Source organism: Alistipes provencensis, assembly GCF_900083545.1.
Classification (GTDB): Bacteria; Bacteroidota; Bacteroidia; order Bacteroidales; family Rikenellaceae; genus Alistipes; species Alistipes provencensis.
In genome coordinates, this window is record NZ_LT559262.1 from 115,344 (window position 1) to 172,613 (window position 57,270).

Genomic DNA, 57,270 nt, shown 5'->3' on the forward strand with positions numbered 1-57,270 from the left:
CCTCATCAGATACATTGCATCGCTCGTCCTCGTCTTGGGCGCGGCAGGCTTCACGGCCTGCTCGTCCGACGACGGCGACGATACTCACTATGCCGTCTCGTTTGACCGGAATCCCGTCATGGCGGGCTCCGGCGCGGGAACCTACTCTGTTCGGATCGAGTCCACACACGCATGGAACGCCGCTCCCGTCGATGGGTGGATCACCGGCGTCACGGCTTCGGGCGAGCCCGGTGCGACCCTCTCGTTCGGGGTCGAAGCCAATGACGGAGAATCGTTTCGTGACGGTGCCATCCGTCTGACGGTTCCGGGAACGTCGTATGCCAAGTTGCTGACCGTGCGCCAGATGGGACACGGCGGCGGACTGACCATCGACCCCAATCCCGTCGTATTTACCACCGAGGGTGGTACGCAGGAGGTCGTCGTCTACGCGGCGAACGGCTGGAAGATCGACGCCGTTTCCGACGAATGGATCACGGCCGTGCGCAAGAACAATTCGGCACTCACCGTCACCGTTTCACCCAATTACTCGGGCGGACAGCTCTCCGGGTCGGTCACGCTGAAAGACGGCGAGGACAAGGAGACCTACACGCTGCCCGTCACGCAGGAGTTCGACGGTTCGCTGTTTCTCGGGGCTTCGACGCCGATGGGACGCCGTTTCGCCTACAACGCCGACGGGCTGGTCGGCTCGATTCTTTCGGACGAACAATATGCGCTCGACGACCGTGTGCAGGCACTCGAAATTGCTTACATGGGCACTGCGACGGGCGTCATGGCCCCCTGTCGGCTCTTTGTCTTCGATGTGACGCTGGATGACGGCATATCGATTTTCGCCACGGCGGCCGATGACGACGATGCGAGCATCAAAAAGACCGATGCCGAATTAACCCGGAAGCAGATTGTCCGCGAGCAGCTTGCCGCCATGCAGGCCGAGCGCCCGGAGGTGACCGTGCTGGGCGGCGTCAACGGCGATTTCTTTTATGGCGGCATTACCGTCGATGCCCGTAACAACCTGCTGCACGGCGTCATGTACCGTCGCGGCGTCTGCCTCAAGGAGACCTTCGACGGCGGAGCGGCCTGCACCGTCTTTGCCCTGCTCAAGGACGGTACGGCACGCTGTCTGACGCAGGCGCAGTATGCTGCGCTGGACAAAACGACCATCCGGGATGCTGTCGGCGGCCGTCAGCAGTTGCTCGCCAACGGTGAAGCGGTCTCGACGGACACCACGCTCGAGCCGCGTACCGCCGTGGGCGTCTCGCGCGACGGGAAGCGCGTGACGATTCTCGTAATCGACGGACGCCGCGACAGCTACTCCGTCGGCGCTTCTTATGCGATTATGTCCAAAATGTTCCGGGCCTTCGACATCTGGGAGGCTATCAATCTCGACGGCGGCGGATCGTCGACTTTCGCCGTCCGCAAGTCGGAAACGTTCGAGACCCGCAACCGTCCGACCGACACGGCGGGTGACCGCGAGGTGGTGAACGGGCTTGCAATCGTCAAATCCAAAAACTAACGGTCAAAATGAAAAAAGCAATGGCATTGACTCTGTCGATCCTGCTGTGCGGAGGCGTCTCCGCACAGCCGATCGGCAAATCGATGGGACGCTGGAAGGATATAGGCGCCGCATCCATGGAGGAGAACCGCAAAGGCGGTCTGGAATACATCGAAGTCACGATCAACGATTTCTGGCGTCCGGCCAAGACGCATGAGGAGATTTACGAACGGGCCGAAAAGGCCCTTGCGGACATCAAAACCTCGGGGCTGAAGGTCTGGTCCGTCCACCTGCCCTTCTCGCGCACGCTGGACATCTCGGTACTCGACGACAAGGCCCGTGCTGAAAACGTCGCGTTCATGGCCGAGATGATCGCATTGGCAGGACGTTTCAATCCCCGTTTTCTTGTGCTGCATCCCAGTTCGGAGCCGATCGGGGACGAGGAGCGCGAACAGCGCTTGCGGAACAGCCACGCCTCGATCGGGCTGCTGGCGCCCGAGGCCCGGCGCATCGGGGCGACGCTCTGCATCGAGAACCTGCCCCGCACCTGTCTGGGCCAGACCGGCGAGGAGATGCTTCGCCTGATCGACGGTTACGACGATGTGAAGCTTTGTTTCGATACCAACCACCTGCTGTTCCAGTCCCATGCCGACTATCTGAAGGTCGTGGGCAAAGGCCGCATCGGTACGGTTCACCTTTCGGACTACGATTTCGAGAACGAGCGCCACTGGATTCCCGGTCAGGGGAAAATCGACTGGGGAGCGCTCTGGACAGGTATTCGCGAATCGGGGTACGACGGAATCATGATGTTCGAGTGTTACGGGGAGCCGGAGGAGTTGACGGCGGCCCGTGAGTTTATCCGGGAGTCTGCCGGAAAAGTCCGCCGTCATGCTGAATAAGATCCGGAATTTCTACCGCATTTCCGCTCCGGCCCCGGTTAAGGGGTCGGAGCAGGAACAGCGGACCCGCTATCGCAGGCTCTACATGCAGACATTCGTGGCTGCAACCATCGGTTACAGCCTGTACTACGTTTGCCGCACGAGCCTCAACGTAATGAAAAAACCGATCATTGACTCGGGGCTGCTGGATGCCACGCAGTTGGGAATGGTCGGTTCGGCACTGCTTTTCATGTATGCAGCCGGGAAATTCGTCAACGGCTTCATCGCCGACCATTCGAACATCAGGCGTTTCATGGCTACGGGGCTCGTCGTTTCGGCGGGGATGAACCTGCTGATGGGTTTGCTGGGATTCGCCTACTCGCTGTTTCCTACGGCGTTCGTTCTCGTGAGTTTCATGATTCTGTGGGGTATCAACGGCTGGTCGCAGTCGATGGGAGCTGCTCCGGCCATTATCTCGCTTTCGCGTTGGCTGCCGCTCTCGAAACGGGGACGTTATTACGGATTCTTTTCAGCCAGCCACAACATCGGCGAGGGTCTTTCATTCGTTTTCGTCGGATGCGTCGTTTCGCTCTTCGGCTGGCAATGGGGCTTCATCGGTTCCGCCGCAGCGGGTGCATTGGGAGTCGCCGCCATCTGCTTTTTCCTGCACGATACGCCCGAATCGAAAGGGCTGCCTCCGATCGAAACACTCGCTCACGAGGCCCGGGAGCAGGGTTCCCAACTCGCCGTATCGGAAATCCAGCGACGGGTGCTCCGCACTCCGGGCGTGTGGATTCTGGCTGCGGCCAGCGCTTTCATGTATATTTCGCGTTATGCCGTCAACGGGTGGGGCATCCTCTTCTTGCAGGAGGCCAAGGGATTTTCCGATGCCGAGGCGATCTCCGTGGTCGGAATCAATACTATTTTGGGGGTGGTCGGTACGGTCTTTTCGGGCTGGTTCGCCGAGAAACTTTTCCGGGGCAACCTCAACTATCCCGCCCTGCTGTTCGGCGTGCTGAACTCGGTGGCCCTTGCGCTGTTCCTGTTCGGCGGCGATGCATTTTGGGTCAACATGCTGAGCATGGTGCTGTTCGGTATTGCCATCGGCGTGCTGATCTGTTTCATAGGCGGCCTGATGGCCGTAAGCATCGTTCCGCGCAAAGCCACAGGAGCCGCTCTCGGGATTATGGGCATGGTTTCCTATATTGCGGCCGGTATGCAGGACGTCATCAGCGGATGGCTTATCGACAGCCATACGTCACTCGATGCTGCGGGAGCGAAGCTTTACAACTTCGGGCCGGTCGCTTGGTTCTGGTTCGGAGCTTCGGTTATTTCATTTTTGCTCCCCATCCTGAACTGGCGGCGCAAACAATTCCAGTTCTAATCCATGAGGTACTTGTTCATTTTCCTATTCGGGCTCTCGCTGAGGATCGGAGTTCAGGCACAGGGATTGCGTTATGTCGACGCCGCGGCGCTCACGATTGTTAACAAGGCCCAAGCCACGGCTAATCCCTATCATCGTATCGATACGGCGCGCTATCGGGATCTGACGGCCCCGGCCAAACGCTATTTGCTCCATAGTGCGGGCATAGCCGTCGTATTCCGCACCGACAGTCGTACGATAGCGGCCCGATGGCGGAGTTGCGAACATCGTCTTTACAATCATATGACGGGAATTGCCGCTACCGGATTGGACCTATACATCCGGCGCAGCGGAGAGTGGGTTCCGGCCGGGTTCGCCTGCAATCGACCCGCAGAAGCGGTGCATCAGGCCGTTATCGTTGAAAAAATGGATTCCGCGGAGAAGGAGTGCCTGCTTTACCTGCCAGTGATGGATCAGATTGTCTCGCTTGAAATCGGGGTTGATCCCGGGGCTCGTATCGCGGCCGCAGACAACCCGTTCCGACACCGTATCGTAGTGCTCGGATCGAGTATCACTCACGGGATTGCGGCAAGCCGGGCCGGTATGGCTTATCCCGCGCAGTTGGAGCGCCGCACAGGACTCGAATTTATTAACCTCGGTATCAGCGGCAACTGTAAACTCGATGCCTCGCAGGCCCGGATGATTGCTCAAATATCCGCAGATGCCTTTGTTTTCGACTGTTTCTCGAATCCCCTCGGACCTCTGATCGAAGAGCGTCTCGCGGAGTTCGTCGCTATCATACGGGCCGCCCATCCTTCGACACCACTCGTTTTTTTGCAGACCGTCGTTCGGAGTACGGGTAATTTCAACCTCGAACGGCGTGCGGGCGAGCTCCATAAGCGTCGGGCTGCTGCCGAAGGCATGCGCAGGCTGATCGCTGCCGGCGACAGGAATCTTTATTTTCTCGATCCGGGACTTGATCCGGGTTTTGACGCCTTGGTCGACGGATCACATCCTTCCGATCTGGGATTCAAATTGATTACCGACCGACTCGAAAAACAACTGCCGCGCATCTTTAGACGTTACGATATCCGCTGAAACAGTTGACTTTCTGCACACAAACTCCTCAATACATCGAAATGAACCGGCAGCTTTAACTTCGGTTGAAAACTGCCCGCCCGCATTTTCAGAATAAAAACACGGGCAGCAAACGGCCCGAATCACAGAGGCACAGCCGCAAAATGCGGATTTTTACGGCATTTATTTTGCCGGGCGGAATATTTTCCCTACATTTGCAGGCTTAAAAGCCCGAACGGGTGAGCGTTTTAATAACTTATAACAAAATTTTATAGCAAATGGCTGTTAAAATTCGTCTGGCACGTCATGGTAAGAAGGGTTATGCCTTCTATCACATCGTTGCCGCAGATAGCAGAGCGCCACGTGATGGTAAATTCATCGAGAAGTTGGGTACCTACAACCCCAACACGAATCCTGCTACGATTGATCTGGACTTCGTGAAAGCCCTGGATTGGTTACAGAAAGGCGCACAACCTACGGATACTTGTCGGGCTATTCTCTCGTACAAGGGCGTAATGTACAAGAAACACCTGCTTGGCGGCGTTGCCAAGGGTGCGTTCACCGAGGCCGAAGCCGAAGCCCGCTTCAACAAGTGGCTGGAAGCCAAAACCGGTAAGATCGAGGCCAAGGCCAACAAGTTGTCGACCGACGCCAAGGCGGCCGAGAAGGCTCGTCTGGCTGCCGAGGCCAAGATCAAGGAGGAACGCGCTGCCGCAATCGCCGAGAAGAAGGCTGCCGCTGAGGCCGCTGCCCGCGAGGCTGCTGCTGAAGCCGCTGCCGAGACTGCCGAGGCTCCCGCAGAGGAGGCCGCTCCGGAAGCTCCCGCCGCTGAATAAGGCGCCGCGAGTGAGGGGGGGGCCAGCAAGTGTTTCCTGCTCCGATAAAAACGGTAAACTTCCCCTTGGGACGGTTTACCGTTTTTTTTGTATTTTTACACCGTAATCCACAACCCTATTATGATCGTTCCCGCTGGCAGAATCAACAAACTTTTCGGCACCGAGGGCGGAGTGATGCTCTCGCTCTACCCCGCTTTCCCCGACGACTTCACGACCGACACCCCGCTGCGGGTCACCATCGACGCGCTGGAGGTCCCGCTCTGGTGCGAGCGGTTCGAACGCCGCGGTCAGTCGGGAGCCACCGCCGCGTTCGCCGACTTCGACACCGAGCGCCGGGTACAGGAGTTGCTGGGGCTGGAGTTCCGCATCGAACTGGAGGAGGACGACGAGGACGACGAATTCTACCTCGAGGATCTGATCGGCTTTTCCGTCGAGGCCGAGGAGACAGGGGCGCCGGAAAAATTCAAAGGAACGATCTCGGACTATTACGACAGCGACGCCAATCCGCTGTTCGAACTGGAGACCGGCGGACGGAGGATACTGGTCCCCGCCGCCGAGGAGTTTATCGCACATATCGACTTCGAACGCCGCACGATGCATCTGGTGCTCCCCGAAGGACTTTTGACATTGGAATAGAATGGCACGGGTGGTAATCGGACTTTCGGGCGGCGTCGATTCGTCGGTGGCGGCTTGGCTGCTGAAACAGCAGGGACACGAGGTCATCGGCCTGTTCATGATCAACTGGCACGACACTACGGGGACGCTCGAGGGCGACTGTCCGTGGCACGACGACCGGGTTTTCGCCGAACTGGTGGCCAAAAAGCTCGACATCGCCCTGCATGTGGTCGACCTCTCGGACGAATACCGCAAACGTGTGGTCGAGTATATGTTCGCCGAATACGAGCAGGGACGCACGCCCAATCCCGACGTGCTGTGCAACCGCGAGATCAAATTCGATGTTTTCCTCGGCGAAGCGCTGAAACTCGGAGCCGACTACGTCGCCACGGGCCACTACTGCCGCAAGGCGGAAGAGGTGTCGCCCGACGGTAGCACGGTCTATAAACTGCTGGCCGGCAGCGATCCCAACAAGGACCAGAGTTATTTCCTCTGTCAGCTTTCGCAGGAACAGTTGCGCTACGCGCTGTTCCCCGTCGGGGATTTGCTGAAACCCGAGGTGCGGCGCATCGCCGCCGAGCAAAACCTCGCCACGGCCAAGCGCAAGGATTCGCAGGGCATCTGCTTCGTCGGCAAGGTCGATCTGCCGACTTTCCTCCAGCAGAAACTCACCCCCAAGCGGGGCAATGTGCACGAAATACTCCCCGTCTGGCCGAAATTCCGCCGGGAAGCACCTCCCGCAGACGGTTCCGAACCCTCGGACGAACAGTTGGCGGCACTGGCCGAACCGTGGCACTACACCGTGCGCGACGGCAAGAAGATCGGCGAGCACAACGGCGCCCATTTCTACACCGTCGGCCAACGCAAGGGCCTCGGCATCGGGGGACGCAAGGAGTCGCTGTTCATCCTCGCAACGGACGTGGCGCAGAACGTGATCTACGTCGGCGAGGGCGACGCACACCCGGGGCTGTGGCGTCCGGCGCTGCACATCGTTCCCGGGGAAATTCACTGGGTCAACCCCTCGCGCACGATGACGCCCGGCCAGAGCGCCCGGTTCTCCGTGCGCATCCGCTACCGCCAACCTTTACAGGGAGCGACGCTCTACATGCGTTCGCAGGGATTGTACATCCTCTTCGACGAGCCCCAGCGGGGCATCACCCCGGGGCAGTTCGCCGCATGGTACGACGGCGACGAACTGGTCGGCTCGGGAGTGATCGGGCAATAACCTAATCGAACTCACTATGATAAAACATTTCATCCTGATCGCCGCCGGAGTACTTTGCCTCCATACCGCCACAGCCCGCAAGTATGTCGATGCCTCGACACTGACCCTCATCGGCCGCACCTGCCCTATGAAGGAAAATCCCTATTACCGGGTCGACACGGCCCGTTACCATTTTGACAACGCCACCATCCGCCGTTATTGCGGTTATCCGGCCGGTGTCGCGGTACTCTTCACCACCAACAGCCGCTCTATCGAGGCCCGCTGGACTACTACCCCGCGCAACTACGGTTGGAACATGAGTCCGGTCATGCAACGCGGCATGGACCTCTATATCCGCCAGAACGACACCTGGATGATGGCCGGCGCGGCTCGTCCCGGACTGGAAGACCGGCACGCCAGCACCATCATCGAACACATGGACCGACAGCCCAGAGAGTGCATGCTCTACCTGCCGACCTGGAGCGAACTGCTGACACTGGAGATCGGCGTGGACGACGACGCTTCCGTCACGCCGCTTGCATCGCCTTACAAACACCGTGTCATCGTCTTCGGGTCGAGCATTACCCACGGGGCGTCGGCCAGCCGCCCGGGAATGGCCTATCCGGCACGCATGAGCCGCATGACAGGTATCGAGTTCGTCAATCTGGGTTACAGCGGCAACAGCATGCTCCAGCCCGAATTCGCGCGGCTGCTTGCCGAGACCGATGCCGACGCCTTTCTTTTCGACGCCTTCTCGAATCCCTCCCCGGCCATAATCCGCGAACGGCTCGACGCATTCGTCGCAACGCTCGTCAAGGCACACCCCGACAAACCGCTGATCTTCATGCAGACCCATTGGCACGCCGCAGGTAATTTCAACAATAAGACCGCACAGTTCCACCGCGAGCGGATCGACACCGTCGACCGGATGATGCGACGGCTGGCCAAACAATACGACAATGTCTATTTCCTCGACGGCGAATGGTACTATGGCAAGGACTCCGAGGGGACTATCGACTGCGTCCACGGTTCCGACCTGGGATTCGACCGAATGATCCGGGAACGACTGCCCCACATCCGAAAGATCCTGCGCCGATACGGGATCAGCTCAAAAAACGCTGTCCGGTAAAAACCACCGACGGCATTCGTATTACCGAAACCGTTCGTCAACCGTACGCCCGCCCGTGAAGATCAGCCGTCTGATAACATCCCTCCTGTTCTGCGCCGGATGCTGCGCTGTCGCCGGACAGCGCCCCGTGGGCGTCGCCTACTACGACGTGGACCGCATCTACGACACCGTCCCGGCACTTTTCTACGACGATTCCGACTACACGCCCGAAGGCCGCCTGCGGTGGACCTCGGCCCGTTACGAACGCAAGATACGCAACACGGCGGCCGTCATCGACTCGATGGCCCTGCCCATCGTCGCCCTGTGGGGCGTGGAGAACGAGCAGGTCGTGCGCGACCTCGCCGCAGCCTGCAAGGGCGACTACTCCTACCTCCACCGCACGCTCAATTCGCTCGACGGAATGGATTTTGCGTTGCTCTATTACGGAGACCTCTTCTACCCCGTTTACGACGAGCCGGGCCGCCGCTATCTCTATGTCGAGGGCGAACTGGGGCGCGACACCGTGGGGCTGGTGCTGTGCTCCGACCCGCGCACGGCCCGGTGGCTCATCGGCGACCTGCGCGAGGAGCGCCCGCATGCGAAACTGCTCGTCATGGGCCGCACAGGATCATTTTTCACAACCGATTCCGGACTCCTCGACAAGACCCTGCGGGCCGAAAAAGCCGGCCGCGGCAACGTCCGGAGTACCCGGAAATGGCAGATGCGTGACCGGATTTGGGCCGACACAGCGCTGAAAACTTCCGAAGGCGACGTTTTTGTACGCCGCTATCTGGTTGACCAAAAGACGGGTAACCCCCTCACAACCTACTCCCGAGGGGTCTACCGCGGCGGTTACGGATATTCGCTTCCGGTGTTTGTTTACATCCGGTAGATTTTTTTGGAAATTTCGAAAAGTTTTCGTATTTTCGCAATCCCTTGAGCGAAAATAAAATTTCGCATTGCGGTCACGGCGGCGTTACCGCTATTTTTAGGTCTCGGGGAAACGTGTTAGAAAAAAATTTATATTCACATACCAATTAAAAAAATCAAAAAACTATGGCAGACGTAAAACGGGTCTATACCTTCGGAAACAAAGAGGCCGAAGGCAACGGCAAAATGCGTGAACTGCTCGGCGGCAAGGGTGCCAACCTTGCGGAGATGAACCTGATCGGCATCCCCGTTCCCCCGGGATTCACCATCACCACGGAAGTGTGTGCGGAGTACTACAAGCACGGCAAGGAGGCCGTCATCAAGGCGCTCCGCCCCGAAGTCGAGAAGGCGATGAAGAACATCGAGAACCTGACCGGCATGAAATTCGGCGACAAGGAGATGCCGCTGCTCGTTTCCGTCCGTTCGGGAGCCCGCGCTTCGATGCCCGGCATGATGGACACCATCCTCAATCTGGGCATGAACGATCAGGCTGTGGAGGCCGTTGCCAAGCGCACGGGCAACCCGCGTTTCGCATGGGACTCGTACCGCCGCTTCGTACAGATGTACGGCGACGTGGTGCTGGGCATGAAACCCGTTTCGAAAGAGGATCACGACCCGTTCGAAGTCATCATCGAGGAGCAGAAGGAGAAGAAGGGCGTCAAGAACGACACCGACCTGACGACCGACGACCTGAAAGAGCTGGTGAAGAACTTCAAGGCCGCCGTGAAGAAGCAGACCGGCGAGGATTTCCCGGCCAATCCGTGGGATCAGCTCTGGGGCGCCGTCTGCGCCGTGTTCGGTTCGTGGATGAACGACCGCGCCATCCTCTACCGCAAGCTCAACAACATCCCCGCCGAATGGGGCACGGCCGTATCGGTGCAGGCCATGGTATTCGGCAACATGGGTTCGAACTCCGCAACGGGCGTAGCCTTCTCGCGCGACGCCGCCACGGGTGAGAACCTCTTCAACGGCGAGTACCTCATCAACGCCCAAGGCGAGGACGTCGTGGCCGGCATCCGCACCCCGCAGCAGATCACGATCGAGGGTTCGAAACGCTGGGCCGTAGCCCAGAAGGTCTCGGAAGAGGACCGCAAGGCGAAATTCCCCTCGCTCGAAGAGGTGATGCCCGAGGTTTACAAGGAGCTGTTCGACATCCAGCACCACCTGGAGCAGTACTTCACCGACATGCAGGACATCGAGTTCACGATTCAGGACGGCAAGCTCTGGATGCTGCAGTGCCGCAACGGCAAGCGCACGGGCGCCGCGATGGTCAAGATCGCCATGGACATGCTGCGCGAGGGGCTGATCGATGAGAAGACCGCCGTGCTGCGCTGCGAGCCCGCGAAGCTCGACGAGTTGCTCCACCCCGTCTTCGACAAGAAGGCCATCTCCAACGCACAGGTCATCACCAAGGGTCTGCCCGCATCGCCGGGCGCCGCAACGGGTCCCGTGGTATTCTTCGCCGAGGACGCCGAGAAGGTGCTCGAGAAGAACGGAACGCGCGCCATTCTGGTGCGCATCGAGACCTCGCCCGAGGACCTCAAGGGTATGCTCGACGCAGCAGGTATCCTGACCGCACGCGGCGGCATGACCTCCCACGCGGCCGTCGTGGCCCGCGGCATGGGCAAATGCTGCGTATCGGGCGCCGGCGAACTGCAGATCGACTACAAGACCCGCACGATTCAGGTCAACGGATTCACGGTCAAGGAGGGCGACTGGATTTCGCTCAACGGCTCGACGGGCGAGGTTTACCTCGGTCAGGTAGCCACCCAAGCCGCCGACCTGAGCGGCGATTTCGGCAAGCTGATGGACCTCGCAGGCAAATACTCCGTCATGAAGGTCCGCGCCAACGCCGACACCCCGAAGGACGCCGCACAGGCATTCGCATTCGGCGCCGAGGGTATCGGCCTCTGCCGCACGGAGCACATGTTTTTCGAGGGCGACCGCATCAAGGCTTTCCGCGAGATGATCCTCGCCGACGACGAGGCCGGACGCCGCGTGGCGCTCGCCAAGCTGCTGCCGATCCAGCGCGGTGACTTCGAAGGGCTGTTCAAGGCCATGAACGGATTCCCCGTGACCGTCCGCCTGCTCGACCCGCCCCTGCACGAGTTCGTGCCCCACGATGAGAAGGGTCAGAAAGAGATGGCCGCCGAGATGGGCGTGCCCCTCGCCAAGATCGTCGCCAAGGTCGAGTCGCTGGCCGAGTTCAACCCCATGCTGGGACACCGCGGCTGCCGTCTGGGCAACACCTACCCCGAGATCACCGAGATGCAGGCCCGCGCCATCATCGAGGCTGCCATGAACGTCAAGGCTTCGGGCATGCCCGTACATGTGGAGATCATGGTGCCGCTGGTGGGCAACCACAAGGAGCTGCGCTACCAGAAGAGCATCATCGACGCTACGGCCGAGCAGGTATTCTCGGAGCGCAACGACAAGATCGACTACATGGTCGGCACGATGATCGAGGTTCCGCGCGCCGCCGTGACGGCCAACCAGATCGCCGAGGTCGCCGAGTTCTTCTCGTTCGGTACGAACGACCTGACGCAGATGACCCTCGGATTCTCGCGCGACGACATCGGCAAGTTCCTGCCCGTCTATCTGGACAAAGGCATCCTGAAGAACGACCCGTTCCAGATTCTCGACCAGAACGGCGTAGGCCAGTTGATCCGCGAAGCCGTATTCAAGGGCCGCGGCAAGCGCCCGACGCTCAAGTGCGGCATCTGCGGCGAGCACGGAGGCGAGCCTTCGTCGGTGGAATTCTGCCACTATGCAGGGTTGAACTATGTGAGCTGCTCGCCCTTCCGCGTGCCCATCGCACGTCTGGCGGCCGCACACGCAGCGCTCAACCAGAAATAGCAACCCCGGTGCCGGAAACGGCCCGGAACAAATTCCGAAAACCCGCAGCACGACGGCTGCGGGTTTTCTTTTCGTCGGCAAAACCCCGCGGTTCGTTGAATATGTTTGGCCGTTATGGGAAAATTTTCTATTTTTGTTTGGCAAACAGTTTGAAAACGTTTATTCAACATAAAAAACGGAAAAATGAAAAAGATTTTATTTACGGTGATCGTCGCGCTGTTCGCAGTATCGGCAGTGTCGGCGCAGGACAGAGGCAATTGGGCGCTGGGCCCCCGCATGAACATCTACACCAACACGGGTGACGCCGTGGTAGGCTTGGGCGCATTCGGCCGCTACAGCTTCTCGGATAACTGGCGGATCGAACCGTCGCTCATGGCACTGCTGCACAGCGGCTGCTCGATCGACATCAGCGTCGATGCCCAGTATGTCTTCCATCTGGGCGAAGGCTGGAGCGTATATCCTGCAGTCGGTCTGACGGCCAACGACATCGGCAAATGGGCCGCAGGTCTGAACATCGGCGGCGGTTTCGACTTCGAGGTAGCCCGCAACTGGGACCTCTCGGCCGGCCTGAAGTGGCAACCCATGTTCGACGACTGGCGCAAGAATCCCGTAGTCATCAGCATCGGCGCAGCCTACAAGTTCTAAACGGCTCCGTCCGGATAAAGCAAACCCGGAAACCTGCGATGGTTTCCGGGTTTGCTTTTTGCCATTTCACAAAACACTCAGCGCTTTTCATTGACACGGATCATCTCGAATATCTTGTACCCGACCGGCGCGTAACTGCGCCACGCCGAACGCTTGACCCGGTAGGCGTAAGGCCGTCCCCCGGCATAGAGCGTCACTTCGGGCACGGCCTCCTCGTCGAAAAATCCGCAAAGCTGCGAACCGTCGGCATCGAAAGTATAGCGGTGTTTCCACCCTTTCTTCTCCGGTTCGAGGTATAGTTTCTCCACAGGGCCCGCCATCACCACCCGTCCCGACTCGAAACGCACCGAATCGACCGGAACGGCCTGCGCCATGCGGCACGAGAAATTGATCGTCGCACGGCCGCCGCGGTGCTCCTTGTAGGTGATGTCGAAGGTCAGGTCGCCCGTCTGCGGGCTCTCGAAGAGCGTCACCGGGAACGTGTGATAAATCACCCCGTCGGTCTCGGCCTTCGAGACGTAGTGGCTGCGAATGTTCTGCGCCGAAGCCGTCAACGCGGCCCCGGCGACACAGCATGCAGCCAGCAACAGGCGTTTAGTCACCGTAAACGATGATCGTATAGATCGTGTAGACCCCGACATAGGACTTGGCCTGATAGTCTACATGATGGATGCGCGTGATGCCTGCCTCGCGGGCTGCGGCCTGAATGCTCGCATCCCCCATGGCGACAATGCCCAGATAACCTTTGGCCTCGGCGGTGCCGACCTTGCTCGACCCGGCGTTGCCCGTCACGGCCAGTCCGTCCTTCACATCGGTGTAGATGCCTCCCACGAGCGGAGACTTGACGCATCCGACGAACATCATGGCCGCGAATGCCAGCGTAAAGATTTTTTTCATAGTCACACTATTTTGTTTTATAGGCACAGCGGTATTTCCCCTTTGCCAGATTCAACAATTTACTCTTGAGCAGTTGGCGGCGCAGCGGGGCGATGCGGTCGGTGAAGACCACGCCCTCGATATGGTCGTACTCGTGCTGGATGACCCACGCCTTGAGCCCCGTGAACTCCTCGTCGTGCTCGACGAAATCGGTGTCCAGATAACGCATGCGGATCGCCAGCGACCGCGCTACGTCGGCATGGATGCCGGGGAAGGAGAGGCACCCCTCGTTGTAGGTCTTCTTTTCCTCGGAATAAGCGTAAATCTCGGGATTGATGAAGGCGCGCTTGTAGTCGGCACACGAAGGGTCTTCTTCGCCCCACGGCGTGCAGTCGACGATGAACAGGCGGATGTTCTTGCCGATCTGGGGAGCGGCCAGACCGACGCCTTCGGCCTCTTCGAGCGTGAGGAACATGTCCTCGGCCAGTTTTTTCACTTCGGGGTAATCGGGCGTTATCTCCTCGCAGCGTTTGCGAAGCACCTCATCCCCGTAAATAACGATCGGGTATATCATAAAAACAATCTATAAACAATTTTAGCAGGCAATCTCATTCTCGCTCGCCGTTGTCGCGGCCTTTGGCCGCGTTTGCAAATCTGCCCCCACCCCAAGCCCCTCCCTCGGGAGGGGCTTGTCGCATCGCGACCAAATTATCGGCAGGAAATACTTTCCATATACGATTGGAGGATAATCGTCGCAGAAATCTTATCCACCAACGCCTTGTCGCGGCGGGCCATCCTGCCGATGCCGCTTTCGAGCATCGTGCGGTGGGCCATCACCGAGGTAAAACGTTCGTCGTGGAAAACCACCTCCTTGTCCGGCCAAGCTTTCCGCAGCCGGCCGGCCAGCGGTTCGATGAACCGCCATGTCTCCGACGGCGTGCCGTCCATCCGCGAGGGCTTCCCCACAACTATCGTACTAACGTTCTCCCGGGCGAAATATTTCGCCAGCCACGCCTCCAGTTCCTTCGTCGGAACCGTCTCCAGTCCTCCGGCGATCAGGCGCAGGGGATCGCTCACGGCAATTCCCGTGCGCTTGGTCCCGTAGTCTATGGCAAGGATGCGGCCCAAATCAGAGGTTCAGCGTCTTGAACAGTTTGCGGTAGGAGCACTCCTCGTCGACGAGCGACGGCAGCGACTCGATCAGCACGCGCTCCTGCTCCATCGTATCGCGGTGGCGGACCGTCACCGTGCCGTCCTCCAGCGTCTGGCCGTCGACCGTCACGCAGAACGGCGTACCGATGGCGTCCTGACGGCGGTAACGCTTGCCGACGGAGTCCTTCTCGTCGTAAACGACGTTGTAATTGTATTTCAGCAGGTCGACGATCTTCTGCGCCACCTCGGGCATGCCGTCCTTCTTGACCAGCGGCAGCACGGCCACCTTGATCGGAGCCAATGCGGGCGGGAATTTCAGCACGACGCGCGAATCGCCGCCCTCCAAAGTCTCCTCGGTGTAGGCCGCCGACATCACCTGCAGGAACATGCGGTCGACGCCGATCGAGGTCTCGACCACATAGGGAACATAGCTTTCGCCCGTCTCGGGGTCGAAATACTGGATCTTCTTGCCGGAGAATTTCTGGTGGCTGCCCAAGTCGAAATCCGTCCGCGAGTGGATGCCCTCGACCTCCTTGAAGCCGAACGGGAAGTTGTATTCGATGTCCGTTGCTGCGTTTGCGTAGTGGGCCAGCTTGTCGTGGTCGTGGAAACGGTAGTTGTCGTCGCCGAAGCCCAGCGCACGGTGCCATGCCATGCGGGTGTTCTTCCACTCGTTCCACCACCCCATTTCGGTCCCGGGGCGCACGAAGAACTGCATCTCCATCTGCTCGAACTCGCGCATGCGGAAGATGAACTGACGGGCCACGATCTCGTTGCGGAAAGCCTTGCCGATCTGCGCGATACCGAACGGAATCTTCATGCGGCCGGTCTTCTGCACGTTCAGGAAGTTGACGAAGATACCCTGCGCCGTCTCGGGACGCAGGTAAATGGTATTCGCGCCCTCGGCCGTAGACCCCATTTGTGTGGAAAACATCAGGTTGAACTGCCGCACCTCGGTCCAGTTGCGCGTGCCCGAGATCGGGCAGGCGATCTCGCAATCGACGATGATCTGGCGCAGCTCCCCGAGGTCGTTGGCGTTCAGCGCATCGGCGAAACGCTTGTGCACCTCGTCGCGCTTGGCCTGCAACTCCACGACACGCGGGGAGGTTTCGCGGTATTTGGCCTCGTCGAAATCGGCGCCGAAGCGCTTGCGGGCCTTCTCGACCTCTTTCGCGATCTTTTCATCCTGCTTGGCCAGCCACTCCTCGACCAGCACGTCGGCGCGGTAGCGTTTCTTCGAATCCTTATTGTCGATCAGCGGGTCGTTGAAGGCCGAGACGTGTCCCGAAGCCTCCCAAGTCTTGGGGTGCATGAAGATCGCGGCGTCGATGCCGACGATGTTCTCGTGCAGTTTGACCATCGAATCCCACCAATAGCGCTTGATGTTGTTCTTCAGTTCCACGCCGTTCTGTCCGTAATCGTATACGGCACCGAGCCCGTCGTATATCTCGCTCGAAGGGAATACGAATCCGTACTCCTTGCAATGGGCGACCAGTTTCTTGAAAAGTTCTTCCTGAGTCATCGCAATCTATTTTACTTTACTGATTTACCGAATTACAAAAGTACAAAATAAATGGAAAATGCCGCTTTCGAACGGGATTTTATTTCTATATTTGTACCGACGGCCTGCGAGGGCCGCCGACATACGACGATAAAAAGCGCATCGGCTTTTTTCTTACTGCGGAAAATTGGACACTTTCACGAATGGTAAGGAATCAGGTTGATGCTCTCGCTGTTTTTCAGCGTGGGCATATTCCATCATTCTACCATTCGGGTCGTCCAATACCCCTGCAGTGAATGTGGAATTTTGCCTGCGCCTTTTGTTTGCCGGGACGGGAACAACCCTTTAAACAAAATAAACGAAATGAAAACAGCAAAATTCTTCATGGCCTTCATGGCCGCCGCGCTGCTCGCGTCATGCAGCGACAAAGACAACGATTATTCGGGCGATTTCGGGCAGATCAAGGTCCCGGACACCCGCCAGTTGGAACAGACCGCCGGGTCCGACGACACGCAGGCGGCTCAGGGCGTGACCTTCACGACCGAAGGGGCATGGACCTCGACAATCGCCCAGACCCGCGCCGAAGCCCCCGACTGGATCTCCGTATCGCCCGACCACGGCGACGCAGCGGGAACCTACACGCTGAAAATCACCCTTGAACCCAACGATTCCGAAGAATCCCGTTCGGCGACGATCGTCATCACATGCGGCACTTCGAAGATCGAGATCAGCGTCACGCAGGAGGGTTCCGAAGACCCGATCACACCATCGCCGGAGCTCAACGTCATTCAGAAGATCGAATGGTATAATCTCGACAATCCGCAAAAACCCGAGATAGAATTTATCGGCGAATTTACCTACACCAGCCGGGGACTTCTCAAACGCTACGAAGAGAAACCGAACGCGGCGTCCCAGCCCGAATTGTGGCACTCCATTTTCTACAACATGCAGGACAAAACGGCCTCGTATGTCTACTACGACCCCAAAGACCAAAATGAAACGCCGCAGGTCGTGACGCTCGACGCCAAAACAGGTTACTGGACCGGCCGCACCTACTCCTACTCCGGAGACGGTTGGAGCGCAAAGCAGGTCACATCCTATACATACGATGCAAACGGTTGTCTGCAAAAGGAAGAAGGCTCGCATCTCTCCACGCCCTCCGGTGAGAAGGATTCCCGATGGACCTTTACATACACTTGGCAGAACGGAAACCTCAATGCCATCAAATACGATTTCCACGACGAGGACCCGGACTACAAGCCATTGAGCATTACATTCAGCTACGACACGGAAGCCAATCCTTTCGCCGACACATCGGTCGATCCCGTGCTGCTAAATACCCACATCGAGTATTTTGACGAGTTAGCCCTCGGATTTCTGGGCCGACACAGCGCCAAGCGCCTCAGGTCAATCACAAGCTGGGACGGCGAAACGACAACCTACACATACATTTACGATGCAAAGGATCGCATTTCACGCATAGACTTGGAAAACAGAAACGGCGAATACGTCAACCGCGAATACGCTATCTTCACCTACGCGGAATAACGGCAGGCTCTGTGCGTAAAACGGCGGACAGCACCGAAACTGTCCGCCGTTTACATATCGTTATCTCCGCCGTCCTACCCGATCAACCCTTCGCGCAGAAACGAGAAATCCCCCTCGCGGGCGATAATCAGGTGATCCAGCAGGCGGATATCGAACAATGCCGCGGCGCGTGCCACACGCTCGGTCAGCGTCCTGTCCTGCCCGCTCGCCTCGGGGGTTCCCGAAGGATGGTTATGAATCAGTATCAACTGGGTGGCAAGCAGTTCCAGCGCCCGTTTGACGATCAGCCGGTGGTCGACCACCGTGCCCGTCACGCCGCCCTGACTCACGCGCTGGCGCTCGATGATGCGGTTCGACGAAGTGAGGTAGACCACCCAGCACTCCTCGTGCGCGAGACGTTCCAACTGCGGTCTGAACAGCCGCACCACGTCGTCGCTCGTCGCCACGAAATCGGCCTCCGCAGCCCGGTCCGCCTCCGCGCGGCGTCCGAATTCCGCAGCCGCCAGCAGCAACCGCGCCCGCTTCAGCCCCAGCCCGCCGACCATACGCAGGCGGGCTTCGGACTCCCCGGCGATACGCGCCGGCGAACCGTCGTAAGCCTCCAGCAACGCCCGGGCCGCCTGAGCGTCCTCGGTGAGCAGGGTCAGCAACTCGGCATTGTCCAGCGCCTCCGCACCGCGTGCGGCCATTTTATCGTGGATGTTTTTCATCGGCTCTCCAGACGGTCGACCTTGTCCAGCAGCGAAGCGCACTGCTCGTCGCTCAGGTACTGCGACACGGAGAACGACGCGCGCTGCTCAGCCTCCTTTTTCGAATCCCCGGCACCGTGCCCCACCTCCATATCGTCGACCAGCACCGTACAGTAGAAGACCGGGTGGTTCGAGGCGTACTCCTTGTCGTGCTCCGTGCGAAACTCGATGCGGTGGCGGTTCTTCTGGCTCCACTCGATCAGACGGCTCTTGAAATCGGTTTCCGACTCGGTAAGCTCCTCCAGATCCAGAAAGCGGAGATAGATATTGTTGATAAGCAGGCGGTTGACGAACTCATAACCCTGATCCAGATAGACCGCGCCCATCATCGCCTCGAAAGCGTCGCCGTAGATATGCTTCTGGGCGATGCCGGCCCCGCCGTTCGAGATCACATGGGCATCCAGCCCCAACTTCACCGCCAGCGCATTGAGCGACTGCCGCGAAACGATCTTCGACCGCAACTGGGTCATGAATCCCTCGTCCTGATCGGGGTATTCGATGAACAGGTAGTCCGAAGTCACGGCCTCGATCACCGCGTCGCCCAGATATTCCAGACGCTCGTTGTTGATCGACCGGCCGTCCTCCAAAACCAAAGAAGCTGACTTGTGAATCAAAGCCAGCTTGTAAAGTTCGATGTTGTGCGGAATGAATCCGAACAGATCATCGACAATTCGGTAATACACCCGGTCACGCCCGTAATTCCGCCGCAGCGGACGCAGTAGAAAATCAATCACGGCACGGGTCGTTAGGGGGTTAGAGCTTGCGGAAAATGACCGTCGAGTTATGACCGCCGAATCCGAACGTGTTGCTCAGCGTGCACTTCACATCGCGTTTCTGTGCCTTGTTGAGCGTGAGGTTCAGCTTCTGGTCGATCTCGGGGTCGAGGTTCTCGCAATTGATCGTGGGGGGCACCACACCGTGCGTCATCGCAAAGATGCAGGCCAGGGCCTCTACGGCTCCGGCGGCACCCAGCAGGTGGCCCGTCATCGATTTGGTCGAGGAGATGTTGACGTTGTAAACGTGGTCGCCCAGAACGCCTGCGACGGCCTTCAGCTCGGGAATGTCGCCCGCGGGGGTCGAGGTTCCGTGTACGTTCACATAGTCGATATCCTCGGGTTTGATGCCGGCGTCCTTGATGGCGTCGCGCATCGCCTTCATAGCGCCCTTGCCCTCGGGGTGGGGAGCCGTGAAGTGGTAGGCGTCGGCCGAAGCGCCTCCGCCGACAACCTCGCAGTAGATCTTCGCGCCGCGTGCCTTGGCGTGCTCATACTCCTCGAGGATCAGTGCCCCGGCGCCCTCGCCGATCACGAAGCCGTCGCGGTCCTTGTCGAAGGGGCGCGAAGCATGCGCGGGATCGTCGTTGCGCGTCGAGAGCGCCTGCATGGAGTTGAAACCGCCGACAGCGGGCTCGTTGACCGCAGCCTCCGAACCGCCCGTGACCATGATGTCGGCCTTGCCGTAACGGATGGCGTCGAAAGCGGCCGTGATGCCGTGGTTCGACGAAGCGCAGGCCGACACGGTGCAGTAGTTCGGTCCCATGAAGCCGTACTTCATGGAGATGAAACCGGCTGCGATGTCGGAGATCATGCGAGGAATAAAGAATGGGCTAAACCGAGGGGTTCCGTCCCCTGCGGCCCAGCCCAGACATTCATCGAAGAAAGATTTGATTCCTCCGATGCCCGAGCTCCAGATAACACCCACCTGCTCCTTGTCGACCTTCTCGAGATCGAGGGCCGAATCCTCCACGGCCTGCGTGGCCGCGATCAGGGCATACTGGGTGAACAGGTCGTATTTGCGAACCTCCTTGCGGTCGAAATACTGGCCCGGGTCGTAATTCTTTACTTCACAAGCGAATTGGGTCTTAAATTTTTCGGCATTGAAATGAGTAATCGGTGCGGCACCGCTGACTCCCTTCTCCAGATTCGAAAAATACTCCTCTATATTATTACCGAGCGGGTTGATCGTACCGATGCCCGTAACAACTACTCTTCTTCCTGTCATAAATTTAAGGCTTTGTTGGCCGTGAACTGATTTCTAAAAGAAAAAATTATTTCTTGTGCTCCTCGATGTAGCTGACAGCGTCACCTACGGTAGCGATCTTCTCAGCGTCCTCATCCGGGATCTGGATATCGAAAGCCTTCTCGAACTCCATGATCAGCTCTACAGTGTCGAGCGAGTCTGCGCCCAGGTGGTTGGTGAAGCTTGCTTCGGGTACTACCTCCGACTCCTTGACACCCAGCTTGTCGACGATGATCTCGACAACTTTTGATTGAACTTCTGACATAATTTTAATTTTTTAGTTAAACAATTATTTGGAAATAGTTCTTGTGCATTTCCAGAGCAATTTTGCGCAAAAGTAACACTTTTTTTATTACTTTTGACAAAACGGCGTGATTTTTTATTCACAACTTTTTCGACATTTAGCACAAAATTTTAATTAATACATTCAAAACCATAGCCTTATGAAATTGCTTCTGATCTCGAATTCTACCAATGCCGGCGAGGAATACCTGCGATATCCCCTGCCCGAGATAGGCCGGTTCCTCGACGGGGTGCGCGAAGTGGTCTTCGTGCCCTACGCCGCGGTCACCTTTTCCTATGCCGAATACGAGAAGAAGGTACAGGCGCGTTTCGCCGAACTCGGCATCCGCGTGCGCTCGGTGCACCGGGCCAAAGACCCTGCGGCGCTGATCCGCACGGCCGAGGCTGTCTGCGTCGGCGGCGGCAACACCTTCGCGCTGGCCAAAAAGATGCAGCAGCAGGGGCTGATGAAGGCTATACTCCGCAAAATCAAGGCCGGAACTCCCTATGTCGGCTGGTCCGCCGGCAGCAACGTCTGCTGCCCGACGATCTGCACCACAAACGACATGCCCATCGTCGAACCCGAATCGTTCGGCGCCATCGGAGCGGTGAAGTTCCAGATCAACCCCCACTACCTCGACGCCAATCCCGAGGGACACGCGGGCGAGACGCGCGAACAGCGCATCCTCGAGTACATCGAGGCCAATCCGCGCCGCTGGGTGGCCGGACTGCGCGAAGGGTGTATGCTGCGGCTGGAGGACGGGAAGCTGGAGCTGATCGGCAAACGCCCGATGCGGATGTTCCGCAAAGGCACGGAGACCTTCGAGGTGGAACCGGGCGGCGACCTCTCTTTTTTATTATAAATAGGTATATCGGTTATGAAAGTACTGATTGCGGGCATGGGTCTCATCGGAGGTTCGTTCGCCCTAGCCCTGCGCGACCACGAACTCGCGGAGGAGATACTCGGCGTTGAAAACACCGAAGAACATGCGGCCGAAGCCCTGCAACTGGGGCTGGCGGACCGCATGGTCGGTTTCGAGGAGGGCATCGCCGAGGCGGACCTCGTGGTGCTGGCCACCCCCGTCGACACCATCCCGCTGATGGCCGTCAAGGCCCTCAACCGCGTGAACGACCGGCAGGTGGTGATGGACATGGGTTCGATCAAGGGCGAGTTGTGCGAGGTGATCTCGATGCACGCGCACCGCGGACGCTTCGTCGCCGCACACCCGATGTGGGGTACGGAATACAGCGGTCCGAAGGCCGCCCAGCGGGGCGCCTTCACGGGACGCAGCGTCGTGCTGTGTGACACCGTCCGCAGCGACAAGGACGCGCTGGGGGCTGTGGAACGGATTTTCCGCACGCTGGGCTGCCCGGCGGTCTACATGGACCCCGAGGAGCACGACCTGCACGCGGCCTACGTTTCGCACATCTCCCACGTCACGTCGTTCGCGCTGGCCCTCACGGTACTCGAAAAGGAGCGCGAGGAGCGCCACATCTTCGACTTGGCGGGCGGCGGTTTCGAAAGCACGGTGCGTCTGGCCAAGAGCTCCGCGGCGACGTGGGTGCCGATCCTGCTGCAAAACAAATACAACGTGCTGGATGTCCTGCGCGAACACATCCACCAGTTGCAGATCATGCGCCGGATGCTCGAACGCGACGACGCCGAGGGGCTGAAAAACGCCATGGAGCGCGCCAACACCATTCAACGCATCATCCGCTGATGACCGCCGCGGCCGAGACGGGACAGGCCGGCGAGCGGGCCGCGACCGAATACCTCCGCCGCGCGGGGTACGACATCTGCGCCCGCAACTGGCGGCAGGGCCGCGACGAGCTGGACATCGTGGCCCTGAAAGAGGGCGTCCTGCACTTCGTGGAGGTCAAGACCCGCCGGGCGGGATCGCTCACGCCACCCGAGGCTGCCGCTACGCAACGGAAATTCCGGGCCCTGAGCCGCGCCGCCGCCTGCTACCTGCGCACGACGGGTTGGGAGGGCGAAGTACAGTTCGATCTGGCCTCGGCCGAGGCATTTCCCGACGGGACAATCCGCGTCGAGCTGATCGAAAATGCGCTGGAATACAACTGGTAATTTTGCAGTTCCGACAAATTATGCTATCTTTGCCGGACTGAAAAAAGAACTTCCTGATGCCGGGCCGCAAGCGGACTGCGCAGGGAGCAAGAAACTTGAAAACCTCAACACCGTAAATACCGATGTGGTTCTATAATTTCGGTCTGCTTCTCTATGTATGGGCCATACGCCTCGTAGCGCCGCGTCATCAGAAGGCCCGGCTCTGGATCGAAGGCCGTAAAGACCTTTTCCGGCGCATGCGGGAAGCCATCGACCCCTCCGCCCGGATCGTCTGGGTGCACGTTGCGTCACTCGGAGAGTTCGAACAGGGGCGTCCCATCATCGAACGGATTCGCAAGGACTATCCCGAATACAAAATCCTCGTCACCTTCTTCTCGCCCTCGGGCTATGAGATCCGCAAGGACTACAAAGGCGCTGACTACATCTTCTACCTGCCCCTCGACACGCCGCGCAACGCCCGCCGGTTCCTCGACGCCGCCCGCCCCGAAATCGCAATCTTCGTCAAATACGAATACTGGCTCAACCTGCTGCGCGAACTGCGCCGCCGCAAGGTCCGCACCTATGTCGTGTCGGCCATCTTCCGGCGCAATTCGGTCTTTTTCCGCCCCTACGGCGGCATGTGGCGGCAGGCGCTGGAGTCGTTCGATGTGATGTTCGTGCAGAACGAGGAGTCGAAGAAACTGCTGGCGACGCTCGGTTTCGACAACGTGCTGGTGGCCGGGGACACGCGCTTCGACCGCGTCGCCGAGATCGCCCGCGCGGCCAAGCACATCGACATCATCGACCGCTTCAAGGCCGACGACCGGCTGTTCGTCGCGGGATCCACTTGGGAGCCCGACGAAGAGCTGCTGATCCGGCTTATCAACGACAATCCCTGCGTGAAATTCGTCGTCGCACCCCACGAGATGGACGAGAGCCGCATCGCACGCCTGATGTCCGAGGTCAAAGGCGGCGCCCTGCGCTACACGCAGTGCAATCCCCGCACGGCTTACGGTTCGCGGCAGGTGCTGATCCTCGACACGGTGGGTATCCTCGCTTCGGTCTACGGCTACGCCACATGGAGCTACATCGGCGGCGGATTCGGCGTCGGCATCCACAACACGCTCGAGGCCGCGACATTCGGCCTTCCGGTGGCCTTCGGCCCCAACTACCGGAAATTCAAGGAGGCCCGCGACCTCGTGACGCTCGGCGCAGCCCGCTCGGTCGCCGACTACGAACAACTGCGGGCGTGGTTCGTCCCCCTGCGCGACAACGAGGAGTTTCTCCAGAAAACCAGCCGCATCGCCAAGGACTACACCACGCGCCATCAGGGTGCGACGGACATCATCGTCAAGACGATCTTCCACTGAACCGGCAATCTCCCATAAAAAACGTGCAGCCCCTTGCGAGGCTGCATGTTTCTTTTTCAGCGATCCGGGAGGATCATTCGTAAAGCGACTCGCAGTACTTTTTCAGCTCCGCCCACGGGTAGTAGGGACCGCCGGGGATCGGCAGCCGGGCATCGCGTTCGCAGAACAGCACCCGCACCCGCACATCGTCCGTCGCGGGATTGCGGAAGAAAATGAACTGAATATTGGTGGCCATCGGCGAAACCTTCTCGACGCTCCACGCCGAAGCGACGTCGTCGACCGACTCCACACGGGCCGAAGCTCCGTCGATGCCCAGCAGGGCCACGAGGGGAATGACATAGACATCGTGCCCGAAGCGCAGCGAGGCGGAGAGGTCCGACTCGCCCCGGACAACCTCATCGGCCGTCTCGACGATGTTACGCAGCAGCGGCTTGGCATCGGCGACAATCGGGTCGCCGAAACGCTTCGAGGGCCCCATCTGCAGGTAGCGGCGGACGTTCTCGCACTCCCAGAGCGTGTAGAGTTCCTCGTCGGTGAAGATGTCGTAGAACGGCTCGATGCCCAGATGGCTGACATCCTGCACGATGGCAGTCATCATGTGCAACTGGCGCATCAGTTCCAGCGGGTCTTCGACGATCCCGGGATCGGTAAACAGCGACCGCATGAGGCGGTCGGGATTCAGGCGGGCACGGAAGAGGCTGTCGCCCACGGCCCCGGCCTGCTTGTAGGTGACATTCATCGAGGGCCCGTGGGCCATGTAGTCGATGTAACGCTCGCTCGCATCACGGGTGGTCGAGATCGCCGGATTGAGCTCCTTGAGCCGTTCGTTGAAAGCCGCCATGCTCAGGATGCAGCGCGGCACGAGCGTCGAACGGCTCTCGACGCGGCACACGCGGCCGCCGTCGGTCGAGAAGACCCCGGGATAAGCCGCATACATGCGCTCGGCAATGCCCCGGTGCTCGGCGGCCCCGCGGGGCGACAGGTCCCCGTAACGCAGGCGGGCATCTTCGGCCAGCGCCTCGGCCTTCGCCAGCACCTCCTGCCCTTTCGGGGTCAGCTTGCCGGCCTCGGCGGCCCGGCGCAGCACGGCCAAAGGCTGTTCGTAAGTCTTCTTCGAGGCGTGGTAACGACTGCCGTGACGGCCGTAATGGCTGATGTAAAAGGGTTCGTAACCCGCAGGAACGGGGGCGTCAGGTCCCGGCAGGTATTCGTAGGAGTGGTAAATCCCCGCCGAACGCTCGGGGAGCGCGGCGATCTCGGCCGGGGTGGTTTGCGCCGCGGCGCAGGCTCCGGACAGCAGCAACAGCGCCAGCAGCCGGGTTTTCAGGGTAAGGTATCTCATAGTCAGCACTTGTTGGTCATTATCCGGAGTACGAGCCTGTCGGTCTCGTCCATGCCGTCGCGGCCGATGGCCGTCAGGTTGCGGATACAGCAATCCACATCCTCCTCGATGATCCCCTCGACGGAACTGACACAACGGCCGTCCATGGCCATCATCGCCGAGAGCACGGCCGTCGAGACGCCGCTCGTGAGCTTCATCGCGCAACTGGGCTTGGCGCCGTCGCAGATCATGCCCGTCAGGTTGGCGATCATGTTCTTCACCGCCGCGGCCGCCTGATCGTAACCGCCGCCCATCAGGTAGGTGATACCGCAGCTCGAACCCGTCGCGGCCACCACGCACCCGCACAGGGCCGACAGCCGCCCGAGGCTCTGCTTGATGTAGATCACCGTCAGGTGGCTCAGCGCCAGCGCCCGGATCGTCTGCTCCTCCGTGGCCTGCATTTCGTCGGCATAAACCGCCACGGGAAGCGTCGCGGCGATGCCCTGATTGCCGCTTCCCGAGTTGCTCATCACGGGAATCATCGCCCCCGCCATGCGGGCATCGCAGGCCGCCGAAGTATAGGACAGAATCCGTGTGAAGATGCTGTCGCCCATCACCTTCCGTTCGCGGTCACAACGCAGCGTGCGACCCACGCAGTGACCGTACTCCCCCGCGAACGACCGCTCGGCGGCGGCCATGTTCAGACGGCGGGTCTCGAGGATGAAGCGCAGTTCGTCCACGGGCGACTCCGTGGCAAACTCCCACACCCGGCCGAGGGTCAGGGGCACCTCCCCCTCCTCTTCGTCACACTCCGCCGGGGTCCGCTTGTCCAACAGCGTCTCGCCGTCGCGGTTCACGAAGACGAAATCCGTATGCCCGCCGGCAATGACCGCCACGGCCCGATGTCCGGCCGCTTCGACCTCCGCCTCGATGTAGAGTTTCTCGCAGATGCCCTCTTTCAGTCCGATCGAGATACACCGCCGGTCGATCATCTCCCGGCCGCGTTCCACGGCCTCCGGGGTCACGTCGCGCAGCACCTCCAACTGATACTCCGAACGGCCGACCAGCGCCCCGAGGGCCACGGCGATCGGCAGTCCGATCATCCCCGTCCCGGGAATCCCGACGCCCATGGCGTTCTTGAGGATGTTGGCGCTCAGGCGCACCGTGATCTTTTCGGGTTCCGCGCCCAGCGTCTCCGCGGCGCGCGCCGTGCACAGCGCCACGGCGATCGGTTCGGTGCACCCGATGGCGGGCACCACTTCGCGGTTGATGAGGTCGATGATTCTGCGACGTTCGGATGAAGATAGCATGGCGGTTGTTCTTAGGATAGGACAAAGATACGAAAAAGTCGAACGAGGACAAAACTAAATTGCGGGCAGTACGGCAAAACATTCCGACTGATAAAAGGGTCGTTACGACCCCAAAGATAGTGCAAACCGAGGGCAGAGGCAAATTTATTTGACTTTGCCGAGGTGCCGCCTATCTAAGCGGAGGTGTATCCTCCGCAAAGATCGCAATTTTTTACTATTTTTGCCGACAGCCAACAAGCCAAAGCCATGGAAAATCTGAAAACCCGCAAGTGGAAAGTCCTCACGAGCGAATACCTCGCCCGCAAGCCGTGGTTCACGGTTCGCCACGAGAGCCTCGAACTGCCCGACGGACGCCGCATCCCCGACTATTACGTCCTCGAATACCCCGACTGGATCAACGTCATCGCCATCACGCGCGACGGGCGTTTCGTCTTCGTCGACCAATACCGCCACGGGCTCGGGGAGACCTGCTACGAGACGCCCGCCGGGGTGTCGGAACCCTCCGACGGGTCGATGCTCGCCGCGGCACAGCGCGAATTGGCCGAGGAGACGGGCTACGGCGGCGGCGAATGGCGGCTGCTCATGACCGTGTCGGCCAACCCCGCCACGCACAACAACCTCACCCACTGCTTCCTCGCCACGGGGGTCGAGAAGATCGGCGAACAGCACCTCGACCCGACGGAGGACCTGCGCGTGCATCTTCTGACACGCGCAGAGGTGCTGGAACTGCTCCGCACCGACCGTATCCGGCAGTCCCTGATGGCCGCGCCGCTGTGGCGTTATTTCTGTGAAAACGGGGAATAGAAGCCCTTACCAGCTCCGGATCTGGGCGTCGAGCCACGCCAGACGCATCCGGTAGCTGGCTATCAGGCGGTCGACGGCCTCGTCGAACGAGAGCAGTTCGTCGCCGTTGGGCATCACGACCTCCTCGTGGGGCAGGTTGATCTCGGGCCAGAGGTCGAAATTGCGCCGCGCCGAATCCGAAATGTAGTCGCGCTGCGCAGCGATGTAGTCGGGAACGGTCACGAGGAAGGGATAGAGCGCCTCCCAGCGTTCGCGCGCCTGCCGGCGGATCGCCCGGCTCTGGAACATCCGCGCATACCACATGCTCGTCTCCCGGACCATCCACCGCTCGGCGTCGGCCAGCGTCAGCGTGCCGTAGTCGAAATCCCAGACGGGCCCCGCCGTGAGCTTGCCCAGACGGGGTTTGTGGACGTAGAAACTCTTGGGATGCTTGATTTCCTGATTGCCCATCAGTTCGTTGACGATCCAGTAGTCCATGAACGACGTGATGTCGAACATCGCCGACGGATCGCGGTAATCCTTGTCGAACAGCAGGTTGTCGGCCTCGTTGAAATAGGTCCGGATATACTGGAACTGCCGGTCGGTGATCGACTCGTCGGGCGACTTGATATTGACCGGCATGTCGGAGTAAACAGAGCGGAACTTGTTCATCTCGTCATAATAGGAATCCATCTCCAGCAGATAACCGCCCGTCAGGGCATCGCCCTCGTTGTCGAGGGTGGTCAGCTCGTCGATATTGAGACGGTTCTCGTCGATCTTGATCTGCTCGACGATGAGGTAGTTGCCCAGATATTCGAAATCGGCATTGACAGACTCCCGGTAGTAGACCTCCGCGAAACAGGTGCGCGGGGTCCATTGCAGCGAGGTCCGCGAAGCGATGTAGTGCGCCACGCGGTTGCGCAGCAGCGTCCGGTCCATGTAGTTGGCGATCAGGCACCAGCGTTTGTGTCTGGGCATACCCAGAATCGCGGTTTTCTTCGCGAGTTTCAGCGCATAGGGTTTCTTTTCCCATCCCCATGTCGAATTGCCGCGGCCCTTGACCTCGGTCGACATCTCCGGCAGGTCGTCGAAACCGCCGTTGCCCTCGATGCGGATCAGCCCGGCTATCCAGTTGTAGGTGTCCACGACGGGCTCCGTCGCCGTCACATACACCACGGGCAGTTCGGTGTTCACCGCCGCGGCGCTCCGGAGCGTGAAAGGCTCGGAGAGCATCCGCTGCCCGCTGACATCGACCGAGAGGCACACCTGCTCGTCGAAAGCCCCGAAGGTATCCGGAGCGGTGATATAGACCGAGAAAACACCGTTTACAGGGCCTCCCCAGCCCGCCACCGTACACCCCGAGACGATACCCCCGCCCGCTTCAGCGACCAGCTCCGCCCGCACAAGGCTCCAATGGGAATTCCACGACGAGAAGGTGAAACGCAGGCATCCCGTCTCGCTGCGCTCCAGTTCGAGCGTCTGCTCCTGAAGCGTAATCCCGAGCGGCTTGCCCGGCCCCTCGTCCTTGGAGCAGGCGGCTGTCAGACAACCCGCCAATACGACCGCGAGACCTTTCAGCAGCGCCCCGAACCGCCTGTCGAGAAAACTATTCTTCTTCATCGGTATAATAATTCTTTTCCGTCTCCCGGCCGTCCACCATGCGCTGCACGAGGCCGTTCTTGAGCCCGAACTCGCGGTAAAGCTCCTCGTAATCGCGCGTATAGCCGGCGTCGGGGACGACGTTGACATCGAATTTCAATTTCACCACCCCGGCGGGCAGGATGTTGCCGTAGACCCAGATGGTATGCTCCACCGCCCCGACGTTCTTGTTGCTGTCGTATTTCAGGCGGATGAACTGGCTTCGCTCGGGCGGCACGATGATGTGCGACTTGCGGTCGGCGACGAGACACCCGCACGAGGTCTGTATTTCGGTGATGACCAACGGGTTGTCGCCCGCATTCTTCACCTCGAACATCAGTTCGAGCGTCTGTCCCTGCAAGATCGGGAAATAGTGGCGTACGGGGTCCGTGACCTCGACGCTCGTCGGGGCCACCCGCTTGCTGCATGAAACGGCCGAAACCGTCAGGGCCAGCAACGCAACGCATATGAATCCGCTTTTCCGCATGGTTTAGGGTATTAGATAAATTTCATCGGCGGCCAACTGCACCCGCTTACCGTCGGGACGCACCGCCCGGACGGAAATGCGCTTCGCACCCGCGAGGTCCACCGGCCCCGAAGCCGTGAAGACGCGGCCTTCGGCATCCGGCGCCGGGACGAAACTCCGGTACAGCGCGCCGTCCTTGTAAATCTCGACCGCGCGCGGTGCCCGCAGGCGGTGGCGCGGCAGTTCGAGGAACGACATTTCGAAACGCCGTGCATCTGCCCCATACCCCGCCGGGAACGCCACTTCGAGGTCCCCGGAGCTGATGTGCCAGCCGTAGTGGTAGCCCAGCGGCAGTCCGCGCACCCCGTCGGTCAGCACCCCGGGGTCTTTGTACTCCTCGTCGGGTTTCGACACGATCTCGGGCTTCACCCCGAGCAGCAGGTTGCGCACCCCGGTCCCGGGAAGCAGGCGTCCGCGCCACTGGGCGAGGTAGTCGCCCGGCAGGAGCCCCGACTCGTTGATGTGTTCCATTTCCGGAAAGTCCGCATGGGTATCCAGCGCCGCAAGCCATCGCTCGACCGAAGGGTTCACACGCAGACGGCCATCCTTATTCACGGCAAATCCGCAAGCCTCCGCAGCATGATTGCGGGCGATCTCGAGGCGCGTATAGCTCAACGCTGTGAGCAGCCGGTGAAGGCTCCTCCGCTCGGCATCCTTCGTCGTCGGAAGCACCGCCTCCAACGCCTCGTAAAAACGCACGAAATCCCCGGCATCCAGCCACTCCTCCTCGGCGGAGCGAATGCTGCCGTAGAGGTTCAACGGCCGTTTCGATGCGGCGGCACGGCGTTCGGCATCGGCGCAGAAGCCGGCCAGCAGTTCGCCCGAACGGGGATAGTTCTCGGCAAAATAACGGCGCATCAACGCCTCGAGCGACTGCCCGGGATCGAGCATCAACGCCGAAAGCACATAGGTCCGCATATCGTCGAAAGGCACATAATCGCACCCGCTGCCGTTCAGGAACACACCCCCGACACCCCGGTCGCGGTAGAACCGCAGCCGCCGGGCCGTCAGTTCCAGCACGGGGAAAGGCGTGAGGTAGTCGTCGAAATTCTGGATGTAGTCCCAGATATAAACCTCGCCGGCGACGTTCTTCCAGCGGTCGAGGCGCCCGGCGAATTTCTTTCCCCGCGCCGATTTGAAGGCATCGGCCCCAAAGGGCAGGTCCATGGCGCTGACGATCACCCCTGCGTTGGCGGGCATCGCCACGGGAGGCGGCTCCAGCGTCGAGAGATAGCCCAGCGTAAAGAACGTATGGTGCGGAAAACGCCCGGCCAGCCGCGTGAGCAGCTTCACCACGGCGGGCGTCGCGCTTTTGGCCGTGTTGCCCACGGCAGTGCAGGCCGCACAACTGCAAATGGCATCATCGTCGGTCGGTGCGACCACGAACCGCAGCGCGGCGGTGTCGCCCTCCCCGAAATTGTCGGTGATGTACTCCTCGATGCGGCGGTAGGTCTCGTCGGCCGAGAAGCAGAACTGACCATCGTAACGCTCCCCGTCGATCAGGGCATAGACCTCTTCGGGACCGTCGGCCAGCACCCTTTCCAACTGGTGGCCCCAGAGCCCCCAGCCGGTCTCCGCATCGTCCGCCGCGAGAATACCCGCATGGTCGGCGTCGTGCGCCGCCGGGGTGTAAAGCCCCCGGAAGCCGAATGCGAAACGACCGCTGGTATCGCGCAGCCCGACGGTCGCGGGAGGCAGGTCCGAAGCCTCTATGCGCGGGTCCTCGCCCGCAAGCGATTTCATCAACTGGTATTGCAGCCACAGCATCCGCCGTCCGTCGCGCGCCGTGAGGCGTACGCCCCGGCGAAAGCGTTTGACGCTGAAATCGGCCCGGAGAAGCGTATCCACGCCGACCGTGAGGGTAAACAGCTTCGCACCCTCCTCCCGGCCGACCGTCCGCTCCCCGCCCCCGGCACGCCGCCACAGGTGGTCGTAGAGGTACTCCGACCAGCGGAGGTCCTCGCGCGAGAGGTCATCCGCCGGCAGCACCGCATACCCGTCGCACGCCGCGGGCGACACGCCCGCGGAAGCGCATCCGACCCCCTCGAACGAACAGCACAGGGCCGCGGAGGCGACGAGCGCCAGCCGTTTAAAACGAGATATACAACTGCACATAGATGTTATACATGTTCCGGTAACGGGTCAGGACCGTATCGTAACCCATGATTTTCTCGGTGTAGTAGGTGTACCATGTGCCCAGCAGACCGATCGTGACGTGGGGCGTGAACATATACTGCCCGCCCATGCCCACCATCGTGTTGGCATGGTCGAAAGTGCCCGGCAGCGCCCGGTCCAGCACCGAAAGCTCCGGCGCGGAACCCACGCCCGCCATGCCCACGATGTAGGAGCGTCCGTCGTCCACGGGGTAATAGCGCACCTGCCCCATAGCGTTATAGTAGAATTTCGAATCGATGACGAAGAAGTCGCACTTGGCGTTGAGCCACACCGGGCCGATGAATTTCGCCACGCCCGGGCCCACCGACCACAGGTCGCGGCCGTCGAGCCGGCGGTAGCCGCCGCGAACCTCCGCCTCCCAGTCCCGCCGGAAGAATTTGGTCACCGAGGCGTTGGCCATCCACTTCGGGAAATAGCGGTCGGCCCAAGCGAAGTTGACCATCGTCTGCCAGTCGCGCGGAAAACGGTGCGCCCACTCGCCCTGCAACTGGATGCCCACGCCGCCGCCCTCGATCGAGGTGGCGTTGGCATTGATGTCCTCGTCGCGCTCGCCGTTGCGGCCCGCGTAGTTGATGCGTGCCGTGTAGTCGTTCTTCGGCTGCCGCCGCATGTACTCCAGCGCGGCCACCGACTGGATGGCATAGTCGTCGCCGTAGCGCGACTGCAGGTACTCCAGCCCGATCCGGTTGCGGAGCATGCCGTAGCGCAGCCCCATGAGATGGCGGTTGAAGCTGTAAATCTCGGTGGCCGACGGCTCGTAGTATTTCTGGTAGTAGTACGCCAGTCCGTACTCCTTTTTCTTCTCGTAGGCCAGCCCCTTGGCATAGAGCAGCGACTTGTTGCGGCTGTCGTAGTAAAGCGCCGTGTCGAGCACCGCCAGCGCCTCGTCGGAACGTCCCCGGCGGGTCAGCTCCAGCGCCTCGTATTCGCTGCTCTGGGCCAGCGCCCCGGCCAGCTCGCGGTTGCCCGGATAGTCCCACAGCACGGGACGGAGCATGTCGATCGAAGCCCGGTATTCCCCGTCGGCATCGAGCGAGGCGGCTTTCTTGGCCAGATAGAACGGTTCGCGGGGATAGCGGGCCAGTCCGCGGTCGGTGTATTCGCGGAAGACCTCATTGCGGCCCAACTGTCCGGCGGAGTTGATCGCATAGCGCAGCGCCAAATCGTTGTCGGGGTCGATCTGCAACAGCATGTCGGCCTCGGCGAAGGCGTGGGCCGTGGCCCCGGCCTCGAGGCACTGCTTGATGTAGGGAATGGCGATGTCGGCATAGCCGGCCACATAGAAATCGCGCATCCGGGGATCGGCATGGTCGATGGCACCCAGATAGAGGTGCATCGCCTCCGACGAACGTCCCATCCGGTCGAGCACGAGGGCCCGTTTGCCGATCAGGTTTCCGGTGTCGGGGAAACGGCGTGCGAGCGTGTCGAGCGTCCCCAATGCCTCCTCGTAACGCTTCATCAGGACGCGGCAGGCGAAGATCTTCTCCCACCCCGCGCGCAGCGTCTCGTCGTCGGCCTGCTGCCGGACGACGAACTGCGCACACGCCATCGCCTCGGCGTAGAGCTCCTGCTCCATCAGACGGTTGGTGCGCAGCAGTTGTTCGCGGCACAGCGCGTCGACGACCTCTTCGTCGCCGGGCCAGCGTTCGTTGAGCTTCATCAGCAGGTTGAAGGCCCGCTGGTCGTCGCCCCGGTTGCGGTAGACGAGGTATTCCTTATAGAGCACCGACTTCTCCTCGCCGTAATAGCGTTTCATCTCACGCAGGTAGAGGAGCGCATCGTCGTCGTAACCCCGCATCAGAGCCGTATTGAGCAGGTAGTCGAGCACTTCGCGGCTGTGGTCGCCGCTCTCGAAAGCCATGCCGTAGAGCACATAGGGGTCCCGCTGGCGTTCGGCGCGCGCAGCGTCCAGCGTCAGCGTATTGTAAAGGCGGCGCAGTTCGGGGTTCCCGCCGCGGCGCATCCGGTCGCGCATGAAGGCCATCGCCTCGGGATGGCGGCCCATCTCGCTCAGGATGCCCACTTTCTTGTAGACCAGCGTGACGCTGCCCGGCAGGGCGGCCAGTCCGCGCGAGGTCCACGCCAGCGCCTGCTCCTGATCGCCCTCCTGCAAGTGCAGGTTGATGATGTCGAGGTAATACTGTTCGTTGTCGGGAACCGTTTTCAGCAGTTCCTCGAGGATCGCAATGGCCTGCTTGCGTTCGCCGCTGCGCTTCTGCCGCTGGTAGTTCAGCTCCATCGAGTAGACCAGATCCTTGTGCAGCACGGTGTCCTGCGGGTAAATCTGGTTGATGCGCTTCAGGAGGCGGTCGGCCTCGACGTTGTTGCCCTGCTTGCGGTAGAGGTCGATCTTACGCCGCCACAGGCCCCGCCAGTAGGGCTGAACCTCCAGCAGTTCGTTGACGAAGCAGATGGCGCTGGAGTAGTTCTGCGTGATGTCCTCGACATCGACCAGCAGTTGCTTGGCATCGACGTTGTCGTAATTGATGTCCACGGCCTTGAGCAGGTGGTAGCGCGATTTGTCGTAGTCCTCCTCGTGAAACCAGTAGCGCCCCGCCAGATACTGGAGGTACGAAGCGAGCGGGTATTTCTCCAGCGCCTCGTCGAGCAGCCGCTTGCCCTCCTCCCACTCCTCTGCGGCGAAATGGGCCCTCACCTGCTCGGTATACTCCTCCGGCGTCGTGACTTTCGCCGCGGCGCTCAGGGGCGCCAGCGACAGCAAAAGGATGCTGACCGCAAGTAAGGCTCTGCCCGGATATCGTATCGGATTCTTCATGCTGCTCTGTGCCGTTAAGTATGATTACTGTGGTCCCTGCCCGCCGGGGGGGGGTCCCTGCGCTCCCTCGACCGCCACGCCGCCGTCCCGCTGGCTGAACCCCTTGCGGGTCATCTTGCCCCACTTGTACTCGCGGGACATCAGGTGGTTCAGATAGCCTTTCAGGGAACAGAAGGTGATTATCGGGTGGTAGATGAACGGTTCGAGGATGGAGGCGGCGATGATCCAGATATATTCGTAACCCCGCCGGTAGAGCGTGCCCAAATAGTAGTCGTAGGCGACGACCACCAGCGAGAGGAACTGGCAGAAGAGGTAAATGGCCAGAAAGATCACCCACATCGTGTGCCAGTTGACGGCCCCGGTCAGGGCCAGAAAGAGGAAGACGACGAGCCCCGTGAACTCGATGATCGGGGCGAGAAACTCGAAGATAACCATGTAGGGCAGCGTGAGGAGCCCCGTCTGCCTGTAGGTCTTGTTGAAGATCATCTTGCGGTGGATCATCAGCGCCTGAAACAGCCCGCGGCCCCAGCGTGTGCGCTGGCGGTAGAGCACCACGAGGTTCGGAGGCCCCTCGGTCCAGCAGCAGGTCTCGGGGACCTGCACGACCTTGTAGGGGCGCGAGAAGTCGCACATATACCCCACCATGCGGGCCAGCAGGTCCATGTCCTCGGCGAACGACATCGGGTCGTAACCGCCCGCAGCGATGGCTATCTGGCGGTCGAACAGCCCGAAACCGCCCGAGACGTTGGGCATGGCGTTGATCGCCGACCACCCCATCTTGCCCACCAGATACGAACGCATGTACTCCAGATTCTGGAACAGCGGGATCGGCGTATGGGGCGGCCGCACCTCGACCACCTGTCCGTCCTTGATCCGGCAGCCGTTGGCCATACGCATCGTGCCGCTCACGGCGATCACATGCTTCGACGACGACAGCACGGGCCAGATGCAGCGGTAGAGAGCGTCGCGGCGCAGGATGCAGTCCACGTCGGTGCAGATGAAATAGGGATACTGCGCGGCGTTGATGCCAGCATTCGAAGCGTCGGCCTTCGTACCGCCGTTCTCCTTGTCGACGACGATCAGCCGGTGGTACTCGGGATTCGTCGACTTGAGCACGCGGCGGAAAGGCTGGGTCTTGATGCGCTCGATGTAGGCGAACGGCACCTCGACCAGCTCGTAGTGCTCGATCAGCTTGTCGAGCGTCGAGTCCTTGCTGCCGTCGTTGACGATGACCACCTCGAAGATCGGGTAGTCCAGTCCGAGCATCGAATCGACATTGTCGATGATGGTCTTCTCCTCGTTGTAGGCCGGGGCGATCACCGAGACGCCCGGCGTATAGGGCGACTCGCTCAGCACCCTGCGCACATAGTTGTCGTCGTAGTAGCTCTTGCGCAGCTTCAGCGAGGCGAACGAAAGGAACATCATGACGATGAAGCTGATCGCCAGCAGGCTCGTATAGAAGAATACGAAATAGTTGAAGAAATCGAACACTATCTCTTTCATGCCCGGTTGGTTAAGGGGTGTTTGACATGGGCGAAAAGCTGCGCCGCATGCCCGGTGGCCATGGCGTCGAGCTGTTCGAAAAGCTCGCGCCCCGGCTCGCCGTAATCGCGGATGTAGGTCAGGGCCCGGAGCTTCGTGGCCTGATCGTCGGCGCGCTCAAAGGCTTCGTGCAGGAACCCCAGTCCCCGCCCGCTGTGCAGTCCGGCCACAGCCGTCAGGATATTCTGTTTGATGTATTCGGGCTGCACGTCGTAAATCTCGACCAGTTTGGGCTCCGCCTCGATGTAATCCATGCCGCCCAGCGTGCGCACGATCTCGTTGCGCAGCGTCCATGTTTTGGTATTGATCATCTCCAGCAGCGGCGGGCAGTTGTCCCGCTGGTCGAAAAGCTTGATTTCGCTCACGAAGAACGCCTTCACGTTGTCCTCGACCGAACTGTTGACCCACTTGAGGAAACTCGGGACGACAAATCCCATTTTCTGACGGTGCATCAGGATCATGTGTATCTCGGCCATGTTCCAGCGGCTGAGCTTCATCGTGATGTCCTCGTCGAAGAACCGGAACGGGTTGCTCTGGCTCAGCCACATGTAGGCGAAACGCGCGGCGTTGCGCAGTTCGAGGCGGCGGTTGTAGAGGAAACGCACCAACACGGCCTCCGAGACATATCCGTTGACCGACTGGATCGACAGCAGCGCCTGAATTTTGCGGCGGGGACGCCCGAACTGGATCTCGCGTTCGAAGAAACTGCCGACCTTGAACACGCCCTGCACGTTCTGCATGTTGTAGTTGTTGACCTTCTCGCCCAGCTCGCTCTTGATCTTGATGAGCACCTGCACCAGAAAACGCATCTCCTGATGTTTGAGGCTCTTCTTCACATCGTGGCGCACCTTGTGCGCGATCTCGTCGACGGGATGGTTCTCGCGGTCGCCCAGCACCTCTTTCAGAGGTTCGTAGAAACGGTCGTAAATGCGCTGGAAGGACTTTTTCTCCCGCTGGCGGCGGTAGATTCCGTAAGCGAGGTAGAGGGCGAGGAACAGATAAAAGACGACACATAACGTTACGACTGCGATACAAATCCGGACCACGATCGGGTAGCCGATGAATTTATAATACAGCAGGTAGAAATAATACGTCAGGTAATCAAACCCGGACAGTATTTCATCCATACACGCACGTTGTTATGAACCTTTGAGGCGTTATTGCACTTTGACAGGCACAAAGATAGGCATTATTTCGGAAATAACGAACAGCATTACACACTTTTATATACATCAATATAATCATAATATATCAGTTTTTACGGCAAAATCCCGTCCAGAAACAAACATATCCGCTAAAATACATATCATAAAAGGCCGAAATAAGGCACAAAAAAATGAGCGGTCCCCGCGGGAACCGCCCACCTTTTCCGGCAGTGCCGCCGTCTATTTGCCGACGGTCTGGGCCAGCGCCGCGAAGTAACGCGCCTGATCAAGCCCGAGAGCGGCCATCAGCTCCGCTTCGGGGGTGCTGCCGCGCGTGATCGAGCGCAGGCCGTGGCCCGCGGTATAGAGGTTCACGTTCTCGGCACAGCCCGCGGCATCCTGCCCGCAAAGATAATGGGTGTGTTCCGCCGGGATATTCTTTCCTTCATAGACCGCGAGGTCGGCGACATAGACCAGATTCAGGGGCGCCGTAAAGACGAAATCCTGCATCCCGGCCAACTTGCGGCGGTCGCCCTCCGCGACGCGCACGAGCTTGTTCGCCTTGGCGTCATAGGCATAGACGCCCTCGGCGAAGAAAGCGTAGACCCGGATGGGATAGAGCGCCAGCGCCGAGGGGGCCGTCAGGCGGTCCGTCCCCGGACGGTTGATGCCGGCAGCGGCCCACATCACGCCCGAGAGTTCTTCGAGCGTCAGCGGAGCGGCACTGTACTCGCGCCACGAGCGGCGGTCGGCCAAAGCTTGGTTAATAGTCGCTCCGCCCACCGTGTCGGGAGCCAGCAGGGCGATCTCGGGGCCGTGTTTCACTTCGGTTCGGGTCACCGCGGCCTTTTGGGCCGACGGGGCGCCTCCGCACGCGGCCAACAGCAGCGAGGCACAGGCAAACAGCTTCGTTTTCATAGTCTTCCGTTTTTTAGGATTCCAAACAAAAATAATGCACGCGGGGCAAAATACCAAATTTATCCGCACGCATCCTCCAATGAATCGAGCACGGCGAGTATCTCCTCGCCGTAACGCTCCGTCCGGCTGGGACCGAAGCCCCGGATAGTGAGCAGGTCCTCGGTCGACCCGATGTCGCTCCGCGCCACGTTGAGCAGGTCGCGGTTCGAGGCGATGACGAACGGCTTGCGGCCCGTAGCCTCGGCCCTCCGGTCGCGCCACAGGCAGAGCGCTTCGTAACGTTCGTACTCCTGCTCGGTGAGGTCCGTCGCCGGAGGCATGAAATCCCCGACCAGCGCCGGGGCAGCCGCTCTCTCCTCGTCGGTGGGGTCGTGGTAGATGACGATGACCGTCCACGACGACCGCCCGCGCAGGCACCCGCAATGGAGGCGCGAGACGCGGACCGCCGCGAGAAATTCGTTCACGATCCGTTCGTCGCGTTCCCGCATGGCGGGGTCGACGCGGATCTCAAAGGTTTTGATCTTCATAGTCCGTTATTTGAAGTTGCGTTCTCAAATATAACCCATCGGGACCGAATCTGCAACTTCGGGTCCCGAAGCCCGGAAATTTCCTTATCTTTGTCCTACCAAGCATACACCGAACATGAAGCCCCAAACCATCCATGCCGTCGTCTTTTCACCGACGGGAACCTCGAAAAAGATCGCCTCGGCCGTGGCCCGGGGAATCGCCTCCGCGGCCGGAGCCGATCCTGCCGAAGCCGCCCCGCTGAAAACCATCGACCTGACCCACACCGCCGGACAGCCCGCGACGCTCCCTGCCGACACGGTGGCCGTGATCGCCACACCGGTCTATGGGGGACACGTCGCCCCGACGGCCGTAAAGCGGCTCGAAACGCTCCGGGGCGAAGGCACCCCGGCCGTCGTCATTGCGGTCTACGGCAACCGGGCCTTCGAGAACGCCGCCGCCGAACTGGCCGCATTGGCCGCCCGGCAGGGATTCGTCCCGGTGGCCGCCGCGGCATTCGTCGGGGAACACTCCTACAGCACCCCCAAAACCCCCGTCGCCGCAGGACGCCCCGACACGCAGGACCTCGCTGAGGCCACGGCGTTCGGTGCCGCAGTGCGCAAAAAGCTCGACGCCGGGGACCTCACGCCGGTCGACGCCGCCAAGCTGAAAGAGGTGCGGACCCCGCTGTGGCCGATGCTGCGTTTCATCCGCTTCGTGCTGGGCTACCGCCGCCGGCAAAAGAAAAATCCCGTCGTCTACCTGCCCGTGGGCGACGCCGACCTCTGCACCCACTGCGGCCGCTGTGCGGCGATCTGCCCCACGCAGGCCATCGCACGCGGCGACGAAGTGCATACCGATCCGGCGCGCTGTATCCGCTGCTGTGCCTGCGTCAAGGCATGCCCGGTCGGGGCGCGGAGTTTCCACACCCCTTTCGCCGCGGCGCTCTCACGCAGTTTCACCCGGCGCAAACCGCCCGTAACCCGCTTATAAACAATGATCGAACGCATCGAATCTCCCGCTCCGGTCGAACTGGACGCACTTACTGCCCTGTGGGAAAGGTCGGTACGCGCTACGCACGATTTCCTCGCCCCGGAGGACATCGCCTTTTTCCGCCGCATGGTGCGCGAAGAGGCGCTGCCCGGCGTGGAGGAACTCTATGTCATCAGAGATTCCGGAAACGGATTCGCGGCCTTTGCGGGCGTCGAAGCCGACCGGCTCGAAATGCTGTTCGTAGCCCCCGCCGCACGCGGCAAGGGGCTGGGGCGCGAACTCGTGGAGCATGTCACGGCGCATTGCGGCGTGCGGCGCGTGGACGTCAACGAGCAGAACGCACAGGCCGCGGGATTTTACGCCCGGATGGGCTTCCGCGTCGTCTCGCGCAGCGCCGCCGACCCCTCGGGCCGTCCCTACCCTATTCTTCACCTCGAACGCTGACGAAAGCGGGCGGCCTTTCGGCCGCCCGTTCTTCTGTTCCATATAGCATCATTCTCACCGATCGAGTTCTGCGAGGATTTGCCGGACGACGGATTCGTCGGCGCACGGCACGGCGTATTCGGGAACGCCCTCGACACCGCCCATCGAGACCCGCGGGTTGCGGAACTCCATGCGGCTGTCGCGCCAGCCCCGAGCGCTGAAATGGAGCGCATCCACGCCCGTCGAGGCCAGCAGCCGTGCATTCGACGCATTCACCCCGCTGCCGGCCATGATCTCGATGCGCCCGGCGGCGCGGATCACCAGTTCCCGGAGGGTGGCGATCCCCTCGACGGCCGTGTTGCGGCCCCCGGAGGTGAGGATGCGGCGGCAGCCGCTCCCGACGACCGCTTCGAGCGCTTCGAAAGGGTCGCGGGCCATGTCGAACGCCCGGTGGAAAACGACCTCCATTTCTCCGGCCGCGGCGACAAGCGCCGCCGTGCGCTCCGCATCGACACGCCCGTCGGGGCACAGCAATCCCAGAACCACACCGTCGGCCCCGCATTCGCGGGCGAAGCGGATCTCATCGGCCATCTGGCGGAATTCACCGTCGGAATAGCAGAAATCCCCGCCCCGCGGACGGATCATCACACAGAGCCGGATGCCCGCAACACGGCGCGCCAGCCGGATCGTCGCAGCCGAAGGGGTCGTGCCGCCCTCCCAAGGCGAGGCGCACAGTTCGACGCGCGTGACCCCGGTCCGGACCGCCACGGCGCACGCTTCGACGGAGTAGGCGCAAAGTTCGGTCGTCATAAGACAAAGATAGGATTTCCGGCAGTAAAATGCAAGCCCCGGCCGGTCACCGCAGCACCACCGTCACGGACATCGGCCCGTGGGCGCCGAAGACCAGCGCCTGCTCGATGTCGGCGGTCTTCGAAGGCCCCGACATGAAGCACCCGTAGCCGAAGTCGTCGACCTCGGGACGCACGACGGCCTCGTGCATCGTGTCGACAACGGCGTCTTTCGGGATCACGACCATCAGCGCCGTGGCCCCGAAGTAGAGGGCCTTGTGGCGGATGTCCTGCGTGATCCACACCGCACCGTTCTCCGCGACGCCGAACGCCCCCGCGACGACGCCCAGATCGACGTCGACCAGCTCGCGCACATCCTCCACAGCATCGGGGTCGAGCGTGGCAGCGGTCACGTCGGGCATGGCCGAAGCGATCGTCCGCGCATCGGGGTAACAGCGGCGGATCACATCGTCGAGCGTCTCGCCCGGCGCCATTCGCACCGCCTTGCCGCCGGCGGCCCCGAGCCGTTCGGCGAACATCGCCGCGGGATCGTCGAAGCGCTGGGGCGTGAAATCCAGCGCGGGATGCGGGTATTCGGGCATCCCGTCGGCCGCCAGTTTTTTCAGGATATCGTCTTTACTGCTCATCTCATTTCGTTTTTTTCCACCAACCATTAAAAGTCTTCGGGGCGAAGGGCGGCATGGCGCGGCCGGGGGCGCTCCACGGGTTCAGCCCGTTTTCGAGTACGAAGCGCGGGAGTTTCTCCGCTGCACGGGCCAGAGCGACGCCGCCGTAAAAACGTCGCCGTCCGCCCATGATGAAGTCCATCCCCTTGACCGAGAGTTTCTTCACCGGATCGGCCAGATGCAGTCCGTCCAACTGCTGCCGCCACATATAGATCTGTTCCCCGAGGTCGATCTGCGCCGGACAGACATCCGAACAGGAGTAGCAGAGCGAGCAGGCCGAGACATTGCCGTGGTGAAGCTTCGGCGAACGCAGCATCCCGAGGTTGATGCCCAGCGGTCCGGGGATGAAGTACGAATAGGAGTAACCTCCCGAACGGCGGTAGACCGGGCAGGTGTTCAGGCAGGCTCCGCAGCGGAGGCATTTGAGCATGTTGCGGTGCGCGGCGTCGGCCAGCCACTCCGAGCGGCCGTTATCGACCAGAATGACGTGTATCTGCTTGCCCGGAGCCGGTTTGCGGTAGAGCGAGGTGTAGCTCGTGACGGGCTGTCCCGTGCCCGAGCGGGCCAACAGGCGCGTGAAGACCGCCAGCGCCTCCATGTCGGGGATCACCTTTTCGAGCCCCATGATGGCGATGTGCAGGTCGGCGAACGAGGTTCCAAGGTCGGCATTGCCCTCGTTGGTGCAGACGGCCAGCGCCCCCGTCGAAGCCACGGCGAAATTGACGCCCGTCATCGAAACGTCGGCCCCGAGGAACTTCGGCCGCAGGACGCGCCGTGCGGCGTGGGTCAGGTAGGTGGGATCGCTGTTGCCCGGTTCGGTGCCCATCTCGCGTTCGAACAGCGCGCCGACCTCCTCGCGCCGCACGGCGATCGCCGGCAGAACGATGTGGCTGGGCGGCTGTTGCAGCAGTTGCATGATCCGCTCCCCGAGGTCGCTCTCCACGGCATCGACACCCCGCTCGCGGAGGTAGGGCGTCAGGCCGCACTCCTCCGAGAGCATCGACTTGCTCTTGATGAGGTTCGTGCCGCCGTGCTCCCGGACCAACTGCCAGACCGTCGCGTTCATCTCCGCGGCATCCTTTGCCCAGTGGACCACCATGCCGTTGGCCGTGGCGTTGCGTTCGAATTCGCAGAGGTAGTGCCCCAGACGGCTCAGCGTGTGGCGCTTGATCGCGGACGACAGCCGCCGCAGCTCCTCCCACTCGGGGACCGTCATCATCATCCGGTCGCGTTTCTCGCGCACGGCATACAGCGCCTTGTCGTGCCAGACCATGCGGTCGGCGTCGGCGACGAATCGTTTCGCGGCTTTGGAATGGGTGCTCATAGCTTCGAATTGAGGATTTCAACGATGTGGAGGGTCTTCACCGGCAGCTTCTCGCGGTCAATGATCCCCTGCATGTGCATCAGGCACGACGAATCGGCCCCGGTGATGTACTCGGCGCCGGTGGCGATGTGCCGCTCGACCTTGGCGCGCCCCATGGCCACCGACACGGCGTTCTCCTCGACGGAGAACATCCCGCCGAAGCCGCAGCACTCGTCCCGCCGCTCGGGTTCCGCCACCTCGATCCCCTCGACCAGCGACAGCAGGTCGCGGAGCTTCGAATGGAGGGGAACATTCATCTCGCTGGGCGACGAAAGGTCCATCTTGCGCACCCCGTGGCAGGAGTTGTGCAGGCTCACCTTGTGGGGAAAACGGACGTCCAACCGCGCGGGCTTCACCACGTCGTGCAGGAACTCGCAAATCTCCCAGATACGCGCATCGACGCACGCATGCTCCTTATAATCATCCAGCAGCCGCGGGTAGCCCTCGCGCACGAAGACCACGCAACTGGCCGACGGGCCCACGACGTAGTCGTATTTTTCGAACAGCGCATTCATGCGTTCCGCCAGCGCCTTGGCGTCCTTTTCGAAGCCCGCATTGGCCATCGGCTGGCCGCAGCAGGTCTGGTCCAACGGATAGTCGACCTCGCAGCCGACCTTGCGCAGCAACTCGTACGACGCCCGCCCCACCTCGGGATAGACCGCATTGATGTAACAGGGAATGAACAATCCGACTTTCATCTGTTTCAATTTTAGCACCCAACCAAACCACACCAAAGATACGGATTTTTTCCGAGACTCGTGCATGGAGTGACTTTCCATCTGCTAAATTACAAAAAAAGAGGGCCCGGTATTCCGGTCCCTCCCCATTTCAGGCACATTTTTTACCTGATCTCGATCTGCCGGGCGGCGGAAGCGGCTTCCGTCACCTTGCGTTTCGGGATCGCAATGGTCATCACGCCGTTCTCGACCTTGGCCGAAATCTTGTCGCGCTCGACGTTGTCGGGCAGCAGCAGGCTCTGCTGGAACCGCGTGTAGGAAAATTCGCGGCGCAGGTAGGTGCCCTTGTGCTCCTTGTCCTCCTCCTTCGACTCGTTCTTCTTCTCCACCGAGATGATCAGTTCGTTGTCCTCGTTGAGATGCACCTTGAAATCCTCTTTGGTCATCCCCGGAGCTGCGACCTCGACTTTGTATTCGTCGTCGTTCTCCAGAATGTTGACGGCCGGAGAGGTCGTGTTGCGACGCTCGACGAGCCAATCGTTGCCCAGAAAATCGTTGAAAATGCTCGGCAGCCAGTTCTGATTACGTCTTACAGGTACCATAGTTTTGTCCTCCTTAGAATTATTTGGTTTAACATTCGTTTCACGTTTCCCGCCCACTCCGGAGCGGGTTCATCCGTAAACGGTCAAATCCTGTGCCACGCCGGAATAAATGAAAAAATGTCACGAATTGTCACAATTACTGAAAAATTGTCCTGACAGGACGACATTGTAACAACATTTTTCTACATTTGCAACATGGACAAAGAGTTGATATTCCGGCAGGCGGTACCTCACGAGGTATCCCACATCATGCAGATCATCCGTCAGGCACAGGCCCGGATGTATGCGGCAGGCAGTCGCCAATGGCAGGACGGCTATCCCGCCCCGGGGCATATTTCGGCGGACATCGGGCGCGGACGCGGCTATGTGCTGTGCAGGCCCGGCACCAAGGAGTGCCACGCGGTCATCGCCTACGGCGCGGTGGTATTCGACGGGGAACCGGCCTACGAAGCCCTCGAAGGCGAATGGCTCACCGACGGACCTTATGTGCTGGTACACCGCATGGCTGTCGCCGACGGCGAACGCGGCAAAGGCGTGGCGGCGGAGTTCCTGCGTCAGGTGGAGGATTTGGCACGGGAGCGGGGCGTCAAGGCGTTCCGCATCGACACCAACTACGACAACCGCCCCATGCTGCGACTGCTCGAACGCACGGGATTCACCCCCTGCGGCAAGGTCGTCTACCGGAGCGGCGAACGGCTGGCCTTCGAAAAAGAGCTCTGAGCGGACGAACGGCCCGAAAAACGGAACCCGGACGGCAGGATGGGCGCGGCATACCCCGCTCCCGACCGTTTGGCGGCAAGCGTATAAACCGCTATCTTTGCCGCACCGAAACGGCGGACGCCGCCGTTCGGAGTTAAAGCACAGCAACATGAAAAAGCAACGAATCACCGAAGAGGATTATCGCAAGGCCCACCGCAAGGCGAGCCGCGAAGAGGAGATCGCACGGCACGGCCGGACGGCACTGTGCCGCGCCGTCCACAAATCGAAAAAGACATACGATCGCAAACGCGAAAAGGCAGGTCTCGGAAACCTGCCTTTTTCATTTCATATGCGTTGTGACGTATCTCAGAGCTGCGCCGCCGGGGCCGGCTCCTCGATGGGCCCGGGCTGTATGCCGAGCGGATCGACGGGTGCGGGACGCGTCGTGACGATGCTGTCGACGACGAATTTCGTAAATCCCCGCCAAGGCAGCGCGCCGAAATACTCGCGGTAATGCAGTTCGAGGGTCTTGCCGCCCTGCAGCATCAGTTCGCGGGCGAGCGCCTCGTCCTCGACCGAAAATTCGAATTCATAGGACTGGATCGACCCGGCGCTCTTCGAGCGGATACCCGTCTGGATCAGTTTGCCCTCGTAGGTCTTGAAAACGAGCCCCTTGTAAACGACATAGTTCAACTCCCCGCTCTTCACCCCCTCGCCGAAGACGAAGTAGAAGCGGAAATAGAAGAACACGGCCAGCCCGACGGCTACCAGAACGGTGATGATGCCCCAATATTTTTTCATAACTTTTCTGTTCGGCCGCACACGGCGGCAATCCGCTACAAAGGTAGTAAAAAGCGCGGCGATCCCAAAACCGGATCGCACGCCGCGCGGCAGAACGTCCCGGCGACTAAAGGTGTCGTCACGACACCAAAGGTAGTAAAAAGCACGGCGGTTCCAAAACAGAGTCGTATCTTTGCGGAAAACATCAGCCATGGTCTGGAAGACGATCGACATAACGACGGAATCGGGCGAAACGGTGCGGGCGCAGGCTCCCGTGATCGTCTCGGCAAGCCGGGCCACGGACATCCCGGCATTCTACGCCGACTGGTTTTTCGACCGGCTGGAAAAGGGATATTCCGTCTGGACGAACCCGTTCAACGGCGCCAAGTCGTATGTCTCCTACGCCCGGACACGGCTGGTCGTCTTCTGGTCGAAGAATCCCCGCCCGCTGCTGCCACACCTCGAAAAACTGCGCGAAAAGGGCATCCGCTGCTACCTCCACTACACGCTCAACGACTACGAGACCGAAGGGCTCGAACGCGGCATACCGCCGCTGGACGAACGGATCGACACCTTCCTCCGGTTTTCGGAACTGCTGGGCAAAGAGCTCGTAATCTGGCGGTTCGACCCGCTGATCCGGACCGACCGGATCGGCGTGGAGGAGTTGCTGCGCAAGGCGGAACGGATCGGCGACCGGCTCCGCGGGCATACCCGAAAGCTGGTTTTCAGTTTCGCGGACATCCGCACCTACCGCAGCGTACAGGGCAACCTGCGCAGAAACGACATCCGCTGGCGCGAATTCGACGAACGGCAGATGCTCGACACGGCCACCGGACTGGCGGAACTGAACAAGAAATGGGGTTATACGCTGGCCACATGCGGCGAGAGGATCGACCTGTCGCAGTTCGGCGTCCGGCGCAACAAATGTATCGACGACGAACTGATCGTCCGGCAATTCGCCGACGATCCGCTGCTGATGGATTTTCTGGGCGTGGAACGGGACGGGTTGTTCGGCCCGGAAACAGTCGTCCGGAAAAACGCGAAGGACAAAGGACAGCGGCCTTTCTGCGGCTGCATCGCCAGCAAGGACATCGGCGAATACGACACCTGCCCGCACCAGTGCGCCTACTGCTATGCCAACCGCTCCGACGGAAAGGCCGCAGAGAACTACCGCCTGCACCGGGCCCGTCCCGACGCCGAAACGATCACCGGCAAATAGGGCCCCGTCACTCCTCCCCGAAATCGAACCGGAGCTGCACGCAGCCCTTCGTAAAATCCGGAACATTGCCCACCGTGACCCCGATCAGGCGTACCCGGTGACCGGCGAAATCGACACCCGCCAGCAGTTCCCCGGCCACGAGGCGCAGCATATCGCGCGAATCGACCGGACAGGAAAGCGTCCGCGACCGCGTGATCTGGCGGAAATCGTCGAACTTGAGTTTCAGCACCACGGTCCGCCCCCGGAATTTATGGCGCGCAAGCCGCCGCCACACCTCTTCGCAGACCTGTTCCAGTTCGCCGAGCAGCACCTCGCGGTCGGCGGTATCGGCTTCGAACGTGGTTTCGGCTCCGAGGGACTTGCGGATGCGGTTCGGAACCACCGGACGCGGGTCGATGCCCCGCGCATAGCCGTAGTAACTGCGCCCGGCCTTCCCGAAATGGCGGACCAGTTCCAGCTCCTCCCACTGCCGCAGGTCGGCGCCCGTGCGGATGCCCAGCGCGTGCATCTTTTCGGCCGTGACCTCCCCGATACCGAAAAAGCGCTCGACGGGAAGTTCGGCGACGAACGTGTCGATCCGGTCGGGCGGGATGACGAACAGTCCGTCGGGCTTCCGGTAATCCGAGGCGATTTTCGCCAGCATCTTGTTCACGGAAATACCTGCCGAGGCTGTGAGCCCGGTCTCGGTGCGGATGCGGGCCTTGATCTCCCGGGCTGCGAGCGTCGCCGAGCGGACGTGCGAAACGTCGAGGAAAGCCTCGTCCAGCGAGAGCGGTTCGACGAGCTCGGTATAGTCGTGGAAGATGTCGCGTATCTGTTGGGAAACGGCCTTATAGACGTCGAAACGCGCCGGAACGAAGATCAGCTCCGGGCAGAGACGCCGGGCCAGCACCGAGGAGATCGCCGAGCGGACCCCGAACGGACGGGCCTCATAGCTGGCCGTCGCAACGACGCCGCGCGGTCCGTCGTAGCCCACGGCGACGGGACGTCCCCGGAGTTCGGGGCGGTCGCGCTGCTCGATGGAGGCATAGAATGCGTCCATGTCGACGTGTATGATCTTGTTCTGCACCCCTGCAAAAATACAAAAATAATGCAGACCGACGAGCAAGTTCCGCACAGGCGGACAATCCGATCCCGGAAACCTCCTGCCGGCAGGGGCATGCTAAAATGAGAAGCGGTTTTCAGTCCTCGAATCGGCCGGCCCGGACTGCCGGATTATAAAATGAGTATATGATTTGGATGAATCGAGAATGTGTCCTATTTTTGTACTTGAAAAAAATGAAATACCTGAAATAAACGAGATTATCGGTTGAACCAGAAGATTGCCGGAACGCACGACTGTCCGGCCGCAGGCCCGGTTCTCTATGAACAGATAATCCCGAAAGGAGACGATTATGAAGTCAAAATACGACATTTCCGATAACGCAGCGACGATAGAATCCATTCGTAGCGGCGACAAGGGGGCTTTTGACTTCATGTATCGTTTCTACTTCAAGCCTTTGTGCGCCTTTGCATCGCGGTTCGTTTCAACCGGAGAAGAAGCGGAAAACATCGTGCAGGACGCCATGCTGTGGATCTGGGAGAACCGTACCACGCTGTTAGCAAACATGTCGCTGAAGGGGCTTCTATTCATGATCGTACGGAACAAGGCCCTCGACTGCGTCAGGCATGACACGATTTCAGGACGGGTTCACAAACAGCTTTATCACAAGTTTGCCGCCACGTTCGACGATCCCGACTTCTATCTTGAACAGGAGCTCACCGAAATGCTCGAAAAAGCCATCGCCGCGATGTCGCCGGAATTTCAGGAAGCGTTTAAACTGAGCCGCATGCGCGGCATGAAACATCAGGAGATAGCGAACCGTCTGGGGGTATCGGTACAAACGGTGAATTACCGCATCAGTCAGGCTATGAAGATACTCCGCCACGAACTGAAAGATTATCTGCCTTTAGTCCTGCTGCTGCTCAAAATCCACGGAGGGCTGCAACCATAAACAAAGAGTCCGGCATAATGCCGGACTCCTGTTATCCACCTCAATCGGTAACCCTGTATATTTTTGCGGCCCATCCTCCGCCCGGTGCCATATCGATCGTCAGGCGACGGTCTGCGGGGATGCCGATCGTCTCTTTTTTGTAGTCGCGGGCCGCCCGGGCGGCATTCACCCCGTCCCGGTAGACCTCGGCAGCAAACCTGCCTTCGCCCAGAAACGAAAGGTCGAGGGTCAATGAACGCGCCGTCCAGTTCGTCATGGAGCCCACATACCATTGCTCCCCGCTGCGGCGCGCCATGGAAACGTATTCGGCGACCTCGCCTCCGAGAACGACGGTTTCATCCCACACCGTCGGAATCGCGGCGATGAATTCCGTGCACTCCTTCTCGTTCATGTAGTTGGAAGGGCTGTCGCAGAGCATGTTAAGCGGAGATTCGAAAATAACATACTCGGCCAGTTGGCGGCAGCGCGTGCCCTGACTCATCGCCTCGGAATACACCGAACGGTAGTTTTTCGCCGTGGCATTGCGCATCGCACCCTGCGTATAGTCCATCGGCCCCGCTATCTGGCGCACGAAAGGGATCGTCACGTCGTAGGTCACCTGATCGAGATCCGGCGACCACTTCATCTGTTCGAGTCCGTTGACCCCTTCGAAATTCACCACGTTCGGATAGGTCCGATGCAGTCCGGTCGGCTTGTAAGTGCCGTGAAGATCCATCAGCAGGCCGTATTTGGCCCCCATTTCCGCAGCACGGCGGTTGAAAGCGACCATCACCTGATCGTCCCGGTCCATGAAATCGACCTTAAAGCCTTTGATCCCCATCTCGGAATAGTGGCGGCAGACGTTCTCCATATCGCGGTCGAATGCCCAGTAACCCGCCCAGAGAATGATGCCGACATGGCGTTCCGCGGCGTATGCGACGATACCCGGCAGGTCTATTTCCGGAACCACCTGCATCAGGTCCGCCCGTTTGTTCACGGCCCAGCCTTCGTCCAGAATGACGTATTCGATGCCGTGTTCGGATGCGAAATCAATGTAGTACTTATAGGTTTCCGTATTTATTCCCGCCGCAAAGTCCACACCATAGAGATTCCATGTATTCCACCAGTCCCATGCCACCTTGCCGGGTTTCACCCAACTGAAATCACCCGTCGGGGGAGAGGCTATTTTATAGACCATGTCGCTGTCCAGAAGCTCGGCGTCGTTCTCGGCAACGACCATGACCCGCCACGGGAAACGGGTCGGTCCGGCGACCCGGGCCATATAGTCCTCGCGCTCCGTGACGATCATCTGCAACTGGTTGTGCCCGCCCTGCTCGACCGTCTTCGGGTAGGGGGCGTACACACCCGCAAGCGTCCCGTCTTTTGCGCCGCCATAGAGGTACATCCCGGGATAATCCATGAGGTCGGCCTCCGTAATGCAGACCTTTTTCCCGTTCGGACCGCCTACCAGCACCGGCAGGAATGCCAGTTGTTCGGATTTCCACGACGAAAGGGGTTCATAGGTATAGAAGTTCTCGAACGAGTTGAAAAACTGCCGTTCGATCTTGTCGCCCGTCTTGCCGTTCCCGCCTCCGCGAACATAGGAGAAAACGCCTTCGGCTGTGGCCGGAAAGGTGAATTCGGCCTGCTCGCCGAGGACTTTGAAGGCTTTCTTGCCCGTGTATTCGAAACGATAGGCCGCCCCGTCGTCGTAGGCCCGGAAAACGATGTTGTAGTCGTTGCGAAAACGCAGGGTCAGCTCGTTGAAATTGTCACGGACACGCGCACGCTTGTAGACCGGCGCATCGAACGTCTCGTCGACGCTGCGTGTCGACGAACCGGCCAAACGTGCGTCCACGCCGAACGAAGGCACGCCAGCGGTAGTCATGGATACGGCCGACGGAGCGACCATCACGTCGTCCCCGTGCAGCACCGAATATTCAACGATACCATCGACCGAGACCTCCACCCGCAGACGGCCGTCGGGCGAGGCGAGTGTGAAATTATTTTGCGCCGAAAGGCTCCCTGCCGCGAGCAGTGCAAACGCAATCAATACATATTTTTTCATACAGGCGAATTAAGATTTAAAAATAACGGGATTGCTCAACGGGGATTACCCGGATATACCCGCAGCAGAGCGGCTCCGTGGGGTGCGACTTCGGTCGAAAAAACCTCTTTTCCTTCGAGCGCAGCGACATCGGTCTGACGCCACAGGTCTCGGACGGTCTGTTTGTCGCGCAGACCGAGCTGTTCCAGCGTAAACTTGATCTTTGCGGATTTTTCGCCCCGGTTGAAAAGTCCCAGCGCAACCGATCCGTCTTCGAGATGTTTCATGTAGATCACCTCCTTGTCTCCGTTATGCCAGACAGGAGCCGCCTGAAGGCCCAGCGGGTCCTGATTGACCTCCAGCACCTCGTCATTGGTCAGCAGGCTGAGCGTAAAATCGTCCAGTTGGGCCAGATCACAACCGATAAGGAGCGGTGCGGCCAGCAGCGACCACAGCGAAATATGGGTGTACTGTTCATCGGGCGTAAGATTCGTCGGGTGTAGTTTCGTACTCCATCCGACCATGCCGACGACCAGCATGTCGGGGTCGGCCCAATGCCCCGGCCCCGTAAACGGAAGCCAGCGGTCGTGGGCGAACCCGATCGACGAGACGCTCTCCCAGTTGTCGCGGATGTCGCTCGTGGTGCGCCAGCAGTTGCACAGCTCCATCCACAGGGGCGCGTCGGCATAGGGCGCCTTGTTGGAGATGCTGTAAACAATATCGCGCCCGCAATTCTCGAGGGCATCGTGCATTTCGGCCGTGTAATAACGGTCGTTGGGCAGCCAGTCGTATTTCAGATAGTCGATACCCCATTCGGCCCACTGCGCGACATCGGCCTTTACAAACGAATAGTCAGCATGGTGGTAGGTCTCGGCACGGTCTTTCCAATAGTTGCCGCCCGGTTTCTGGTAACGGAAGTGTTCGTTGTGCATGCCGTCTTTGATCCACTGGTTTTCACCGTCGGGATTGTCGGAATAACTGCCGATGTGGGCCGCGTACGTTCCCACCCACGGCGAGGAATAGATGCCGATTTTAAGCCCCATGCCATGAATTTCGTCGGCAAGCGCTTTCATGTCGGGGAATTTCACGTTCGGCTGGATGGCGTTGTACTTCCCTCCGCGGCGGCCCTGCCAGCCATCGTCGATGTTGATGTAGGTCCAACCGTGACGGTCGAGCCCCTTTTCCACCATGGCACGGGCCGACGAAAGGACCTGCTCCTGAGTGACGTCCCGCGCCCAGCAATTCCACGAATTCCACCCCAACGGCGGAGTAAGGGCTATTTTATCGCCGATAACGATGCGCAGGCCGCGCTCGCAGCTCCCCAAATCGTTCTCGGCCCGCAACTTCACGGTGTACTCCCCCGCTTTTTTCACGCAGCCCGTGATACGGCCGGTTCCGGAGTCGAGCACAAGACCTTTGGGCAGTCCTTCCGCCGAGAAGGTCATGGGACGATCGCCCGTGGCGGCTATGGCAAAGATAAAATCACTGCCCGGACGCGCTCCGAACACGCGGGCCCCGTTGATGCGCGGCTCAGGCGCGGGCTCAGGCGTCAGGATATATGCGGACCGATCCGAAGATGCCGTCTGAGCCATGCCCAGCGAGGGCATGACAAGGGCAGACATCAATACCCCCTTCATCAATAGTCTGTACATAAAGATATGGGTTTAATTACCTGTCTTTCATCACAAAATCGTAGCGGACGCCATCGTAGTCCCTCGTGAATTCCGTCACCTTGTAAGTGCGTCCGCGGCCATCTTCGGCCAGAACTTCGAACGCCTCGCCCGGATATTTCAACTGCAGGTAGAAAAGATGGTCCCTTGCCGTGGAGATGCTGTTCCATCCGCAGCCGTAGACCTCGTAGAACCAGTAGGCGACCCACAAATCCTGCTTATTCAGGAACGGTTTCATATCCCCGACCTTCGCACCGCGCTGCCAAAGGCTTATCGTCCAATCCGAATCCCGGTTCCAGACATTGGCTACGACGCTGTTCGACGGCAGATTTCCCGTTAGAATGCTCCCGTATTTCTCTTTGAAACAATAAGGCGCATATTTGCCGGACAGCGGCAGGCCGTTCTCGTTCATCCGGGGATGGCTGTAGGTCTGTTCCCCGTCATAGGCCCGGATCTGGAAATCGCGGTTTTTCCCGGTCGCCTTGTAGTACCAGTCCGTAATATGCGCTCCGTCGATCTCATAAATACCATAACCGTTGGGTGCGCCGTCGGCATTGAACGAAGCGCGCCAGAACTGGCCGCAGACCGCGCCATGAATATGCTCGTAGATCTTTTTTCCGTTCACCGTATGAACCTTGTTCTCGTTGTAGTGCGTGTGTCCGATCATCAGGTGAGCCTCCTCGAACTCGGCCAGCAGGTTCAGGGTTTCCGTGTGGTAGCGGCTTTTCGAATGATCTCCCGCGCTGCCGTTCCGAAACGGGATATGGGCGCACAGAATGACCATCTTGTCTTTCGGAACATACGCGAGGTCCTGCTTCAGCCACTCATACTGCCAATCATAGAACCCGCAGGCGAACTCCTCGGTGCGGCCGGCTTCGGCCTGCTCTCCGTGCAGGACATTGTCCATGGAGATGATGTGGACATCGCCGCGGTTGAACGAGTAGTTCTGCGGGCCGAAGGTGTTCTGAAAATTCTCGATGCTTTTCCAATAGGTGGTCGCAACCGACGAATTCAATTCGTTCAGGTGGTCGTGGTTGCCGATAGTCTGGAAAAAGGCGACGCTCCTGTTCGACATGGCCTCCTTCATCTTTTCCCAGACATCCTTCCGGTTATTGTCGGTAATGTCCCCCAATGTCATGGCATAGACGTTCGGATTCTTTTTCGCCGTGCTTTCGACATCGGGCAGCGTCTCATCGACAAACCGGTATACGTTTCCGGCAGAGGTCTGCGGATCGGCCAGACAGAAAAGCGTGAACTTCGTCTCTTTCCCGCCGGCAAGCCGGGTAAGCCTGAAATCCTGACGGAAAACCGGATTGCGGTCGTTGATAGTCCGGTAGAAATAAGGCAGGCCGTTCTGCAGGGAACGATACACCTCGTACTCGGCAGGGGTCGAATAGAAGACCTGCGTGGCACGGCTGTCCCGGACCAACTGGTAGACGCCGTTGGCGTCGGTCAGGACGCAGTTGAACCCGTCGCTCACCATCACGTCCGGGATGCCCGCGCCGCTTACGGCATCGGAAATGAGTCCGCAAAGCGTCGTTTTGGAGTCGATCTTCGTACCGTTGATTTCCGTTACCGAGCCGCCGCTTCCGGAACCGCCCGATGACGCGCCGGGCGAATTCGGATTGTCGTCCGAACAGGATGCCGCCAGCAGCAGGACGGCGCATAAGGTGATTAAATATCGCATTGTGTCGTTTGGGTTTTTAAGTTTCCGTTCCCCTCCTTCCCCGGAGGGGAACGGAAACCGCTTTAACAGGTTGTTTATTTTCTCACGGCGAAGATTTCGCCGATCGCCGCCGTGTCGCGCGTCGCGTTCTTATCGTTGGAATCCGTGATATAGATACGGATGTAACGCGCCTTCGTCGTCTGGGGCAGCATATAATAGAACGGCCCGACGAGTATGGAGGCGTTCATTTCGAAATCGAATTCACCGGCTTTGGTCCATTTTCCGGAGGTCTGCCATGCCGTCGAAGTCTTCCAGTCGCTGTCGTCCGCGGTCTCGGAAACCCAGATGCTTCCGGACTTCAGGCCGAAGATGGATTCATTCTTGCCGATGGTGTTCCTGCGCCACATTTCGACTCCGTCGATAGACTGTGCCGACGACATGTCGACCTGAATGACAAAGGGAACCTTCAGGTTATTGGGCGTCTTCGAACCCGAGTTGTAGCCGGCTTCCCAGTGGGAGCCGCCTTCGTTGCCGTCGATCAGCTTTCCGCACGTGTCGTTGTTCTGATAGGAGTTGGCATCCGCTGACCAGCCGGTTTGCGAAAGCCTGCTCAGCGGCTTATAAGGCTTGGCGGCGGGAGCATAGGCATAGGCCTCAGCCAGCGAAGCCTCATAGTACCCATTACCGTTTATCGAGTTGGACTCGGTGATGGTCATGCGCATATAACGGGCTTCGGCAGGCTCGAACCAATACTTATAGTCCCGATTTGCATCCACCTGTCCCTTGACAAACCCGAATTCGGCCACACGCACCCAATTGGCGCCGTCCTTGGATATTTCGAAGTATCCGGCTTTCAGGCGGTCGCAAGCCGACCCGTCGCGGTTGCGTATTCCGATGCCGCATATGGTCTTCACCGCCCCGAAATCGATCGTGAAATCAATGGGCATTTTCCCGTTGTTGGGATTGGCTACCGCCGAAGAGCTATAAGGGGCATCCCAGAAACTGTTGACGGTAAGGCCGTCTATGATCCTCCACAGGGTCGGGATCTGTTTGCCGGAGCCGCCGACCGTACCGTGGTAGTACAGACCGTCTATTTTCCAGTCGTAACGGTCCAGTGGTTCGTACATGTTGAAATCGTCGGAAGCGGGCGCATAATGGAGCAGCAGGCACTCCTTGTCCGGGTTGACCGCGAGCCCGTCGGCAACCAGACGCACCGGAACGGCGCAAGGCGCCCCGTCCCATCTCGACGGGTCGATGCTCAAGGTCGTCGAGACGCTGGTCTGACCGCTCTTCAAGACGAGAGAGCTCTCGGCGATCGAAGCAAAACCGGCGGGCGGCAGCCGGAAAGAGGCGTGGTGCGTCGTGTTATACCAGTCGATCGCATCCTGCGACATATCCAGCCGGACCACAACATCTTCCTTGAGCGGCCGTGCCACCGAAACGGTGAGTTTCTGCTCGTCGGGCGACACCCCGCCGTCCACGATAAACTGCGTATCCGCCTGATCGAACGACAGCAGCACCTGTTCCAGCACATCGGGAAGGATCAGAATGGAGTTATGCTCGCTATTTACGTTGCCGTCGGAAACAAGCTCCAGCGGGATCACATAATTGTCCAGCCCCTCGCTCTCCTTCAAGGCGAACAGCGCCGCAGGATCGGTGAATGTCACATAGAGGTTGCCCGTGCGGTTGTCGCTTGTCAGGGCGACGGAATTCGCGTCCACCTCATAATTATCCTCCGGAAGCAGTTTGTAGTCGGTGCCGTTGGCCCGGTTATAGTCGGCCAGAGCCTTTTCCGACAGCCGGACGGATGCCGTAACGGTCTGGTCGAAATATCCGGAGCGGAATATACGGACAGGCGTTTTGGCGCTTTCGTCGACGGCGTAAAACGTTTCGGAAACCTGCAATCCGTCGTTGACGATGTAGACTGCGGCATCGGGCAGGTTGGTGTCGCGTTCATTCTCGCAAGACACGGACAACATCCCCAGAGCAGCGAATATGGAGGCAATATATTTGAACTTTTTCATGACAAAATGCTTGTTTTGTACTGTTACCATTGATAGTTCTGGGTAATATTTTTCAGACGGTCGATTTCCGACTGGGGTATCGGCAAAAGGTAGTTCTTCTTCTGGAACACCCGGGTCGAAGGCGTATTGCCGCCGTCCGATGCGATAACCGTCCTTTCCCAGAACGGGCTGCTTTGGGCGTCGCTGCCCGGCTGGGCCATCACGTTCATGCCATAAACCGCCCCTGCATCCTCCTGCTCGGCGATGGCCCATGTACGGGTGTCGAAGAAGCGATGGTTCTCGAAGTTCAGCTCCAGCATGCGCTCGCGGCGGATCATTTCGCGCAACAGCACCTGATTCCCCTCAACCTCCGGATACACGTCTTCTATATCGTCCACTCCGGCCCGTTTGCGGATCATATTCAGATAGACCAGCGCATCGGTTTCGTTCCGCTCGGGCTGTTCGTTGAGAGCCTCGGCG

53 protein-coding genes (2 of these 53 running past the window's edge) are annotated in these 57,270 nt (G+C 60.0%); 22 read left to right on the top strand and 31 right to left on the bottom strand.

Going from position 1 to position 57,270, the window contains the following annotated elements:
- The 11 genes from BN5935_RS00595 to BN5935_RS00645 all read left to right on the top strand — a co-directional run.
- Positions 1-1,510: the 3' portion of a phosphodiester glycosidase family protein gene (locus BN5935_RS00595; protein WP_064974370.1), read on the top strand. It extends 8 nt beyond the left edge of the window; 1,510 of the gene's 1,518 nt are visible here — the last part of the coding sequence; its start codon lies beyond the left edge, outside the window; the stop codon is at positions 1,508-1,510.
- Positions 1,511-1,518: 8 nt separating this feature from the next.
- Positions 1,519-2,388: a sugar phosphate isomerase/epimerase family protein gene (locus BN5935_RS00600; protein ID WP_064974371.1), complete on the top strand. Its 870-nt coding sequence runs from the start codon at positions 1,519-1,521 to the stop codon at positions 2,386-2,388.
- Complete coding sequence (locus BN5935_RS00605) at positions 2,378-3,751, top strand: MFS transporter (protein ID WP_064974372.1); 1,374 nt, start codon at positions 2,378-2,380, stop codon at positions 3,749-3,751. The genes BN5935_RS00600 and BN5935_RS00605 overlap by 11 nt, the downstream gene beginning before the upstream one ends.
- A gap of 3 nt (positions 3,752-3,754) precedes the next feature.
- The gene (locus tag BN5935_RS00610) at positions 3,755-4,828 is read left to right on the top strand and encodes an SGNH/GDSL hydrolase family protein (protein WP_064974373.1); all 1,074 of its coding nucleotides are present in this window, start codon (positions 3,755-3,757) and stop codon (positions 4,826-4,828) included.
- A gap of 257 nt (positions 4,829-5,085) precedes the next feature.
- Positions 5,086-5,643, top strand: coding sequence for a 30S ribosomal protein S16 (locus tag BN5935_RS00615; protein ID WP_064974374.1), 558 nt, complete (start codon positions 5,086-5,088; stop codon positions 5,641-5,643).
- A 120-nt stretch (positions 5,644-5,763) separates the two neighbouring features.
- A complete protein-coding gene (rimM, locus tag BN5935_RS00620) occupies positions 5,764-6,279 on the top strand; it encodes a ribosome maturation factor RimM (protein ID WP_064974375.1) in 516 nt (171 codons plus the stop codon).
- Position 6,280: 1 nt separating this feature from the next.
- Complete coding sequence (gene mnmA, locus BN5935_RS00625) at positions 6,281-7,483, top strand: tRNA 2-thiouridine(34) synthase MnmA (RefSeq protein ID WP_064974376.1); 1,203 nt, start codon at positions 6,281-6,283, stop codon at positions 7,481-7,483.
- 16 nt (positions 7,484-7,499) lie between these two features.
- Positions 7,500-8,591: an SGNH/GDSL hydrolase family protein gene (locus tag BN5935_RS00630; protein ID WP_082943971.1), complete on the top strand. Its 1,092-nt coding sequence runs from the start codon at positions 7,500-7,502 to the stop codon at positions 8,589-8,591.
- A gap of 55 nt (positions 8,592-8,646) precedes the next feature.
- Positions 8,647-9,462: an endonuclease/exonuclease/phosphatase family protein gene (locus BN5935_RS00635; RefSeq protein WP_235820961.1), complete on the top strand. Its 816-nt coding sequence runs from the start codon at positions 8,647-8,649 to the stop codon at positions 9,460-9,462.
- A gap of 164 nt (positions 9,463-9,626) precedes the next feature.
- Positions 9,627-12,356, top strand: a complete 2,730-nt coding sequence (ppdK, locus tag BN5935_RS00640) for a pyruvate, phosphate dikinase (RefSeq protein ID WP_064974378.1) — start codon at positions 9,627-9,629, stop codon at positions 12,354-12,356.
- Between the two features lie 183 nt (positions 12,357-12,539).
- The gene (locus BN5935_RS00645) at positions 12,540-13,001 is read left to right on the top strand and encodes an outer membrane beta-barrel protein (protein WP_064974379.1); all 462 of its coding nucleotides are present in this window, start codon (positions 12,540-12,542) and stop codon (positions 12,999-13,001) included.
- Between the two features lie 77 nt (positions 13,002-13,078).
- On the opposite strand, the gene BN5935_RS00650 is transcribed toward BN5935_RS00645, so the two are convergent.
- The 5 genes from BN5935_RS00650 to BN5935_RS00670 all read right to left on the bottom strand — a co-directional run bounded on the left by BN5935_RS00650 (position 13,079) and on the right by BN5935_RS00670 (position 16,551).
- Positions 13,079-13,603, bottom strand: coding sequence for a hypothetical protein (locus tag BN5935_RS00650; RefSeq protein ID WP_235820962.1), 525 nt, complete (start codon positions 13,601-13,603; stop codon positions 13,079-13,081).
- On the bottom strand, positions 13,596-13,898 hold the full coding sequence (locus tag BN5935_RS00655) for a TRL-like family protein (protein WP_064974380.1): 303 nt from the start codon (positions 13,896-13,898) through the stop codon (positions 13,596-13,598). Before BN5935_RS00655 ends, BN5935_RS00650 begins: the two co-directional genes overlap by 8 nt.
- A gap of 7 nt (positions 13,899-13,905) precedes the next feature.
- On the bottom strand, positions 13,906-14,451 hold the full coding sequence (gene def / locus BN5935_RS00660; RefSeq protein ID WP_064974381.1) for a peptide deformylase: 546 nt from the start codon (positions 14,449-14,451) through the stop codon (positions 13,906-13,908).
- A 134-nt stretch (positions 14,452-14,585) separates the two neighbouring features.
- Positions 14,586-15,005, bottom strand: a complete 420-nt coding sequence (ruvX, locus tag BN5935_RS00665) for a Holliday junction resolvase RuvX (protein ID WP_064974382.1) — start codon at positions 15,003-15,005, stop codon at positions 14,586-14,588.
- 1 nt (position 15,006) lies between these two features.
- The gene (locus BN5935_RS00670; protein ID WP_064974383.1) at positions 15,007-16,551 is read right to left on the bottom strand and encodes a glycine--tRNA ligase; all 1,545 of its coding nucleotides are present in this window, start codon (positions 16,549-16,551) and stop codon (positions 15,007-15,009) included.
- A 342-nt stretch (positions 16,552-16,893) separates the two neighbouring features.
- On the opposite strand from BN5935_RS00670, the gene BN5935_RS15445 reads away from it, so the two are divergent.
- Positions 16,894-18,078, top strand: a complete 1,185-nt coding sequence (locus tag BN5935_RS15445) for a BACON domain-containing protein (RefSeq protein ID WP_235820963.1) — start codon at positions 16,894-16,896, stop codon at positions 18,076-18,078.
- 74 nt (positions 18,079-18,152) lie between these two features.
- Here BN5935_RS15445 and BN5935_RS00680 read toward each other — a convergent pair whose 3' ends face one another.
- The 4 genes from BN5935_RS00680 to BN5935_RS00695 are packed head-to-tail and all read right to left on the bottom strand — an operon-like array spanning position 18,153 to position 21,111.
- The gene (locus tag BN5935_RS00680) at positions 18,153-18,788 is read right to left on the bottom strand and encodes a JAB domain-containing protein (protein ID WP_235820964.1); all 636 of its coding nucleotides are present in this window, start codon (positions 18,786-18,788) and stop codon (positions 18,153-18,155) included.
- Complete coding sequence (gene rnc, locus BN5935_RS00685; RefSeq protein WP_394330944.1) at positions 18,785-19,561, bottom strand: ribonuclease III; 777 nt, start codon at positions 19,559-19,561, stop codon at positions 18,785-18,787. Before rnc ends, BN5935_RS00680 begins: the two co-directional genes overlap by 4 nt.
- A gap of 19 nt (positions 19,562-19,580) precedes the next feature.
- Positions 19,581-20,828 (bottom strand): beta-ketoacyl-ACP synthase II, encoded by a 1,248-nt coding sequence (gene fabF, locus BN5935_RS00690; RefSeq protein ID WP_064974385.1) that lies wholly within the window; start codon positions 20,826-20,828, stop codon positions 19,581-19,583.
- A gap of 46 nt (positions 20,829-20,874) precedes the next feature.
- On the bottom strand, positions 20,875-21,111 hold the full coding sequence (locus tag BN5935_RS00695; RefSeq protein WP_010265895.1) for an acyl carrier protein: 237 nt from the start codon (positions 21,109-21,111) through the stop codon (positions 20,875-20,877).
- Positions 21,112-21,289: 178 nt separating this feature from the next.
- Here BN5935_RS00695 and pepE point away from each other — a divergent pair, with 178 nt between their 5' ends.
- The 4 genes from pepE to BN5935_RS00715 all read left to right on the top strand — a co-directional run bounded on the left by pepE (position 21,290) and on the right by BN5935_RS00715 (position 24,563).
- Complete coding sequence (gene pepE, locus BN5935_RS00700; RefSeq protein ID WP_064974386.1) at positions 21,290-21,991, top strand: dipeptidase PepE; 702 nt, start codon at positions 21,290-21,292, stop codon at positions 21,989-21,991.
- A gap of 15 nt (positions 21,992-22,006) precedes the next feature.
- On the top strand, positions 22,007-22,849 hold the full coding sequence (locus BN5935_RS00705; RefSeq protein ID WP_064974387.1) for a prephenate dehydrogenase: 843 nt from the start codon (positions 22,007-22,009) through the stop codon (positions 22,847-22,849).
- On the top strand, positions 22,849-23,214 hold the full coding sequence (locus BN5935_RS00710) for a YraN family protein (protein ID WP_064974388.1): 366 nt from the start codon (positions 22,849-22,851) through the stop codon (positions 23,212-23,214). The genes BN5935_RS00705 and BN5935_RS00710 overlap by 1 nt, the downstream gene beginning before the upstream one ends.
- A gap of 122 nt (positions 23,215-23,336) precedes the next feature.
- Positions 23,337-24,563: a 3-deoxy-D-manno-octulosonic acid transferase gene (locus BN5935_RS00715; RefSeq protein ID WP_064974389.1), complete on the top strand. Its 1,227-nt coding sequence runs from the start codon at positions 23,337-23,339 to the stop codon at positions 24,561-24,563.
- A 73-nt stretch (positions 24,564-24,636) separates the two neighbouring features.
- On the opposite strand, the gene BN5935_RS00720 is transcribed toward BN5935_RS00715, so the two are convergent.
- Complete coding sequence (locus tag BN5935_RS00720) at positions 24,637-25,914, bottom strand: histidine-type phosphatase (RefSeq protein ID WP_082943972.1); 1,278 nt, start codon at positions 25,912-25,914, stop codon at positions 24,637-24,639.
- Entirely contained in the window at positions 25,908-27,194 is a 1,287-nt protein-coding gene (locus BN5935_RS00725; RefSeq protein WP_064974391.1) for an L-cysteine desulfidase family protein, read from the bottom strand. The genes BN5935_RS00720 and BN5935_RS00725 overlap by 7 nt, the downstream gene beginning before the upstream one ends.
- Before the next feature lie 246 nt (positions 27,195-27,440).
- Between BN5935_RS00725 and BN5935_RS00730 the strand changes: the two genes are divergently transcribed.
- On the top strand, positions 27,441-27,998 hold the full coding sequence (locus BN5935_RS00730) for an NUDIX hydrolase (protein ID WP_064974392.1): 558 nt from the start codon (positions 27,441-27,443) through the stop codon (positions 27,996-27,998).
- A gap of 6 nt (positions 27,999-28,004) precedes the next feature.
- Here BN5935_RS00730 and BN5935_RS00735 read toward each other — a convergent pair whose 3' ends face one another.
- From BN5935_RS00735 to BN5935_RS00770, 8 genes are all read right to left on the bottom strand, one after another.
- Positions 28,005-29,597 (bottom strand): CotH kinase family protein, encoded by a 1,593-nt coding sequence (locus tag BN5935_RS00735; protein WP_064974393.1) that lies wholly within the window; start codon positions 29,595-29,597, stop codon positions 28,005-28,007.
- The gene (locus BN5935_RS00740; RefSeq protein ID WP_064974394.1) at positions 29,584-30,102 is read right to left on the bottom strand and encodes a DUF1573 domain-containing protein; all 519 of its coding nucleotides are present in this window, start codon (positions 30,100-30,102) and stop codon (positions 29,584-29,586) included. Before BN5935_RS00740 ends, BN5935_RS00735 begins: the two co-directional genes overlap by 14 nt.
- Before the next feature lie 3 nt (positions 30,103-30,105).
- The gene (locus tag BN5935_RS00745) at positions 30,106-32,256 is read right to left on the bottom strand and encodes a DUF4838 domain-containing protein (protein WP_064974395.1); all 2,151 of its coding nucleotides are present in this window, start codon (positions 32,254-32,256) and stop codon (positions 30,106-30,108) included.
- A complete protein-coding gene (locus BN5935_RS00750; protein ID WP_064974396.1) occupies positions 32,231-35,092 on the bottom strand; it encodes a tetratricopeptide repeat protein in 2,862 nt (953 codons plus the stop codon). The genes BN5935_RS00745 and BN5935_RS00750 overlap by 26 nt, the downstream gene beginning before the upstream one ends.
- A 24-nt stretch (positions 35,093-35,116) precedes the next feature.
- Positions 35,117-36,595 carry a glycosyltransferase family 2 protein gene (locus BN5935_RS00755; RefSeq protein ID WP_064974397.1) on the bottom strand — a complete coding sequence of 493 codons (1,479 nt, stop codon included), beginning with the start codon at positions 36,593-36,595 and terminating at the stop codon, positions 35,117-35,119.
- On the bottom strand, positions 36,592-37,761 hold the full coding sequence (locus BN5935_RS00760; protein WP_064974398.1) for a HEAT repeat domain-containing protein: 1,170 nt from the start codon (positions 37,759-37,761) through the stop codon (positions 36,592-36,594). The genes BN5935_RS00755 and BN5935_RS00760 overlap by 4 nt, the downstream gene beginning before the upstream one ends.
- 258 nt (positions 37,762-38,019) lie before the next feature.
- Positions 38,020-38,697 (bottom strand): SagB/ThcOx family dehydrogenase, encoded by a 678-nt coding sequence (locus BN5935_RS00765; RefSeq protein WP_064974399.1) that lies wholly within the window; start codon positions 38,695-38,697, stop codon positions 38,020-38,022.
- Between the two features lie 59 nt (positions 38,698-38,756).
- The gene (locus BN5935_RS00770; RefSeq protein WP_064974400.1) at positions 38,757-39,224 is read right to left on the bottom strand and encodes an HRDC domain-containing protein; all 468 of its coding nucleotides are present in this window, start codon (positions 39,222-39,224) and stop codon (positions 38,757-38,759) included.
- Positions 39,225-39,339: 115 nt separating this feature from the next.
- On the opposite strand from BN5935_RS00770, the gene BN5935_RS00775 reads away from it, so the two are divergent.
- Positions 39,340-40,194: a 4Fe-4S dicluster domain-containing protein gene (locus tag BN5935_RS00775; protein WP_064974401.1), complete on the top strand. Its 855-nt coding sequence runs from the start codon at positions 39,340-39,342 to the stop codon at positions 40,192-40,194.
- Positions 40,195-40,197: 3 nt separating this feature from the next.
- On the top strand, positions 40,198-40,638 hold the full coding sequence (locus tag BN5935_RS00780) for a GNAT family N-acetyltransferase (RefSeq protein WP_064974402.1): 441 nt from the start codon (positions 40,198-40,200) through the stop codon (positions 40,636-40,638).
- 54 nt (positions 40,639-40,692) lie between these two features.
- Here BN5935_RS00780 and BN5935_RS00785 read toward each other — a convergent pair whose 3' ends face one another.
- From BN5935_RS00785 to BN5935_RS00805, 5 genes are all read right to left on the bottom strand, one after another.
- Positions 40,693-41,427 (bottom strand): copper homeostasis protein CutC, encoded by a 735-nt coding sequence (locus BN5935_RS00785; RefSeq protein ID WP_064974403.1) that lies wholly within the window; start codon positions 41,425-41,427, stop codon positions 40,693-40,695.
- A gap of 46 nt (positions 41,428-41,473) precedes the next feature.
- On the bottom strand, positions 41,474-42,052 hold the full coding sequence (locus tag BN5935_RS00790; RefSeq protein ID WP_064974404.1) for a LutC/YkgG family protein: 579 nt from the start codon (positions 42,050-42,052) through the stop codon (positions 41,474-41,476).
- A gap of 1 nt (position 42,053) precedes the next feature.
- Positions 42,054-43,415 (bottom strand): lactate utilization protein B, encoded by a 1,362-nt coding sequence (locus BN5935_RS00795; protein WP_064974405.1) that lies wholly within the window; start codon positions 43,413-43,415, stop codon positions 42,054-42,056.
- Positions 43,412-44,152: a (Fe-S)-binding protein gene (locus BN5935_RS00800; RefSeq protein WP_064974406.1), complete on the bottom strand. Its 741-nt coding sequence runs from the start codon at positions 44,150-44,152 to the stop codon at positions 43,412-43,414. Before BN5935_RS00800 ends, BN5935_RS00795 begins: the two co-directional genes overlap by 4 nt.
- Positions 44,153-44,295: 143 nt before the next feature.
- Positions 44,296-44,733 (bottom strand): Hsp20/alpha crystallin family protein, encoded by a 438-nt coding sequence (locus tag BN5935_RS00805; RefSeq protein ID WP_064974407.1) that lies wholly within the window; start codon positions 44,731-44,733, stop codon positions 44,296-44,298.
- Between the two features lie 195 nt (positions 44,734-44,928).
- Between BN5935_RS00805 and BN5935_RS00810 the strand changes: the two genes are divergently transcribed.
- A complete protein-coding gene (locus tag BN5935_RS00810) occupies positions 44,929-45,453 on the top strand; it encodes a GNAT family N-acetyltransferase (protein ID WP_064974408.1) in 525 nt (174 codons plus the stop codon).
- Positions 45,454-45,798: 345 nt separating this feature from the next.
- Here BN5935_RS00810 and BN5935_RS00815 read toward each other — a convergent pair whose 3' ends face one another.
- Positions 45,799-46,233: a hypothetical protein gene (locus BN5935_RS00815; RefSeq protein WP_064974409.1), complete on the bottom strand. Its 435-nt coding sequence runs from the start codon at positions 46,231-46,233 to the stop codon at positions 45,799-45,801.
- Between the two features lie 190 nt (positions 46,234-46,423).
- On the opposite strand from BN5935_RS00815, the gene BN5935_RS00820 reads away from it, so the two are divergent.
- The gene (locus BN5935_RS00820; RefSeq protein ID WP_064974410.1) at positions 46,424-47,431 is read left to right on the top strand and encodes a DUF1848 domain-containing protein; all 1,008 of its coding nucleotides are present in this window, start codon (positions 46,424-46,426) and stop codon (positions 47,429-47,431) included.
- Between the two features lie 7 nt (positions 47,432-47,438).
- Here BN5935_RS00820 and dinB read toward each other — a convergent pair whose 3' ends face one another.
- Positions 47,439-48,500: a DNA polymerase IV gene (dinB, locus tag BN5935_RS00825; protein ID WP_064974411.1), complete on the bottom strand. Its 1,062-nt coding sequence runs from the start codon at positions 48,498-48,500 to the stop codon at positions 47,439-47,441.
- 325 nt (positions 48,501-48,825) lie between these two features.
- Between dinB and BN5935_RS00830 the strand changes: the two genes are divergently transcribed.
- Entirely contained in the window at positions 48,826-49,425 is a 600-nt protein-coding gene (locus BN5935_RS00830; RefSeq protein ID WP_064974412.1) for an RNA polymerase sigma-70 factor, read from the top strand.
- A gap of 40 nt (positions 49,426-49,465) precedes the next feature.
- On the opposite strand, the gene BN5935_RS00835 is transcribed toward BN5935_RS00830, so the two are convergent.
- The 5 genes from BN5935_RS00835 to BN5935_RS00855 all read right to left on the bottom strand — a co-directional run.
- Positions 49,466-51,472, bottom strand: a complete 2,007-nt coding sequence (locus tag BN5935_RS00835) for a glycoside hydrolase family 97 protein (protein WP_064974413.1) — start codon at positions 51,470-51,472, stop codon at positions 49,466-49,468.
- Between the two features lie 35 nt (positions 51,473-51,507).
- A complete protein-coding gene (locus tag BN5935_RS00840; RefSeq protein WP_235820966.1) occupies positions 51,508-53,103 on the bottom strand; it encodes a putative Ig domain-containing protein in 1,596 nt (531 codons plus the stop codon).
- A 16-nt stretch (positions 53,104-53,119) separates the two neighbouring features.
- The gene (locus tag BN5935_RS00845) at positions 53,120-54,808 is read right to left on the bottom strand and encodes a calcineurin-like phosphoesterase C-terminal domain-containing protein (RefSeq protein ID WP_064974414.1); all 1,689 of its coding nucleotides are present in this window, start codon (positions 54,806-54,808) and stop codon (positions 53,120-53,122) included.
- 74 nt (positions 54,809-54,882) lie between these two features.
- Positions 54,883-56,811 carry a BT_3987 domain-containing protein gene (locus BN5935_RS00850; protein WP_064976781.1) on the bottom strand — a complete coding sequence of 643 codons (1,929 nt, stop codon included), beginning with the start codon at positions 56,809-56,811 and terminating at the stop codon, positions 54,883-54,885.
- Between the two features lie 23 nt (positions 56,812-56,834).
- On the bottom strand, positions 56,835-57,270 hold the 3' portion of the coding sequence (locus BN5935_RS00855) for a RagB/SusD family nutrient uptake outer membrane protein (RefSeq protein WP_064974415.1). Its footprint extends 1,433 nt past the window's final position; the window shows 436 of its 1,869 coding nt (coding positions 1,434-1,869); the start codon falls outside the window, past its right edge; its stop codon occupies positions 56,835-56,837.

Bases quoted from the DNA above. Each gene is read 5' to 3' on its own strand.
- BN5935_RS00820 (WP_064974410.1), top strand. From the start codon at position 46,424: ATGGTCTGGAAGACGATCGACATAACGACGGAATCGGGCGAAACGGTG.
- BN5935_RS00615 (WP_064974374.1), top strand. From the start codon at position 5,086: ATGGCTGTTAAAATTCGTCTGGCACGTCATGGTAAGAAGGGTTATGCC.
- BN5935_RS00695 (WP_010265895.1), bottom strand. From the start codon at position 21,111: ATGTCAGAAGTTCAATCAAAAGTTGTCGAGATCATCGTCGACAAGCTG.
- BN5935_RS00835 (WP_064974413.1), bottom strand. From the start codon at position 51,472: ATGAAAAAATATGTATTGATTGCGTTTGCACTGCTCGCGGCAGGGAGC.
- BN5935_RS00795 (WP_064974405.1), bottom strand. From the start codon at position 43,415: ATGAGCACCCATTCCAAAGCCGCGAAACGATTCGTCGCCGACGCCGAC.
- BN5935_RS00805 (WP_064974407.1), bottom strand. From the start codon at position 44,733: ATGGTACCTGTAAGACGTAATCAGAACTGGCTGCCGAGCATTTTCAAC.
- pepE (WP_064974386.1), top strand. From the start codon at position 21,290: ATGAAATTGCTTCTGATCTCGAATTCTACCAATGCCGGCGAGGAATAC.
- fabF (WP_064974385.1), bottom strand. From the start codon at position 20,828: ATGACAGGAAGAAGAGTAGTTGTTACGGGCATCGGTACGATCAACCCG.
- BN5935_RS00655 (WP_064974380.1), bottom strand. From the start codon at position 13,898: ATGAAAAAAATCTTTACGCTGGCATTCGCGGCCATGATGTTCGTCGGA.
- BN5935_RS00755 (WP_064974397.1), bottom strand. From the start codon at position 36,595: ATGAAAGAGATAGTGTTCGATTTCTTCAACTATTTCGTATTCTTCTAT.
- BN5935_RS00850 (WP_064976781.1), bottom strand. From the start codon at position 56,811: ATGAAAAAGTTCAAATATATTGCCTCCATATTCGCTGCTCTGGGGATG.
- BN5935_RS00600 (WP_064974371.1), top strand. From the start codon at position 1,519: ATGAAAAAAGCAATGGCATTGACTCTGTCGATCCTGCTGTGCGGAGGC.
- BN5935_RS15445 (WP_235820963.1), top strand. From the start codon at position 16,894: ATGAAAACAGCAAAATTCTTCATGGCCTTCATGGCCGCCGCGCTGCTC.
- ppdK (WP_064974378.1), top strand. From the start codon at position 9,627: ATGGCAGACGTAAAACGGGTCTATACCTTCGGAAACAAAGAGGCCGAA.
- BN5935_RS00770 (WP_064974400.1), bottom strand. From the start codon at position 39,224: ATGAAGATCAAAACCTTTGAGATCCGCGTCGACCCCGCCATGCGGGAA.
- BN5935_RS00815 (WP_064974409.1), bottom strand. From the start codon at position 46,233: ATGAAAAAATATTGGGGCATCATCACCGTTCTGGTAGCCGTCGGGCTG.
- BN5935_RS00670 (WP_064974383.1), bottom strand. From the start codon at position 16,551: ATGACTCAGGAAGAACTTTTCAAGAAACTGGTCGCCCATTGCAAGGAG.
- BN5935_RS00830 (WP_064974412.1), top strand. From the start codon at position 48,826: ATGAAGTCAAAATACGACATTTCCGATAACGCAGCGACGATAGAATCC.
- BN5935_RS00605 (WP_064974372.1), top strand. From the start codon at position 2,378: ATGCTGAATAAGATCCGGAATTTCTACCGCATTTCCGCTCCGGCCCCG.
- BN5935_RS00810 (WP_064974408.1), top strand. From the start codon at position 44,929: ATGGACAAAGAGTTGATATTCCGGCAGGCGGTACCTCACGAGGTATCC.
- def (WP_064974381.1), bottom strand. From the start codon at position 14,451: ATGATATACCCGATCGTTATTTACGGGGATGAGGTGCTTCGCAAACGC.
- BN5935_RS00785 (WP_064974403.1), bottom strand. From the start codon at position 41,427: ATGACGACCGAACTTTGCGCCTACTCCGTCGAAGCGTGCGCCGTGGCG.
- BN5935_RS00750 (WP_064974396.1), bottom strand. From the start codon at position 35,092: ATGAAGAATCCGATACGATATCCGGGCAGAGCCTTACTTGCGGTCAGC.
- BN5935_RS00710 (WP_064974388.1), top strand. From the start codon at position 22,849: ATGACCGCCGCGGCCGAGACGGGACAGGCCGGCGAGCGGGCCGCGACC.
- BN5935_RS00725 (WP_064974391.1), bottom strand. From the start codon at position 27,194: ATGCTATCTTCATCCGAACGTCGCAGAATCATCGACCTCATCAACCGC.
- BN5935_RS00610 (WP_064974373.1), top strand. From the start codon at position 3,755: ATGAGGTACTTGTTCATTTTCCTATTCGGGCTCTCGCTGAGGATCGGA.
- BN5935_RS00715 (WP_064974389.1), top strand. From the start codon at position 23,337: ATGTGGTTCTATAATTTCGGTCTGCTTCTCTATGTATGGGCCATACGC.
- BN5935_RS00645 (WP_064974379.1), top strand. From the start codon at position 12,540: ATGAAAAAGATTTTATTTACGGTGATCGTCGCGCTGTTCGCAGTATCG.
- BN5935_RS00840 (WP_235820966.1), bottom strand. From the start codon at position 53,103: ATGTACAGACTATTGATGAAGGGGGTATTGATGTCTGCCCTTGTCATG.
- BN5935_RS00800 (WP_064974406.1), bottom strand. From the start codon at position 44,152: ATGAAAGTCGGATTGTTCATTCCCTGTTACATCAATGCGGTCTATCCC.
- BN5935_RS00745 (WP_064974395.1), bottom strand. From the start codon at position 32,256: ATGTGCAGTTGTATATCTCGTTTTAAACGGCTGGCGCTCGTCGCCTCC.
- BN5935_RS00630 (WP_082943971.1), top strand. From the start codon at position 7,500: ATGATAAAACATTTCATCCTGATCGCCGCCGGAGTACTTTGCCTCCAT.
- BN5935_RS00765 (WP_064974399.1), bottom strand. From the start codon at position 38,697: ATGAAAACGAAGCTGTTTGCCTGTGCCTCGCTGCTGTTGGCCGCGTGC.
- BN5935_RS00730 (WP_064974392.1), top strand. From the start codon at position 27,441: ATGGAAAATCTGAAAACCCGCAAGTGGAAAGTCCTCACGAGCGAATAC.
- BN5935_RS00760 (WP_064974398.1), bottom strand. From the start codon at position 37,761: ATGGATGAAATACTGTCCGGGTTTGATTACCTGACGTATTATTTCTAC.
- BN5935_RS00775 (WP_064974401.1), top strand. From the start codon at position 39,340: ATGAAGCCCCAAACCATCCATGCCGTCGTCTTTTCACCGACGGGAACC.
- BN5935_RS00845 (WP_064974414.1), bottom strand. From the start codon at position 54,808: ATGCGATATTTAATCACCTTATGCGCCGTCCTGCTGCTGGCGGCATCC.
- BN5935_RS00705 (WP_064974387.1), top strand. From the start codon at position 22,007: ATGAAAGTACTGATTGCGGGCATGGGTCTCATCGGAGGTTCGTTCGCC.
- BN5935_RS00780 (WP_064974402.1), top strand. From the start codon at position 40,198: ATGATCGAACGCATCGAATCTCCCGCTCCGGTCGAACTGGACGCACTT.
- rimM (WP_064974375.1), top strand. From the start codon at position 5,764: ATGATCGTTCCCGCTGGCAGAATCAACAAACTTTTCGGCACCGAGGGC.
- BN5935_RS00680 (WP_235820964.1), bottom strand. From the start codon at position 18,788: ATGAAAAACATCCACGATAAAATGGCCGCACGCGGTGCGGAGGCGCTG.
- BN5935_RS00790 (WP_064974404.1), bottom strand. From the start codon at position 42,052: ATGAGCAGTAAAGACGATATCCTGAAAAAACTGGCGGCCGACGGGATG.
- mnmA (WP_064974376.1), top strand. From the start codon at position 6,281: ATGGCACGGGTGGTAATCGGACTTTCGGGCGGCGTCGATTCGTCGGTG.
- BN5935_RS00735 (WP_064974393.1), bottom strand. From the start codon at position 29,597: ATGAAGAAGAATAGTTTTCTCGACAGGCGGTTCGGGGCGCTGCTGAAA.
- BN5935_RS00740 (WP_064974394.1), bottom strand. From the start codon at position 30,102: ATGCGGAAAAGCGGATTCATATGCGTTGCGTTGCTGGCCCTGACGGTT.